The sequence below is a fragment of the Mordavella massiliensis genome (assembly GCF_016901695.1).
GTDB lineage: Bacteria > Bacillota > Clostridia > Lachnospirales > Lachnospiraceae > Claveliimonas > Claveliimonas massiliensis_A.
In genome coordinates this window covers 57672-115342 of the sequence record NZ_JACJKS010000008.1, presented here as the reverse complement: position 1 = coordinate 115342, position 57671 = coordinate 57672, and the positions used below count along the sequence as shown (strand labels likewise).

Here is a 57671-nt window from a genome sequence, read left to right as displayed (position 1 = left end):
TGACCAAGCTGGTGCACGGCGAGGAGGAGGCCCGGAAGGCGCAGGAGTCTGCGCGGGCGATCTTCAGCCAGGGCAATGCGGACGATATGCCCACGACCACGCTGACGGCGGATGAGCTGGAGGATGGATGCATGGACATCCTCACCATGCTTGTGAAGGCACAGCTGGTGCCCTCCAAGTCCGAGGCGAGGCGCGCTGTGCAGCAGGGCGGCGTCTCCGTGGACGGGGAGAAGATCACCAACATCCACGAGGTGTTTACGGAGGATGCGTTTAAAGCCGGCGTTGTTGTGAAGAAAGGAAAGAAAAATTTCCGGAAGATCGTGATGGAGTAAAAAAGGAGGACAGGATCATGGCATTTCAGGAAGTTGATATCCAGACACTCTCATTTAATCCCTTTGACAAGATCGGCAGGCAGTGGATGCTGATCACAGCGGGAGACAGCATGAAGTCCAACACCATGACCGCAAGCTGGGGCGGCGTGGGCATCATGTGGGGCAAGCCGGTGGTGACCGCCTACATCAGGCCCCAGAGATACACAAAGGAATTTGTGGACGGAAACGACCGCTTCACGATTTCCTTCCTTCCCGAAGATAAGCGGGAGGCGCTCAATATCTGCGGCTCCGTATCCGGCAGGGATGCGGCGGACAAGTGGGAGAAAGCAGGACTTCACCCGTATTTGATTGACGAGAAGACACTGGAGGAGACAGCGGCAGTGGAGGAGGCGGAGATGATCTTCGTGTGCCGCAAGCTCTATGCCCAGGAGATGTATCCCGAGTGCTTCGTGGACACGGAGTGCGATGCGAAATGGTATCCCAAGAAGGATTACCACACCATGTATATCGGTGAGATCGAGAAGGTGCTGGTGAGAGAGTAAAAAAGAAGCAGGTCCCTTTTTCAGAGGCCTGCTCTTTTTAGGATTTCCTGCAGATCCTTCCCCGCTCCGACGGCCCCTGTCTGTTCGATACAGAGGGAGGCGCCTGCGTTGGCAAAGCGGGCGCAGTCCGCGGTGGGAAGGCCGTGGCCAAGCGCGTAGAGAAAGCAGCCGGTGAACGTGTCTCCGGCCCCGGTGGTGTCGATGCACCGGGCCCGGGCGTATGCCGGGGACCAGAAGCGCCTGTCGGGCGTGCAGACATAGCAGCCCCGGCTTCCGGCCTTGATGACCACATGCCTGGTGCCGCAGGCGAGAAAAGCGTCCGCGATCCGGTCCGGGTCTGACTCGCCGGTCAGGAGGGCAGCCTCCTCATAGTTGGGGAAAACATAGTCGAGAAGGGAGAGGCAGTCCGCCATATCGCGGACCGTCTCGCCCTTTTTGCGTTTTGTCATGTCCGCGCACACCGTCATCCCGGCCGCCTTTGCTTTCGAGAAAAGAAAGGCCAGCTCCCTGTTCCCGAAGTGGGGCGAGACAAAGATGCTGGCAAAGCAGAGGATCCCGCCCGGCCGCAGGGCCGCGTCCGGCACATCCGCCGGATAAAACTGCCGCAGGGTGCTCCCGGGAGCCGTGATAAAGCTGCGCTCTCCTTTTGGATCCACCAGTACGATATTCGTCCCGGTGGGGATGTCTGAAGACACGCCGACAAAGGCGGCGTCAATGTTTCGTCTGCTGCATGCATGAAGGACCATTTCCCCGGCCGGATCCCGGCCGACTTTACTCACAAGATGGACGTCCGCGCCCAGATCCGCCAGAACGCAGGCTTCGTTCATGGCGTCCCCGCCTGTGTGCAGGGCGACCGTCTCCGCGGGGACAGAGCCAGCCGCAAAGACAGAGGCGTCCACCGGCCGGGCCAGGATGTCCAGGATGGCTGCGCCGACGATGGTGTAAGATGGATGGCTCATAGGCAATTCCTCCTGGTACGGATCAGAATGCAAGGTACTGTATGCTGTATGCCGGCATGTCCAGCTGTCCGGCAAGGCTCATCTTTTCACCGGTCAGGAGGTCTGTGACAGAGCCGTTCAGGTCGCCGCAGGCGGCGGTGAAGGGACCGGCGGAGGCGTTGATGGCCACCATGACGCGCTCGTTTTCCGTGGCCCGCTCAAAGATGAGCTGGTGGTTTGTGAGGACGACATTGCGGTAGGAACCGCTGCACAGGGCGTCGCTTTTCTGGCGGACGCGGATCAGCTTTCGGATGAGCTCTGTCAACTCATTTGGCTTTGGCTTATCAAAGCAGGGGCGCAGGGCATAATCATTGCCCGGCGCCTTCTCGCCCGGCTCCCCCCACTCGCTCCCGTAGTAGATGCAGGGAATGCCCGGCATGCCCATGAGAAGTCCGTACGTCAGAGGCAGATGGTTCCTGTCCGTGAGGATGCTGGCAATCCTCGTCACATCATGGTTGTCCACAAATGTCATGAGATGCTTGCCCTGGTAGAGGCACCACGGTTCAGAGCCGTACTGCCGCTGCAGGGAATGGGCGATCTCGAACATGTTCATGGAATTGAAACTGGAGTAAATGCCTTTGTAGCACTCATAGTTGGTACAGCTGTGGAGCATCTCCCCGTTGACGATCCGGTTGTAATCCCCGAAGAGAACCTCGCCGATGAGGACGAAATCCGGTTTCAGCTGCTGCGTATAGCTCCGGAGCCGCTTCATGAACTCCGGCTCCAGACAGTATGCCACATCCAGCCGCAGCCCGTCGATGTCAAATGCGTCCACCCAGAATTTCACGCATTCCAGGAGATACTCCACGACAGCCGGATTGCGCAGGTTCAGTTTTACCAGTTCAAAGTGGCCCTCCCAGCCCTCGTACCAGAAGCCGTCGCCATAGCAGCTGTCTCCGTCGAAGTTGATGAGAAACCAGTCTTTGTAGGGGGAATCCCATCTCTTCTCCTGCACATCCTGAAACGCCCAGAACCCCCGGCCCACATGGTTGAACACGCCGTCCAGGACGATCTTTACATTGTGCGCGTGCAGATCCCGGCAGACCTGCGCAAAGTCCTCGTTGGAGCCGAGCCGGCAGTCGATCTTCCGGAAATCCCTCGTGTCGTAGCCGTGGTTGTCCGATTCAAATACAGGGTTTAAAAGAATGGAGTCCACACCAAGCTCCTGCAGGTATGCGCTCCAGTCCATCAGCTTGCGGATGCGGGGCGCATACGCACCGTCGTTGTGCACCGGCGCGCCGCAGAAGCCGATGGGATAGATCTGATAGAAAATGCTGTTGTAAGCCCACATAAGATTAGCCTCGCTTTCCTGTTGTTTCTATACGTCCCGTCTATTTTACTATATAAACACAGAAAAGTATAGTGAAAATTGTCTATTATTCACATTTTTCAGCGCTGGACAGACTTCTCCATCCGGCTGAGCGCGCCCCCGAGATACAGGCGGAACCAGAGGAACAGGACGATTCCCTTGCAGATGCTGGAGATCGTGATGCTCCACCAGATCCCGTTCAGGTGAAGCGGCGTTTTCACCATAACAAGAGCCATGGGGATCCGGGCGGCAGTAAGGACAATGCTGCAGATGGAGGGCGGGAGCGTCCTGCCCATGCCGGCAAACGCCCCGGCTGTGGTGATCTCCACACTCATGAGGAGCTGGGACACGCCCAGGATGACCAGGTAGTCCACGCCCATGGGGATCACGTCCGCCTCGGAGATAAACAGGCGGAAGATGGGCTCCGGAAAACCGATCAGAAGCACGGTGCAGAAGACGCCCCAGATGAGCACAACGCCCATGGCGCTGCGGTAGCCGCTGCGGATCCGGTCCGGCTTGCCGGCGCCGCTGTTCTGCGCCAGGAAGGAGTTGACAGCGGCCGCGAATCCCTCCGCCGTCATCCAGGAGATGGACTCGATCTGCGAGCCCACCTTCTGTACAGCCACGGCCGCGTCCCCGTATCCGGCTACCAGGCGGGCAATGATCATGGAGATGCCGGTGAAGAGCATGTTCTGCACGCAGGTGGGAAAGCCGATGCGCAGGATGCGGTTCAGCTGTTCCCAGCCTGGCCGCCTGCGGATCTCCATATGGCGGAACAGGATGGTGTCCTTTCCGGCGTAAAAGACAAACACCACTGTCACGATGAACTGGGCAAAAATGGTGGCGATGGCCGCGCCCATGACGCCCATCACCGGGAAGGGCCCCAGGCCGAAGATGAGCACCGGGTCCAGGACCATGTTGATCACCAGGCCGGAGAGGGTGGCGGCAAACGAATTGCGGCTGTTCCCCGCTGCCGTGAACAGTCCTGTAAACGCCTGGTTTATGAAGGAGAAGACAACGAGGCCGCAGGTGATCTGGAGGTAGATCTTCGCATCTGCGATGACCTGGGCGCTGTTGAGATTGAAAAATCCGATCAGCGGATCAGCGAACAGAATGCAGCACAGCCCATAGAGAAGGCCCAGCGCAGCTGTCATCCACAGGGCTGCCGAGGCGAAGGAGGCGGCTTCCTTCGGCCTGCCCGCTCCGAGCGCGTGCCCGGCGCACACCTGGCCGCCCATTTTGGGCAAAGCTGCCAGGCCGTTGGAGAGCCACATATACATCCCGGCCGCGCCGACGGAAGCCACCGCATCGCTGCCCAGCCGTCCGATCCAGAGCATGTCCGTTAAGTTGTAGGCCATCTGGATCAGGGAGGTGGCCATGATGGGAAGAGCCAGACGGGTGAGGGATGAGAGCACAGGGCCGTTTACAAGATCGATATGTTTTGACATGAGGGGTTCCTCCGTAGTATCTTTAAATAGGTAATAAAGCAGGAAATGATCCGCGCGGCGGCAGGGCCGCGCACCTGCAGAAAATATTATAGAATATACGCGGGAACTATACAAGAAAATGCTGAAAAAACTCCAAGAAAACAGTTGACACGCGTGGATGCGTATAATATAATAATGCAGTATGACAAAAGGAGAAACACCAGGCACCAAAGCCCCGGAACCTGGCTGATTTCGATAGAACATTTCATATTATTCTTATTGTAAATGCAAACTATGCAGGAGGTAAACCCATGAAAACTTATATGGCCAGTCCAGACAAGATTGAGAGAAAATGGTATGTAGTTGACGCTTCAGAATATACATTAGGACGTTTAGCATCAGGTGTAGCGAAGGTTTTAAGAGGAAAGAACAAGCCGGAGTTCACACCCCACATTGACACAGGCGATTACGTGATCGTGATCAACGCCAAGGACGTGAAGCTTACAGGCAAGAAGTTAAATCAGAAGATCTACTACAATCACTCCGAGTATGTCGGCGGAATGAAGGAGACGACTCTGGCAGAGATGATGAACAAGAAGCCGGAGAAAGTGATCGAGCTGGCAGTCAAAGGAATGCTTCCGAAAGGACCTTTAGGAAGAAGCATGATCAAGAAACTTCATGTGTATGCAGGACCGGAGCATGAGCAGCAGGCTCAGAAGCCGGAAGAGCTGAAATTTTAATCAGAGGTCGAAAGGAGGATATTAAGAAATGGCTACATCTAAATTTTACGGAACAGGAAGAAGAAAAAAATCTATCGCAAGAGTATATCTTGTACCTGGAACAGGCAAGATTACAATAAATAAGAGAGACATCGACGAGTACCTCGGACTGGAGACTCTGAAGGTTATCGTCCGCCAGCCCCTGGTTGCCACAGAGACAGAGGGCAAGTTTGACGTGATCGTAAACGTAAAGGGCGGCGGATACACAGGACAGGCAGGCGCGATCCGTCACGGCATCGCAAGAGCCCTTCTGCAGGTTGATGCTGACTACAGACCGATCCTCAAGAAGTCCGGTTACCTGACACGTGACCCGAGAATGAAAGAGCGTAAGAAATACGGCCTCAAGGCTGCCCGTCGCGCTCCGCAGTTCAGCAAGCGTTAATCGGATACAACAATATACGATCCAGACGCCGCAAGGCGCTGCATGGCCTCCCGGGACAGATGTTCTGGGAGGTTTTGTATTTATATTCATTTGTGAGCAGTGCAAAACGAAAACAATAAAACACCTGATTTTCACCATATAATCTCATATTATTGTATTAAGAGGTGAAAATATGATAAAAACTACTGAAATGATGCTGGAAGAATTAAAAGAATATTCCAATCCGGCGGCCAGACTTTCGCGTATGACGAAGCGGGGTGAATGCTTTCCGATTGTGCGGGGGTTATATGAGACTGACCGGACGGTTCCGGGATATTTATTGGCAGGGAGTATCTATGGACCGTCTTATATTTCTTTCGAGTATGCGCTTGCGTATTATGGATTGATACCTGAGACCGTATATACGATTACTTGTGCCACTTTTGAAAAAAAGAAGAAAAAAAGATATGAAACAATGTTTGGCACTTTTATTTATCGAGATGTTCCATCTGAGGCGTTTCCACTGGAACTCAGGGTCGTGCAGGAAAAGGAGTATTTTTACCGTATTGCAGAACCCGAAAAGGCCCTGTGCGATAAACTGTGCACAATGCATCCGGCGGCAAACGGCAGGGAACTTTTTGCGCTTCTGACAGAAGATCTGCGGATTGAAGAAACGGAACTGTGTAAATTAGATGCGGATAAAGTGGCAGTTTTAGCCGAACATTATCATTCTGGAAACGTAAAGAAAATGGCGTCGTTATTGCGGAGGATGAAGAGATGAATACGGCAATTGAACAGATGTTGAAGAACTATCGGATAGAAAATATATATGATCAGAAAAACGCGATGAAGGAAATCATGCAGGAGATTGTCCTGTGCGGACTTTCTCGGGCGGGGTTCTTTCAGAAAGCAGCCATTTATGGCGGAACGGCACTCCGGATTTTGATCTGAGCGATTATTTTCCGGTTTTGGAGAAAGAGGTACGTGCCTTTGGCCTGCATGTTACGATACAGGAGAAGGAAAAGACGAAGGAAAGCAATATCCGTTCTGCTTTTTTGAAAGGAAATACCAAAGAACATCTTTTGCTGTTTTATGCGGATGGGGATCTGGCGGGAAGTGTTGCCAGAAGTGAGGTTGTTAAAATAAAATTCGAGGTCGACATCAATCCGCCGGAGTATGCCGGTTTTGAGCATAAATACCGGCTTCTTCCGACACCATATGAAGTGAACCTGTATGATATGCCGTCTTTGTTTGCCGGGAAGATCCATGCGGTGCTCTGCAGAGCGTGGAAAAGCAGGATAAAAGGACGGGATCTGTATGATTATGTATTTTATCTCTCCAGGGGGAGTGCTGTGAATCAAAAACATTTGCGGGCACGGCTTCTGCAGTCCGGCTTTATTTCCGAAGATGTGGAATGTACGCTCCCGGAGCTGCGACGTATGTTGTATGAAAGATTTGATGCCATTGATTTTCGTCAGGCGAAACAGGATGTAGAGCCGTTTATCAGAGACACAGCTTCTTTGAATATGTGGAACGCAGACTTTTTCAAACAGATTACAGCGGGACTGCAGTTTTGTGGTGAAGAAAAAATCAGAAGTACATTACAATAAAATCACCGAGATGGTGAGATGCATCCGAGATTAAAAAGAGGTGTCCTCAATCATGTTCAGTCTTCAACAGTTTGCAACGCATCTGCAACAAATCCTGGCTGAATCCCCGTATTCCCGCTATTTTCGGTTACCCAAACGTTAAGCAAGCGTTAATCGGATACAACAATATTCGATCCAGACGCCGCAAGGCGCAGAATGGCCTCCCAGGACAGATGTTCCGGGAGGTTATGGAAAAGTACCATGTTTGATACCCTCTGATCTTCCGGATAAAGAAAAAGAGCCAGAATTGCTCGTAAAATAAGCGTTTCTGGCTCTTTAAGAGCAGGGGATGAGAGAATCGAACTCCCGCTAAGAGTTTTGGAGACTCCTGTCATACCATTTGACCAATCCCCTGTACCTGCTCCCGATGTAAATCGGTCACTAGATATTTATATCATATCCGGCCGCGCTTTGTCAATCTGTATTTTTGAAAATTACAGGTCGATCGCCTCCGCGCCGGCTATGTGCATCTGCGAGTAGAAGATGACCATATCCCCCTCCCGCAGGACAAGGCCGCCGTGCGGGATCATGGTCTTTTCACCCCGGCGGATGAGGACGATGATGGACTTCCGGGAGATGTCAAGCTCCCGGATGCGCTGCCCGATCCAGGGATGGTTTTTCTGGAGGGCCATCTCCTTGAGCTGGATGCGCTCTCCCTTATTGTTGTGGAAGGACTCCGCGCCGAGCACCATGGAGTCCCCCATCCTGAGGGTCATGCTGCCACGGGGGACGAGGATGCGGTGGTCCCGCTGGATGGCGGCCACAATGACGCGGGTGGGCAGATGGAGCTGGGAGATGGTCTTCCCGACCCAGGGGTCCTGCTCGGTGAGCTGGATCTGGATGAAATGGATGTCCGCCTCGTGGCCGTACTCACTCATCCTCTTGATGCGGGAGTACTGGTCCACGAAGCCGGCGGAGATGATACCGGTCGGGATCGCCACGATGCCCACGCCCAGGAAGGCGATGAAGATGCCGAACAGTTTCCCCAGGGTGGTGATGGGATAGATGTCCCCGTATCCAACGGTGAGCAGGGTGGAGCCGGCCCACCAGATGCCGGAGAAGGCGTTGGAGAACACGTCCGGCTGGGCTTCGTGCTCCAGGCTGTACATGCACAGGCTGGAGGCGAACATCAGCATGAGGATGATGAAGACAGAGGAGAAGAGCTGCTGCTTCTTGCTGACAATGACTTCTGTGATCACGTTCAGGGAGTCATAGTAGGCATTGATGCGGAACAGCCGGAAGATCCGGATGATCCGGAACATGCGGAAGGCGATGGCGCCTGCCGGGAAAAAGAAGGGCAGGTACTGGGGCAGGAAGGACAGCAGGTCCACGATGCCGGTGAAGGAGGTCACGTACTTCCAGATGGCCCGCGGCTGGGAGCTGCCGGGGTACAGATATTTTGCGGTCCAGACCCGGAGGAAGTAGTCCACCATGAAGAGGGCCACGGTCACCTGCTCTATGGTCATCAGGAGAGCGCCGTACGCCTCCCGGTAGGAGTCAAAGGTGTAGACCATGCTGGCGGCCAGGTTCAGGATGATGCAGAACGCGTTGAAAAAATCATAAATCCGGCTGACATAGTCGTACTCTGTCCCCACTTCTATGATCTCGAAGATCCTTTTTCTGCGCTTTTCCCATGTACCCTGCATAGAGCGTGCCTCCCTCTTGTGTATTCTTAAATTATATAACAAAATACACGCGCATGTATATCATTTTTCAGAGAGGGTTTTCCCGCGGGCGCCCCTTGCGTACTCCCGGGGCGTGCACCCCATGAATTTCCGGAAGAGCTTGGAAAAATAGGCGGGACTGGAGAACCCGCACTGCCAGGAGATGTCCGTGATGCTGTCCCTCCCCCGGGTCAGGAGGCCGATGCTCTGGCGGATCCGGTAGTGGAGGAGGTAGTCGAAGAGCGACTGATCCATATTCCGCCGGAAGAGCCGGCAGCACTCGCTCTTGCACATGTTCACGCAGCCGGAGATATCCTCCAGCGTAATGTGATCCATATAGTGCCCGTGGATGAAGGCGATGATCTGCCGGAGCCGTTCCAGCTCCCGCGTATCCCCGGAGGAGCCGGCCTCCGGATCCAGGTTGTCGAAGAGGAGGATCCAGATCCTGTAGAGTTCCGTGAGCACCCGGAGCTCATAGGAGCGGGGCGGGTTCCCGTACAGCCGCCGTATGGTCTCCAGGCAGGCGAGGACGTCCCTCTCCCAGGGGATGTCCGGGGAGAAGGGGACGGCGGGGAAGAGGAGGTTCTCCGTCAGGGGCTGGACATACTTCGTCTGCAGGAGGCTGGCCTCGTAGCCGTACAGGAGGGCCGGGCTGACCGTGACGGACAGGTAGGAGCAGTCCCCGTCTCCTGCGTGCCGGCCGGTGTGCAGCATGTTGGCGTTGCAGAAGATGCCGTCCCCCTCTTTCAGGTGATAGGTTCGGTCGTTGATCTGATAGAGGATCTCTCCGTCGAGGATCAGGGTGAATTCGATCTCCGGGTGCCAGTGGCAGGCGAAGCTCCCCATCTCGTAGGCGTCAAGCCGCTCCGGGCTGACAAGGACGGGGAACGAGTAGTCGCCGTGGGATTTGATCTCGCGTCCGTCGCCGCGCAATTCGATCTGCATAGTCTACCTCCGTGTTTTCTTCAGAAGTCTTTCGTGCATCAGGAACATCAGCACCAGGATCACAAAGAGATAGAAGGGGAAGAGGGAGATGCTGATGTGGTTCGCCAGCAGGCCGAACAGGGGCGGCATCAGGCAGGTGCCCACGTAGGCGGAAGCCATCTGCACGCCGATGATGGCCTGGGACCGGTCCGCGCCGAAAAGCGCCGGCGTGGAGTGGATGACGCAGGGATATACGGGGGCGCAGCCGAGCCCGATGATGATCAGGCCGGCCAGCGCAGCGTTCCCGCCAAGGGGCAGGAAAAAGATCAGGATGCCTGCAAGGATCAGGGCGAGGCCCAGACGGATCATCTGCGTGTCGTTGAAGCGCAGGGTGAGGAAGCCGCTCGCCGCCCGCCCGGCCGTGATGCCGATGAAGAACAGGCTGGCGAAGAAGGCGGCTGCCTCCGTGGAGACGCCCTCGTGCAGCGCCAGGTAGCTGGCCGCCCAGAGTCCGGCCGTCTGCTCCAGCGCGCAGTAGCAGAAGAAGGTGACCATGACTTCCCTGGCGCCGGGGATGGCGATGATCTGCATGAGGGAGAGGGGAACGGCGGGAGCCGGGTCCCCGGCGCCGCCGCCCTCCTCCTGCCGGGTCGCGCTGTCCCGGCCGTTTCCCGGCCTGTCCCTCCAGAGCGGCAGGCTGAGGAAGAGGATCGCCGTCAGGGCGATCTGCAGCAGGCCGATGCAGCGGTAGCCGGTATTCCAGATGCCGCCGCCGGAGAGCACGTAGCCCATGATGTAGGGACCTGCTGACGCCCCCACGCCCCACATGCAGTGGAGCCAGCTCATGTGCCGGCTGGCATAGTGGAGGGCCACATAGTTGTTGAGGGCCGCGTCCACGCTCCCCGCGCCCAGGCCGTAGGGCACTGCCCAGAAGCATAGGGGGAGGAAGGAGCGGGTGACGGAGAAGCCGAAGAGCGCGGCGGCAGTCATGGCCACGCTCACCGCGGTCACCCGGCCCGGCCCGAAGCGGAGGGTCAGCCGGTCGCTCTGGAGGCTGGAGACAATGGTGCCGCCGGCGATGATCATGGAAATGATGCCGGCGTAAGACACCGGCACCTGAAATTCCTGGTACATGGAGGGCCAGGCGGCTCCGAGGAGTCCGTCCGGAAGGCCCAGGCTGATAAAAGCAAGGTAGATGATGACTAAGAGCAGATGAAACATGTGTGGATCTTCCTTTCAGTTGTTCCCTCATATCTTACCGCACCGTCAGAGGATACGTCAATCACGGAGAGGCGGGACGGATCGTCGTAGTCTTTGCTGACCCCGTCGTCATCATAGAGGGTGTAGCTGCAGCCGCCGTCCGGGAAGGCGATGACGTCCAGGGCCGAGCTGTCCAGCGAAGCCACATTTTCCGCGGTCTTTGAAAGGGGCAGGAGATGGCCTCTGCGGACGAAGAAGATCAGCTCCTCCTCCGCCACAGGCACATAGTGGTGCCCGGCGGTCATCTTCTGACAGCGGAAGTCCTCCGGCCCGGAGGTGGTCACAAGGAGCATGTCCTCCGGCAGGTACACGTAGCGGCCGGTGGCGTTCTGCTGGCAGACGGGCGCCAGCATGAGGCTCTCCCCGAGGAGGAGCTGGTCCTCCACCTGGGCCGCCTGGGGATCCTCCGGGTAGGCGAAGGCGAGGGGCGCAAAGAGCATGTCGTCATGGAGAGCTGCCTTCATGTACTCGCTGTACAGGTAGGGCAGCAGGCAGTAGCGGAGCTTTATGATCCGCCCCAGGGCCTCCGCGTTGGAGAAGCGGTAGGCCTCCTGCTCCCTTGTGCCCATGGCGGAGTGGTTCCGCATGAGGGGTGTGAAGATGCCGAACTGGAGCCAGCGCATGGCCAGGTCCTCGGTCGTGTCCCCGCCGAAGCCGGCCAGGTCCGCCCCGGTGTACAAAAAGCCGCACATGCTCAGGGAGGGCATCATCTTTACATTCATGAGCAGGTGGGACCACCAGGACATGTTGTCGCCCTGCCAGATGCCGCCGTAGCGGTGCATGCCGATGTAGGAGGAGCGGGAGAACATGAGGATCCTTTTGTCCGGCTCCAGCTCCTCGAAGGCTTCCCCGGCGGCCCGGGTCATGTTGTAGCCGTAGAGGTTGTGGACTTTGTCGTGGCGAACCCTGGGAAGGCCATTCCCCGGCTCGTGGTAGAAGCTGCGGTAGTCCTCCGGGTTGTTGGCCAGAGTGTTCACAAGGCCGAGCAGGTGGTTGTTCTTGTCGAGATCCAGGTTCTGGCCCTTCATGGAGGCCACCTCGTCAAATACTTTGTTCAGGCGCTTCTCGGAGTAGAAGATGGCGGGCTCGTTCATGTCGTTCCAGAAGCCGTCGATGCCCATATCCAGCAGACCCTTGTACTTCAGGCCGAACCATCTCCTGGCGGCGGGGTTCAGCATGTCCGGGAAATGGGCTCTCCCGGGCCAGACAGCGCCCACGAAGGGGGCGCCGTCCTCTTCCTTGCAGAAGTAGCCCTTCTCGATGCCCTCCTCGTAGACGGAGTAGCCCTCTTCGATCTTGACGCCCGCGTCGATGATGGGGACGAGGTGGATCCCCTCCTTTTTCATGTCTGCTGCCAGACCGGTCAGATCCGGGAATTTCTCATCCGAGACCGTGAAGTCCTCGTACCGCTCCATGTAGTCGATGTCCAGGTAGATGGCGTCCAGGGGGATGCCGGCCTCCCTGTATCTCGCGGCCACCTCACGCACATCCGCCTCGTTTTGGTAGCCCCAGCGGCTCTGGCCGTAGCCGAAGGCCCACTTCGGCGGGATGTAGCTTCTGCCTATCATCTGTCGGAAGGCGCGGACGATGGAGGGGAAGCGCCCGTCCTCCGCCTCGATGAGGTAGACGTCCATGTCCCAGTCCGCAGGTGTGATGCGCAGGGTGTCCTTCCGGGTGTAGCCGATGTCAAAGGTCAGGTATCCGGGGTAGTCGATGAAAATACCGAAGGGCTGCTTTCCTCCGATCATCAGGAAATTGTGGGCCCCGTAGAGGGAGTGGGTGGTCTCCAGGTGGTGGGGGTCATCCGAGCAGTTGCTCGTGTAGGTCCAGCCCCGCTTGTTGATGCCCCGCACCTGCTCGCCCAGGCCGTAGACCGGCGCCCCCTCTTCCAGGGTGAGGACAAGGCTGCCGTCCTCTCTTGTAAAATAGGGGAGGGTGCCCTGGGATGCGGGAATGTCTTTTACGACTGCTTCGGTGGGAAATGGATTTCCAAACGTATATTTGCGGATCATATGGTTTTCTCCTTTCAATCTTCATCTGTGAAATGATGTTGGGGTCAAAAGCCCGAGGCTATGATGCCTGCGGATTGTTCCGTGCTGCGCACTCACACAATCCTGCCCGATATTCGCATATCGTGGGATATACATCCCACTTTTATGCTCATATCGGGGCGGGTCCCAAGGCCTTTCGCCTACTTATGAGCAAGCTCATGTGGGCTTAGGCCTTTTGACCCTGGCATCATTATATGCTACTATTGTATAAATGAAAAGCAGGATTTACTTGCATATTCCTAACAGTTTTTGACACAATCCTGCCCTGGAGGAGAGGATATGGAAGAAAAGAGACAATATCTGGAAAAGAACCGGCACGGCACCTCTATCTTCCCGGCGGAGTACTACCACTGCGTGTACCCGGCCGGGCTTGCAGGCCTGCCGGTCCACTGGCACGAGGAGTTCGAGGTCACCTATGTGCGCAAGGGGCGATGCACCTATCTGATTGATCTGGCGCCCTGCCAGGTACAGGAGGGGGATGTGCTGTTCCTGCCTTCCGGCGTCCTCCACGGCATTCCGGAGGGGAAGACGCGGATGCTGGAGACAGACAGCGTCGTCTTTCACCCCTCCATGCTGGGAGGGCGCGGCGACGCCTGCCAGATGAAGTACGTCGCCCCTCTGGAAAAGGGGGACGTCCGCTTCCCGGATGTGATCCGGGCCGGGGAGACAGACGGCCTGGCCGGGAAGCTGGCCGGCCTGTGCGGCAGGATGCGGGAGAGTTTCGCCGCGAAGGAGGAAGGGTACGAGCTGGAGGTGAAGGCGGCTCTGCTGGAGATCCTGCTCCTCCTCTACCGGGAAGCGCCGGCCAGGTGGCTGCGCCGGGAGAACCGGGAGGTGGTGGAGAAGCTGCGGGCCGTCCTTGGCTATATCAAGGAAAACTACCAGCGCCCCCTGAGCGTGGCGGAGCTGGCGGGGGTCTGCCACTTCAGCGAATACTATTTCATGCGGTTTTTCAGGCAGTATATGAATATGACCTGCGTGGAGTACATCAACCAGTACCGCATGGAGATCGCGGCCGGACGCCTGGCAGCCGGGCGGGAGAGCGTCACGGACATCGCCCTGGATACGGGGTTCAACAACCTTTCCTATTTTAACCGGGTGTTCCGCAGAAGCTTCGGGATGACGCCCAGGGCGTACCGGCAGGCACTGCAAAAGGAAGAGGGACAGTAGGGAACGCAATATTTTTATAATTTTCGCAATCATCATTATAGTTTTTATCTGGAAAGCCTATTATAATTATAAAAAAATGAAGAAAGGTGTATGTGGAAATGAAAGAGAAAGTGCTGAATGTCTTCAAGGAACTGTACGGCGACGGCGGGGAGATCCGTCAGTATTTTGCCCCGGGGAGGGTCAACCTCATCGGGGAGCACACGGACTACAACGGAGGCCATGTATTTCCCTGTGCGCTGACCATCGGTACATACGGGGCGGCCAGAAAGCGGTCGGACAGGAAGCTCCGTTTTTACTCCATGAATTTTGACAGGCTGGGCGTGATCGAGACAAGCCTGGACGAGCTGACGCCGGATAAGAAGGCGGGATGGACCAACTACCCGAAGGGCGTGATGTGGGCCTTCAAAGGAAGAGGATTTGAGATGGACTGCGGCCTTGACATCGTGATCTATGGGGACATCCCCAACGGATCCGGCCTTTCCTCCTCCGCCTCCCTGGAGGTGCTGACCGGGACGATCCTGAAGGATATGTACGATTTCCCGGTTTCCATGGTGGAGATCGCGCAGATCGGACAGTATTCGGAGAACAATTTCAACGGCTGCAACTGCGGGATCATGGATCAGTTTGCCAGCGCCATGGGCAAAAAGGACCATGCCATCTTCCTGGACACGAACACGCTGCAGTACGAGTATGCGCCGGTGAAGCTGGAGGACGCGAAGATCGTCATCACAAACAGCAAGGTGAAGCACAGCCTGGTGGACTCCGCTTACAACGACAGGAGAAACGAGTGCGAGCGGGCGCTGCAGGATCTGAAGAAGGTTGTGGATATCCAGACGCTGGGCGACCTGACGGAGGAGGAGTTCGAGGCCCACAAGGACGCCATCGCAGAGGACGTCTGCCGCAGAAGGGCGAAGCATGCGGTCTGCGAGAACCAGAGGACCATTCTTGCGGAGGCGGCCCTGAAGGCGGGTGATGTGGCGAAGTTCGGCGCGTACATGAACCAGTCCCACATTTCCCTGCGGGACGACTATGAGGTGTCCTGCGAGGAGATCGACGTGCTGGTGGACCTGGCCTGGAGCGTGCCCGGCGTCATCGGGTCCCGCATCACGGGCGGCGGCTTCGGCGGCTGCACGGTCAGCATCGTGAAGAACGATGCGGTGGATGCCTTCATCGATACCGTGGAGAAGGGATACCAGGAGAAATGCGGCAGGACAGCGGAATTTTACGTAGTGGAGATCGGAGACGGGGCGCACCGTCTGGCATAGGAGGGCGAAGGAATGTTGTATAAGAATATAAAGAAACTTGTGGAGTACGGGATCCGGACCGGTCTGACGCCGGCGTGCGAGCGGGTGTATGCCACCAACCTGCTGCTGGAGCTTTTTAAAGAGGATGACTTTGAGGATGTCTCCATCGGGGGGGAGGAGCTGGATCTGGAGCAGATCTTAAAGGAGCTCCTTGACGAGGCGGTGGCAAGAGGCCTTGTGGAGGACTCTGTCGTGTTCCGGGATCTCTTTGACACGAAGATGATGAACTGCCTTGTGCCGAGGCCGGCCCAGGTGCAGAAGACCTTCTGGGAGGCGTATGAGAAATCCCCGGAGGCGGCCACGGAGTATTTCTACAAGTTCAGCCAGGACAGCGACTACATCCGCCGCTACCGGGTGAAGAAGGATATGAAGTGGAAGGTGGACTCCCCCTACGGCGAGATCGACATCACCATTAACCTCTCCAAGCCGGAGAAGGACCCCAAGGCAATCGCCGCTGCGGGCGCGGCGAAGGCAAGCAGCTATCCCAAGTGCCAGCTCTGCATGGAGAACGAGGGCTACGCGGGACGGGCCAACCACCCGGCCCGGGAGACCCACCGGATCATTCCCATCACCATCAATGACAGCGGATGGGGCTTCCAGTACTCCCCCTACGTGTACTACAACGAGCACTGCATCGTGTTCAACGGGCAGCATGTGCCCATGAAGATCGACCGGGCCGCCTTTGTGAAGCTGTTCGACTTTGTGAAGCAGTTCCCCCACTACTTCCTGGGCTCCAACGCGGACCTTCCCATCGTGGGCGGCTCCATCTTAAGCCACGACCACTTCCAGGGCGGCCACTACACCTTCGCCATGGCGAAGGCGCCCATCGAGATCCCGGTGACTATCCCTGGCTATGAGGATGTGGAGGCGGGCATCGTGAAGTGGCCTCTCTCTGTCCTGCGCATCCGCCACGCGGATGAGAAGCGGCTCATCGACCTGGCGGACCATGTGCTCCAGGCATGGCGGGGATACACGGACGAGGATGCCTTCATCTACGCTGAGACAGACGGGACGCCCCACAACACCATCACCCCCATCGCCAGAAAGAAGGGGGATCTGTACGAGCTGGATCTGACCCTGCGCAACAACATCACAACGAAGGAGCATCCCCTGGGCGTGTTCCACCCCCACGCGCAGTACCACAACATCAAGAAGGAGAACATCGGCCTCATCGAGGTCATGGGCCTGGCCGTTCTCCCCTCCAGGCTGAAGGAGGAGCTGGAGATCCTGGCGGACTACATCGTGGAGGGAAAGGACATCCGCTCCAACGAGAAGATCGCCAAGCACGCGGACTGGGCGGATTCCTTCCTGCCGAAATACGACAGCATCACAAGGGACAGCGTGATGGATGTCCTGAAGGAGGAGACCGGCATTGTCTTCACCCACGTGCTGGAGGACGCGGGCGTCTACAAGTGCACGGTGGAAGGCCGCAGGGCGTTCATGCGGTTCATTGAGACGCTGTAGGCGCGGCGGACACAGCGCGCAAAGCATGTGCAAAACCGTTCCCGATATGATAGAATTGTCTCCGGAGGAATGAGACAATGAACGAAAATGAAAAGAAAAAAGACATAGCTGAGACCCTCCGGCGCGCGGAGAGATTTCAGGTCACCCTGATCGGGGAGGGCATCATAGTGGGCGGCCTGGCCGGGTTTGTCGTGCTCCTGTACCGGCTGCTCCTTGAAAATGCCGGGCGGTGGCTGAACGCCATCCTGGATCTCATAGCGGGGAAACCGCTGTGGATCGCCGGCTGGTTCGGCATTCTGATCCTCCTTGCCTTTCTGGTGGCGAAGCTGGTGGACTGGGAGCCTCTTATATCCGGCAGCGGCATCCCCCAGCTCGAGGGGGAGATGGTGGGCCGGATCAGGCAGACCTGGTGGAGGGTGCTGGCCGCCAAGTTTGCCGGCGGCTTCCTGTGCATCCTGGGCGGTCTGGCCCTCGGGCGGGAGGGCCCGTCCATCCAGCTTGGAGCCATGGCGGGGAAGGGAGTTTCCCGCTATCTGGACAGAGGCAGGACGGAGGAGAGGTACCTGCTCACCTGCGGGGCCAGCGCCGGGCTTGCGGCGGCCTTTCACGCGCCGCTGGCCGGCGTCATGTTCGCCATGGAGGAGGTGCACAGGAATTTTTCCGCCGCCGTGCTGCTGTGCGCCATGTCCTCGGCCCTGACGGCGGACTTTCTCTGTACGGCCGTGCTGGGGACGGACTCTGTCTTCCGGTTCACGCTGACGGAGGCGCTGCCGCCGGAGTACTATGGATTCCTCGTGGCGCTGGGAGTGGTGCTTGGACTGCTCGGCGTGTTCTACAACTGGTTTACCCTGAAGGTGCAGGCGCTGTACAGCAAGATCCCCCGGGCCGGGACGATGGGAAAGCTTCTCATCCCCTTCCTGGCAGCCGGCGTCCTGGGACTTGCGGCGCCGGAACTTCTTGGCGCCGGCCACAGTCTCGTGGAGGATCTGACGGCGGGCGGGATGGCGGTCGGGACCATGGCCTTCCTCCTTGCCGGCCGGTTCCTGTTTTCGGCAGTGAGCTTTGGCTCCGGCGCGCCGGGAGGCATCTTTTTCCCGCTCCTTATCATAGGAGCCTTTATCGGCGGTATCTTTACCTGGACAGGCCATGTCCTGTTCGGTCTTGACATGCTGTATCTGAACAACTTTGTGCTCCTGGCCATGGCCGGCTACTTCACGGCGATCGTGCGGGCGCCCCTCACCGGGATCATCCTGATCTTTGAGATGACCGGCACGGTGAGCCAGCTCTTCTCCCTGGGCGTGGTGTCCATCTGCGCCTACATTGTGGCGACGCTGCTGCACTCGGAGCCGATCTATGAGAGCCTCCTCGGCAACCTGCTGAAAAGGCGGGGGGAGCATGTGCCCCGGGGCGCAGGGGAAAAGATCCTGCAGGAATTTCCCGTCATGCAGGGCTCTGCGGCGGCGGACCATCTCGTGAGTGAGGTCGAGTGGCCGAAGAACTGCCTCCTCGTGTCCGTGAAGCGGGGGGAGAGGGAGCTGCTTCCAAGGGGGACCACAAGGCTCCTTCCGGGGGACAGCATCGTGGTCCTCTCCGGCGAGTACGAGGGCGCGGACGTGGCCGGCCAGATGGACCGGATCTGCGGGGAACAGATGCAGGCACATTTTTTTGAATAAATTTAAACTGAATACATAGACATATCCTTACGGTGCATGTTAAAAGAAAAGGCTTTCGCATAAAATGGATGTACGAGCGCCGGAGGTATGATGATGGATTACAAGATGCTAGGAAAAAGGCTTAAGGAAATGCGGAAGAAGAGAAAGATGTCCCAGCAGGAACTGTCCTATGAGATCGAGTATTCGATCCCGCATATCAGCCACGTGGAGAACGGGATGACGAAAGCCAGTCTGGAGTTTGTCGTGAAGGCGGCCAACGCCCTGCACACGACGACGGACCGTCTCCTGTGCGACAGCCTGGAGGGGACGGAGAGCATCTATGTAACGGAGGTGTCGGAGGAACTCAAGGACATGGATCCGGCCACCCTCAAGATCATCCGGCGGATGGTGCGCGACATGAAGGATAACCTGGAGGAGAACATGCAGTCATGATGAGGGCGGGAGAGTACGGCGGCGTCGGGCCAAGGATCCGGGCGCTGCGGCTGGAAAAGAATATGACGCAGAGACAGCTTGCGGACAAGGTAGGGGTGGACAGGACATCCCTTTCTTCATATGAAAATAACAAGCGGGTGCCGGATCTGTTTATCCTCTGCAGTCTGGCGGATATATTCGGGATCAGCCTGGATGAACTGGTCGGACGGACCGGGGCAGGAGGAAAGTTTTAGCGCAGTGATGCAAAACAGCCCGCAGTATGCTATACTTTTAGAAAAGTGAGCAGACAGGGAGGGCGGGACTATGTTTTTCAGGGAACGGTGCAGTCTGTGCGACGGGAAGCTGGACAGCCATAACATCTGTACAGAATGCGGACTTGACAACAGTAAATCAGAGAAACACTACCGGATCAACCAGAGCAGTTGCGACGGGCAGCCGCTCACCCATGTGCACAGCTCCGAATCTTTCAGCGAGGCCGCGCCCCGGAAAGCGCAGCGCATGCCGGAGCAGTCCGGGCGCCAGTACGCGCAGTCCTGGCCGGCGTCCAGAAAGCCGCGGAAAAAGGAGCGGACATACAACACCTATGTGGAGGGGGAGAAGCGGGCGAGGAGCAGCCGTCTCGTCAAAGTGGTGGTGATCGTTGTGATCGCGACGGCGGCCGTCTCCATTGTGCCGGCTCTGGCCGGGATCTTCTCAGACCGGGAGGAGTACGCTTATGAGGCGTATGAGGACAGCTACGGAGAGGAGATATACGATGACTACGAGTATGATCCCTACGCCTATGTGACCAGGGAGATCCCGGCGGAGGGGGAGAGCTACTCCCACCAGTTCGGCCAGGGGGATTACATCGTGGGCACGCACATCCCCGAGGGCACCTACACGGTGGAGACGACAGATGGCAGCTATATGTCCCTGTCCGTAGACGACTATGAGAACGGGGTTTACCTGTACGAATCCCTGGATGAGGACACAAAGAAGGTGGAGGACATCCGCCTGTATGCAGGCGCTTCCGTGTCGTTCCTGGGCGACGGCTACCTCACCCTCTCCGCGCAGAACGCCCAGACAGGCAGCATGGAAGGGCAGCCCAACCCGCTGACGGAGACGGTGGACGTGGCAGGCGGCCAGACCCTGACAGCCGGGGAGGATTTTCCGGCCGGCGTGTATGACATCATCGTGGTCTCCGGTTACGGGGCCCCGGATGTGACGGTCTACGATGAGAGCGGCAGCGAGATCGGGTATCTGTATCCCTGGATCTCCGACTCGTCGGAGCCGGAGAGGACCTACCGGAACGCGGTGCTTCCGGAGGGGGCCGTATTTGCCAATGAGGACGAGGATCTGGAACTTCAGCTTGTGCCAAGTGAAACTATTGCATCCGAGGACTATCTGCGGTATTATACATAGTAAATGCTGACGAATGTTGGAGGCGGCTGCGCCGGTACCAGTTGTACGGCGCGGCCGCCTTATTGTCTGCTTAGGGAAAATGAGAGACTGAGGAGAGATAGAAATGACAGAGAAAAACGGAGCTGCAACAAGAGACTGGTGGAATTCCAGGCTGGGCTTTATCCTGGCCTGCGTCGGTTCCGCCGTTGGGATGGGCAATATCTGGCTCTTCCCCTACCGCATGGCGACGTACGGGGGATCCTTCCTCCTTGTGTACCTGGTGTTCGACGTGCTGCTGGGCTTTTCCGGCGTGGTGGGGGAGATGAGTTTCGGGCGTGCCGTCCGCTCCGGTCCGGTGGAGGCCTTCGGGACAGCCTGCGCCTCCAGGGGCGAAGGAAAGCGCAGGCTGGGCCGGCTCATCGGCGGCATCCCCATGTTGGGGGCGCTGGCCATGGCCATCGGCTACTCGGTGGTAGTGAGCTGGATCGTGAAATACGTGATCGGGAGCGTATCGGGGTCTGTGCTGCAGTTTGACAGCATGGACGGATTCGCCGCGGCCTTCGGCAGCATGGCGTCCGCCTTCGGCAACAACCTCTGGCTGTTCGTGGCTCTCGCGGTCACGTTCGTCATCATGGCCATGGGGATCAGCAGCGGCATCGAGCGGGCGAACAAGATCATGATCCCTGTGTTCTACGCGCTGTTCATCGGTCTGGCGGTCTACGTGGCGCTGCAGCCGGGCGCTGCGGACGGGTACAGGTGGATGTTCACCATCCGGCCGGAGGCGTTCAAAGACCCGATGCTCTACGCCTTTGCACTGGGACAGTCCTTTTTCTCCCTCTCTCTTGCCGGCAACGGGACGATCATCTACGGCTCCTACCTGTCGGACAAGGAGGATACGGTCAGCTCCGCGATCACCGTGGCCATCTGTGACACGTGCGCGGCCATGCTGGCGGCGCTTGTCATCATCCCCGCCATGGCCACCACCGGGGCGGTGCTCTCCGAGAGCGGGCCGGGACTTATGTTCATCTCCCTGCCCTACCTGTTCTCCGGGATGCCGGGCGGGCAGATCGTCATGTTCATCTTTTTCCTGGCCGCCCTCTTTGCCGGCCTGACCTCCCTGGTCAACCTCTACGAGGCGCCGGTGGCGACCCTGCAGGACAATCTAAAGTTCAGCCGGTCCGGGGCGGTGGCTGTCATCGCCGTGATCGGCGCGGCGGTGTCCGTCTGCATCCAGGGGATCGTGTCCCAGTGGATGGACTTTGTCTCCATCTATATCTGTCCCCTGGGAGCCGGACTTGCCGGCATCATGTTTGCCTGGGTGTGGGGGAGAAAGGCCGTGGAGGACGCCGTGTCCACAGGGCGGAAGCGGCCCATCGGGAGATGGTTCTACCCGCTCTACAAATACATATTCTGCATCCTGACCCTTGCCGTGTTCATCCTGGGGGCGGTCAACGGGGGGATCGGCTAAGGCCGTTCCCCCCTTCCGTCCCCAGGATTTTTCTGCTCTTTTAATTTAATCAAATTAAGAAAAACGACTAAATTAAAAACGGGCGGACCACTTCCATTTGGCTGCGCTGATGCTATAATCAGGATAGGGAAAGGGGGCAGACAGCACAGGACCTTCCATGATCTGCCCTGAGAAGATAAAATTCTTATAAACTTCCCTTTTCAGATAGTACAATCCCCCCTCCAGGTGTTATAATGACACTATATAGGCAAGAGCTTGTCGGTTCGTATCAGGAGGGTGCGTATATGGCGGAATTTGTGTCCCTTAGGGATGTAAAAAAGATCTATCACATGGGTGAAGTCGATATCGCTGCGGCCAACGGCATATCGTTCGAAATAAAGAAGGGCGAGTTCGCCGTGGTCGTGGGTCCCAGCGGCGCCGGCAAGACGACGGTGCTCAACATCCTGGGAGGGATGGACACCGCCACGGACGGCGAGGTCTGGATCGACGGGCAGGACATCACGAAGTACAGGGGGAAAGAACTGACCGCCTACCGGCGGGACGACATTGGCTTCGTGTTCCAGTTCTACAACCTGATCCCGAACCTGACCGCCCTGGAGAACGTGGAGCTGGCGCTCCAGATCTGTAAGGACCCGCTGGATGCCCGCGAGGTCATGGAGCACGTGGGGCTGGGGGAGAGACTGGACAACTTCCCGGCGCAGCTCTCGGGCGGGGAGCAGCAGCGGGTCTCCATCGCCAGGGCGCTGGCAAAGAATCCCAAGCTCCTCTTGTGCGACGAGCCGACAGGCGCGCTGGACTACAATACAGGAAAGGCGATCCTGAAACTGCTGCAGGACACCTGCCGTCAGAGGGGGATGACGGTGATCCTGATCACGCACAATTCAGCCATCGCACCGATGGCGGACCGGATCATCCGGATCAAGAACGGCCGGGCGGAGAAGATCGAGATCAATCCGAAGCCCGTGCCGGTGGAAACGATAGAATGGTAGGGGTTGTATGAAGAAACACATGTTGCGCAGGGACTTCTTTGTGGAGATCAGGAAGTCGCGGGGGCGGTTTATCTCCATCTTTCTCATCGTGGCCCTCGGAGTCGCGTTTTATTCCGGCATCCGGGCCTCGGAGCCTTCCATGCGTATCTCCGGGGATGCCTACTTCGACAAGGAGCATCTCATGGATGTGAAGGTCACGAGCACGCTGGGCCTGACGGATGAGGACGTGGAGGTCATAGAGGACGTGGACGGCATTGAGCTGGCGGAAGGCAGCTACAGTATGGATGCGCTCTGCGAGACGGACGAGACGGAGCAGGTGGTCCATGTGATGGCCATGCAGGATGCGTTTAACGACGTCCAGGTGAGCGAGGGACGCCTGCCCGAAGGGGAGGGGGAATGCCTCATTGACGAGGAATTCGCGCTCCTGACCGGCTACGGCGTGGGGGATGCGATCACCCTGTCCTCCGGCAATGAGGACGCCCTTTCCGACAGCCTGAGGACGGACCGGTTTGAGATCGTGGGCGTGGGGAACAGCCCGCTCTATATCTCTTTTGGAAGAGGGAGCAGCACCATCGGGAACGGGGAGATCAGCGGGTTCCTGGCTGTGGACCGGTCTTCTTTTTGCATGGATGTCTACTCGGAGATCTACGTGCGGGTGGACGGCGCGGCGGAAGAGACCGCGTTTACAGACGGCTATACGGATCTCACAGACGCGGCGGTGGACGCGCTGGAGGCGATCGAGGACGAGCGGTGTGAGGCCAGGCGGGACGAGATCGTAGGCGAGGCCCAGGAGGAGCTTGACGACGCCCAGGCTACCGTGGACGAGGAGAGCCGGACGCTGGAGGACGCAAAGCAGGAGCTGGCGGACGGGAAGGAGCAGATGGCCCGGGAACTGGCTGACGCCAGAAAGAAACTGGAGGACGGGGAGGCCCAGCTTGCCGCCGCCCGGCAGCAGATCGCGGACGGGGAGGCCCAGCTTGCCGCCGGCAAGGAGGAGCTTGCAGCCCAGCAGGCCGCCCTGGACAGCGGAAGAGCCCAGTATGAGAGCGGCCTGGCCCAGCTGGAGCAGCAGGCGGCCAGGCTGGAGAGCGCAGAGGCGGCATACCAGGACCAGTATGCCCAGCAGATGCCGCTGATCGAGCAGGGGAAGGAAGAGATCGCTGCCGGCAAAGAGACGATCCAGGCCAAAAAGGACGAGATCGCCGCCAACCGGGAGTTAGTCCAGACAGGGCTTGCGCCTCTTACAGAGGCCTCCGATACACTGGCGGGCATAGAGACCCGCCTGGCGGAGATCAGACAGGCGCTGGAGGAGGGCACTGCGAAATTTGACGAGCTTTCAAATCTGCCGCCGGAGGAACTGACCCCGGAGCAGGCGGAGTTCCTGGAGGCCTGGCAGGGACAGGCGGACGGCCTTGCGGCTGAAAAGGCAGGGCTGGAACAGACGAAGGAAGCTGTCTGGGCCGGACTTCAGGGGGCGGGGATCGAAGATGCTGACGCCCTGCAGGCCCAGATCGGGAAACTGAACGCCGACCTGGCCAAGATCGATGCGGGCGAGCAGGAGCTGCTGGCAGAGGAGCAGACGCTGCTGGCAAAGGAGCAGGAGCTGCTGGCAGGGGAGCAGGCCCTTGCAGACGCCGGGCAGCAGATCGCGGACGGCAAAGCCCAGATCGAGGCCGGCCGGCAGACGCTGGCGGCAACGAAGCAGCAGATCACGGCCGGGCAGGCCCAGGTCGATGCGGCGTGGGCCATGATCGCGGGGCAGGAGAGCCAGCTTGCCAGCGGGAAGGCGGAGCTTGCCGCCGGCGAACAGGAACTGGCCTCCGGCTGGTCTGACTACGAGCAGGGCGCCGCAGACGCGGCGCAGGAGATCGAAGATGCCCAGGCGCAGATCGACGACGGAGAACGGCAGCTGGAGGATGCAAGGGCCGAGATCGCAGAGGCCCAGGCTGAGATCGACAAGATCGAACACCCGAAGTGGTACATCCAGGACCGGAGCGCGGCCATGCCGGAGTATGACGGATACGGGGACAACGCGGACCGGATGCGGGCCATCGGGCAGGTGTTCCCGGCGGTGTTCTTCCTGGTGGCGGCCCTCATCAGCCTCACAGCCATGACGCGGATGGTGGAGGAGCAGCGGATCCAGATCGGCACACTGAAGGCCCTCGGCTACAGCAAGCCGGCCATCGCGGGAAAATACATAGCCTACGCCCTGTCGGCCACCTTCGGCGGCAGCGTGGTGGGCGTGCTCTTTGGGGAGAAGGTATTCCCCTGGATCATCATATATGCCTATAAGATCATGTACCAGCACATCCCGGATATCATCGTGCCCTACCACATGAGCTACGCGGTGCAGGCCACCCTGATCGCGGTGCTGTGCATCCTGGCTGCGACCCTGTTCTCCTGCTACCATGAGCTGGCCGCCGTCCCGGCGCAACTGATGCGCCCGCCGGCGCCGAAGCAGGGGCAGCGGATCCTGCTGGAGCGTGTGAAGTTCATCTGGAACCACCTGAACTTCTCCTGGAAATCCTCCATCCGCAACCTGGTGCGGTACAAGAAGCGGTTCTTCATGACTGTGTTCGGCATCGGCGGCTGCATGGCCCTGATGGTCGTTGGCTTCGGCCTCAAGGACTGCATCTTCGTCATCCCGGAGCTGCAGTATGACGGCATCCAGACCTACGACGCCGCCGTCTATTTTGACGCAGGCCTGTCCGGGGAGGACAAGGAGGAGATCGCTAAGGACGTGGCGGACGAGCCGGCCGTGGCCGATGAACTGCTGGTGCGGATGCAGAACCTGGAAGTGACGGCAGGAAATGAGGAGCTGGAAGTCTACCTGACCGTGCCGGCTGACCTGGACAGCGTGGATAAATTCCTGGATTTCCACAGCAGGACGGAGCCGGAGACATACTCCCTGGAGGAGGACCGGGCGATCCTCACGGAGAAGGCGGCGGACGTGCTGGGCGTGAGCGTGGGGGATACGGTGACCTTCGAGGACGATGAGCTCGGTGAGAAGGAAGTGACCATTGGCGCGATCTGCGAGAACTACATGGGACATTACCTCTACCTTGCGCCGGACTATTACGATGAACTGTTTGGGAAGCAGGCTTCCTGGAACGGTGTGCTCTTCCGCGTGGAGGAGGGCAGGGAGGACAGGACCGAGTCCGTGGGCGGACAGCTGCTGGAGAACGACAACGTGCTGAACGTGACCTACACGTCCAGCATCGAAGACCAGCTGGACGACATGCTGCGGAGTCTGAACCTCGTCATCGTGGTGCTGATCATCTCCGCAGGCATGCTGGCCTTCATCGTGCTCTACAACCTGAACACCATCAACATCACGGAGCGGAAGCGGGAGCTGGCCACCATCAAAGTGCTCGGCTTCTATGATACGGAGGTGGCGGCCTACGTCTACCGGGAGAATGTGCTCCTGACGCTGATCGGGGCTCTGGCCGGCATGGCGCTCGGGTGGGTGCTTTTGCAGTTTGTCATCGTGACCGTGGAGGTGGACGACGTCATGTTCGGCAGGGTGATCCATCTGACAAGCTACCTGTACAGCTTCCTCTTTACCCTTGGTTTCTCCATGTTCGTCAACTGGGTGATGTACTTTAAGCTCAAGAAGATTGACATGGTGGAGTCCTTAAAGAGCGTGGAATAGGATTATTAGCACTCATTTCAAATGAGTGCTAATTTTTTATTGACATTTGCAAAACGGGGTATTATCATATCATGCAGAGGGTGTGGGTTTTTGCCCGCACAAAACAGACTGGAGATTAAGGAGTGATATAAATGGAAACAAAAAAAGGAAGCCTGTCCATCAGCAGCGAGAATATTTTCCCGATCATCAAGAAATGGGTCTACTCAGACCATGACATCTTTGCCCGTGAGATGGTCTCCAACGGATGCGACGCCATCACCAAGCTGAAGAAGCTGGATATGATGGGAGAGTATCAGCTCCCGGACGACTACAAACCGCAGATCCACGTGGTTGTCAATCCGGAGGAGAAGACGCTGAAGTTCATCGACAACGGCCTCGGCATGACGGCTGACGAGGTGGAGGAGTACATCACCCAGATCGCCTTTTCCGGCGCTACGGAGTTCTTGGAGAAATATAAGGACAAGACGACAGAGGATGATATGATCGGCCACTTCGGACTGGGCTTTTACTCCGCCTTCATGGTGGCGGACGAGGTGCATATCGACACACTCTCCTACAGGGAGGGGGCCGCGCCGGTGCACTGGGCAAGCGACGGCGGCACGGAGTACGAGATGTCCGACGGGGACCGGCAGGAAGTGGGATCCACCATGACCCTGTTCCTCAACGAGGACAGCCTGCAGTTTGCAAATGAATACAAGATGCGCGAAGTGCTGGAGAAGTACTGCTCCTTCATGCCGGTGGAGATCTACCTGGAGAAGGCGAACGCCGAGCAGGAGTATGAGACCATCGACGAGGCGGATCTCCGGGACGACGACGTGATCGTGGAGCGCATCCACGAGGACGCGAAGATGGAGGAGAAGGAGAACGACAAGGGCGAGAAGGAGATGGTGGAAGTCTCCCCGGCAAAAGACAGGGTGAAGATCAACAAGCGCCCCGTCCCGGTCAACGACACCCACCCGCTCTGGACGAAGCACCCCAGCGAGTGCTCGAAGGAGGACTACATTGAGTTTTACCGCAAGGTATTCCTGGACTACAAGGAGCCCCTGTTCTGGATCCATCTGAACATGGATTACCCGTTCAACCTGAAGGGAATCCTGTATTTCCCGAAGATCAACACAGAGTACGACTCCATCGAGGGCACCATCAAGCTGTACAACAACCAGGTGTTCATCGCGGACAATATCAAGGAGGTCATCCCCGAGTTCCTGATGGTATTAAAGGGCGTCATCGACTGCCCGGACCTGCCCCTGAACGTATCCAGGAGCGCCCTGCAGAACGACGGGTTCGTGAACAAGATCGCGGACTACATCTCCAAGAAGGTGGCGGACAAGCTGAGCGGCATGTGCAAGACCGACAAGGAGAACTACGAGAAATACTGGGATGACATCAGCCCCTTCATCAAGTTCGGCTGCCTCAAGGACGAGAAGTTCTGCGACAAGATGATGGACTATATCCTCTTTAAGAACCTGGACCACAAGTACCTGACGCTGAAAGAGTGCGTGGAGGAGAACGGCGGCACCCTCATCGATCCCAAGGCTGAGAAGGAAGAGCCGAAGGAGGGAGAGGAGAAGAAAGAGGAACAGAAGACGACGGTCTACTACGTGACGGACGAGCAGCAGCAGAGCCAGTACATCAACCTGTTCAGGAGCCAGGGACAGGACGCGGTGATCTTAAGCCACAACATCGACTCCCCGTTCATCACCCAGCTTGAGCAGAGGAATCCGAACCTCCAGTTCCAGCGCATTGACGCGGACATCACGGACAATGCCAAGGAGGAAGTGAAAGAGGAGGACAAGGAGGCCTTCCAGAAGACGACGGACAGCCTGGTGGAGACATTCCGCAAGGTGATGGAGAATGACAAGCTGGATGTGAAGGTGGAGAAGCTCAAAGACGAAAAGGTGGCCTCCGTGATCACCCTGTCCGAGCAGAACCGGCGCATGCAGGAGATGATGCGGATGTACGGCATGGCAGGGATGGATCCGGCCATGTTCGGAAGCGAGGTCACGCTGACCCTGAATGCGAACCATCCCCTTGTGCAGTATGTGGCGGAGCACGGCGACAGCGAGAACACGCCGGTGATCTGCAGACAACTCTACGACATGGCCATGCTGGCCCACAAGCCGCTGACGCCGGAGGAGATGACAGCCTTCGTGCAGCGGAGCAACGACATCATGATGCTGCTCACGAAATAAGACAAAGGAGAGTGAAACGATGATCTACAAAGACTTTCAGGATGTAAAACTGTCTGCCCTCGGCATGGGGTGCATGCGCCTCCCGGTGATCGACGGGGACGACGCGAAGATCGACGAGGAGAAGACAAAAGAGATGGTGGCTTACGCCATGGAGCACGGCGTCAATTACTACGACACCGCCTGGGGCTACCACAACGGGAACTCCGAGCTGGTGATGGGGCGCGCGCTTGCGCAGTATCCGAGGGAGAGCTTCTACCTGGCAGACAAATTCCCGGGGTACGATCTCTCCAACATGGACAAGGTGGAGGAGATCTTTGAGGAGCAGCTGAAGAAATGCCGCACAGACTACTTTGACTTCTACCTTTTCCACAATGTGTGCGAGCTGAACATCGACGACTACCTGGACGAATCCCACGGCATCCACGCATACCTGATGGAGCAGAAGAAGAACGGACGCATCCGCCATCTCGGATTTTCCGGCCACGGAAGCTACGATGTGCTGAAGCGCTTCCTTGAGGCGTACGGGAAAGACATGGAATTTTGCCAGATCCAGCTCAACTTCCTGGACTGGTCCTTCCAGGACGCCAAAGGAAAGCTGGAGCTTCTGAAGGAGTACGGCATCCCCGTGTGGGTGATGGAGCCGCTGCGCGGCGGTTCTCTGGCGAAGCTGGACAGCGGGGCCGAGGAGAAGCTCAAAGCGCTCCGCCCGGACGAGGGCATCCCTGCCTGGGCGTTCCGGTTCCTGCAGACGATCCCGGAGGTGAAGGTGACGCTCTCCGGCATGTCCAACGAGGAACAGCTTAAGGAGAACATCGCTACATTTGAGGAGGACCGGCCGCTGAACAGGGAGGAGATGGACACGCTCCTTGGCATCGCGGATGAGATGGTGAAGAAGAACGTGCTGCCCTGCACCGCCTGCCACTACTGCGTGAGCCACTGCCCGCAGGGCCTTGACATCCCCTGGCTTCTGGAGCTGTACAACGAGCACTGCTTCACAAAGGGAGGGTTCATCGCGCCCATGGCGCTCTCCTCTCTTCCGGAGGACAAGAAGCCGTCAGCCTGCGTGGGCTGCCGCAGCTGCGAGGCCGTCTGTCCCCAGCAGATCAGGATATCGGAAGCGATGGCGGATTTCACAGAGAAGATGAAAGGCTAGGGGACTTGCCTGCATCACAGATCATACGGGGGCTGCGGGGCCGGACGGCCGGACGCAGCCCCCTTTTACTACATCTGTATCTCGAAGGGGATATGAAGGTGGTCGAACAGAGCCTGCGCCCGCTTATCCCAGGCGTGCTCGAGGGATTTGTCCAGCGTGAATCTGGAGGTGGACACGCCCGTTGTGCAGGTGAGCCTGTCCCCGTCAAAGCGGAAGTTGAGGAAGAGGCCCTGGACCTCTTCCGGGGAGAAATCCAGGTGTTCCTCCCGCAGGAAGGCTTCCGTCTCCCCGGCGGAGAGGGCGAAGATCAGGCAGAAATTAAGAGGGGTGCGCTTCCCCTTGATGATGGAAAAGAAGTAGCTCCGCACATCCTGCCACAGACTGTAGGCGCGGGAGGGCGCCTCTTCAAAAAACTCTTTTTTGAGATAGCCGTCCACCTTGAAGACGGCGAATGTGGTGATCTCCCCCTCGATGAAGGAATACGGGTCGAAGGAGTCGGTAAGGAGCAGGGCGGACATGCATGTCTTCGTGTCCGGCGTTAAGATGACCATAGAAAAAATCCTTTCTGAAAATAGAGATACAGCTATTGTAGTATATTTCCCGGATATTTACAAATGCTGAATGAAAATCTTATATTTTCCGCCGGGTGAAATCATGCTATACTCCATAGGTAAGACAAAAAAGACAGGAGCAGGACTGTGAACGGAAAGCAGAAGACAGACGGGATCCGTCTGAACAAATATTTGAGCAGCGCCGGCGTGTGTTCCAGGCGGGAGGCGGACCGGCTCATCGAGAGCGGCCGGGTCCGGGTGGACGGCGTTCCGGCAAAGCAGGGCGCCAAGGTGACGGCCGGGCAGGACGTGACTGTGGACGGCCGCCCGGTGCGCGGCGGGACGGAGAGGGTCGTCCTCGCCGTGTACAAGCCGGTGGGTATCATCTGTACGGAGGACCCGGGGACAAAGAACAATATCGTCCGCTTCCTCCGGTATCCCGTCCGCGTCACCTACGCAGGACGGCTGGACAAGGATTCGGAGGGCCTCCTCATCATGACCAATGACGGGGACCTCATCAACCGGATCATGCGGGGGAGGAACCGCCACGAGAAGGAGTACAAAGTGACCGTGGACCGGGAAGTCACAGACGCCTTTGTCCGGAAGATGAGCGCGGGCGTTCGCATCCGGGATGAGGAGAAGGGGCTCGATGCAGTGACCCGGCCCTGCCGGGTGTGGCGGGAAGGGAAATACACGTTCCGCATCGTGCTCACCCAGGGGCTGAACCGGCAGATCCGCAGGATGTGCGAGGCCTGCGGCTGCCATGTGCGGACCCTGAAGCGGACGCGGATCATGAACATCGAGCTGGGAGACCTCCGCCCGGGCGCGTACCGGAAGGTGGAAGGCAGGGAGCTGGAGCAGCTGGAAGTTCTGGCGTCGGCGCCCGGTGCGGACGGCGCCGGTGTATCGCAAAAAAAGCAGGACAGGAGAAAAGAACATGGGGACAAAGCAGGAAACAGCGGAAAATAAGACGGCGCGCATGCGGGAGCTGGTGGATCTTCTGAACCGGGCCGGCCGGGCCTACTACCAGGAAGCCCGGGAGATCATGAGCAACTATGAGTACGACGCGCTCTACGACGAACTGACGGAGCTGGAGAAGGAGCTGCATGTCACGCTCTCCGACAGCCCCACAGTGCACGTGGGCTACGAGGTGGTCAGCGAGCTGCCCAAGGAGCGGCATGAGAGCCCCATGCTCTCCCTGGACAAGACGAAGGATGTGGAGGAGCTGCGTGCCTTCGCGGGGGATCATGACGTCGTCATGTCCTGGAAGATGGACGGCCTCACCATCGTCCTCACCTACCGGGACGGGGAGCTTGCGAAGGCGGTCACCAGGGGCAACGGGGAAGTGGGGGAAGTCATCACGGCCAACGCCAGGGTGTTTAAGAACATCCCCCTGAAGATCCCCTACAAAGGAGAGCTGATCCTCCGCGGCGAGGCGGTCATCGGGTACCGGGATTTTGAGCGGATCAACGAGGAGATCCCGGATGCGGACGCAAAGTACAAGAACCCGCGGAACCTGTGCAGCGGGTCTGTCCGCCAGCTCAGCAGCGAGGTCACGGCAAAGAGGAACGTGCGGTTCTACGCCTTCTCTCTCGTGCGGGCGGAGGATGTGGACTTCCGCAACTCCCGCGCATACCAGCTGGACTGGCTTGCAGGGCAGGGCTTTGAGGTGGTGGAGCACGTGACGGCCGCCCCCTCTGCCATTGAGGCGGAAGTTATTAAATTTTCAGAAAGAATCGCGCAAAACGATTTTCCCTCCGATGGTCTTGTGCTAATATATGATGATATAAGGTACGGGGAATCGCTTGGAAGAACAGCGAAGTTCCCGCGGGATTCCTACGCGTTCAAGTGGGCCGACGAGACGCGTCAGACCGTGCTGCGCCAGATCGAGTGGAGCCCGTCCCGCACCGGCCTTATCAACCCGGTCGCCATCTTTGACCCGGTGGAGCTGGAGGGGACCACTGTGAGCCGGGCCAGCGTGCACAACGTAAGCATCATGGAAGAACTGCAGCTGGGGATCGGCGATACCATCGAAGTGTACAAGGCGAATATGATCATTCCGCAGATCGCCCGGAACCTGACCTGCAGCGGGAACCTGGAGATCCCGGCACAGTGCCCCGTGTGCGGCGGCGCCACCCGGATCCAGCAGGACGGCAGCGCGAAGACACTCTGCTGCACCAACCCGGCGTGCCAGGCCAAGCAGATCAAGGCCTACGCCCTGTTCGTGAGCCGGGACGCCATGAATATAGAGGGGCTCTCCGAGGCGACGCTGGAGAAATTCATCGCCAGAGGCTTCATCCGCGACTATGACGACCTGTTCCATCTGGACCGGCACAGAGAGGAGATCTGCAAGATGGAGGGCTTCGGGGAGAAATCCTACGGGAACCTGACCGCCAGCGTGGACCGGGCCCGGCAGACGACCCTGCCGCGGCTTTTGTACAGCCTCGGCATCGCGGGCATCGGCCTTGCGAACGCCAAAGTGATCTGCAGGGAGACGAAGGCGGAGCCGGAGGCGCTGCCGGACCTCACAGAGGAGGAGCTGGACCAGGTCCCCGGCGTGGGGGACGTGATCGCCCGGGCCTATGTGGAATATTTCCGGGACGAAAGCCACAGGGAGACCTACAGGAAACTTCTCGGGGAAGTGCAGATCGAGAAGGAGGACCAGGGGGAGGGCGGCCCGCTGGAGGGGAAGACGTTCGTCATCACCGGCAGCGTGGAGCATTTCGCCAACCGCAGTGAGATGAAGGCTTTTATCGAGAGCCGGGGCGGCAAGGTGACAGGATCCGTCACATCGAAGACGGACTTCCTGATCAACAACGACGCCGCATCCACATCCTCCAAGAATAAGAAGGCAAAAGAGCTGGGCATTCCCATCCTCACGGAAGAGCAGTTCCTGGCGACGCCGGGACTGTAGGGGCATGCCGCAGCGTGAAAGGATAGAAAGGATACGACATGGCAGAGAACGAGAACAACACAAAGGATACACAGATTGAGGAAGTGCAGGAAAAAGACGTGCATGTGGAGGATACGAAGAAGGACGACGGCTACGAGAAGTTCTGCTCCATCTGCCACCGCCCGGAGAGCGTGACCGGCAAGCTGATCGACCTTCCCAACAACATCTCGGTCTGCTCCGACTGTATGCAGAAGAGCTTTGACGCCATGACGAGCGGCCGGATCGACTACAGCAAGCTGATGAACATACCGGGCGTGCAGATCTTCAACATGTCCGATCTGGAGAATGCGGCTCCGAAGCAGCAGAAGATCAAAAAGAAAAAAGAGGGGGAGGAGAGAACGCCCCTCATCGATATAAAGAATATCCCGGCGCCCCACAAGATCAAGGCGAGGCTGGACGAGTATGTGGTGGGGCAGGAGTACGCCAAGAAAGTCATCTCCGTGGCTGTGTACAATCACTACAAGAGGGTGGCCACGGACACCATGGACGACATTGAGATCGAGAAATCCAACATCCTCATGATCGGGCCCACCGGATCCGGCAAGACCTACATGGTCAAGACGCTGGCAAGGCTTCTGGACGTGCCGCTGGCCATCACGGACGCCACGTCCCTCACGGAGGCCGGCTACATCGGCGACGACATTGAGAGCGTCGTGTCCAAACTGCTGGCAGCGGCGGACAACGATGTGGAGAAGGCGGAGCAAGGGATCATCTTCATCGACGAGATCGACAAGATCGCCAAGAAGAAGAACACGAACCAGAGGGATGTGAGCGGCGAGTCCGTGCAGCAGGGCATGCTCAAACTCCTGGAGGGGAGCGAGGTGGAGGTGCCGGTGGGCGCCAACAGCAAGAACGCCATGGTGCCGCTCACCACGGTGAACACGAGGAATATCCTCTTCATCTGCGGCGGCGCGTTCCCGGACCTGGACAGCATCATCAAAGAGAGGCTGACAAAGCAGTCCTCTATCGGCTTCGGCGCGGATCTGAAGGACAAGTATGACCACGACAGGGATCTTCTGTCCAAGGTGACGACAGAAGACCTGCGGGCCTTCGGCATGATCCCGGAGTTCCTGGGACGGCTCCCCATCGTGTGCACGCTGAAGGGGCTGGACGAGGACATGATGGTCCAGATCCTGAAGGAGCCGCGGAACGCCATCCTCAAGCAGTACCAGAAGCTGCTGGCGCTGGACGAGGTGAAGCTGGACTTTGACGAGGACGCGCTGCGTGCCATCGCGAGGAAGGCCATGAAAAAAGACACCGGGGCCAGGGCGCTGCGGGCCATCATCGAGGATTTCATGCTTGACATCATGTACGAGATCCCCAAGGACGACAACATCGGGCAGGTGACCATCACGGAGGCGTACATAGAGGGCACCGGCGGGCCGGTCATCACCCTGCGCGGGCAGCAGCCCATCGGGCTGGAGGGCTAGGCGGCAGACACAGACTTTCTCCCACCTCATATACTGGAAAGAAGAGTGTATGAGGTGGTTTTTTCTATGCCGGACAATCGGATATGCCGCCGGCGCATCCTCTCAGAGGAGTACCGGGACTTCATCGTCTCTTCCCGGCGCATCCCGCCGGATATCTCTGTCCCTGAGGAGCAGCTCTGCCGGCAGACGACGGAGGCGGGCTACGATGTGGTCTATGTGGAGCAGTCCCAGGCAGAGCCGTTGGAATTCGGCCGCTTTACCTACGGCTCTGTCCCCAGGTGCTACGCCCTGCTCGATATGGCCGCTATGGAGCAGGCGGGCGTCACGGCGGTGCAGAATTACCCGACCCTGGAACTGATGGGGGAACAGGTGATGATCGGGTTCGTGGACACCGGGATCGACTACACCCACCCCGCGTTCCGGAACCTGGACGGGAGCACGCGGATCGAGGGCCTGTGGGATCAGACGCAGCAGGACGGGGACCCGCCGGAGGGGCTCTCCTACGGGACCGGGTACAGCCGGGAGGAGATCGACCGGGCGCTTGCGTCCGGGGATCCGTACGCGGTCGTGCCAAGCCGGGACGAGGACGGGCACGGCACCTACATTGCCAGCCTGGCCGCCGGCGGCGCGGGGGAGGAGGAACAGTTCCTGGGGGCGGCCCCGGAGGCTGTGATCGCGGCGGTCAGACTGAAGGGGGCAAAGCAGTACCTGCGGGAGTTCTACTGCATCGCCCCGGACGCCGTCTGCTTCCAGGAGAACGACATCATGCTGGGGATCCGGTACCTGGCAGATCTGGCCCGGAAGCGGGACCTTCCCCTTGTGCTGTGCATCGCCCTCGGCAGTTCCCTGGGCGGGCACAACGGGACGACGCCGCTCTCCCTTACGCTGGAATACTATGCCTCCAGCGTGAACCGGGGCGTTGTGACCGGGACGGGGAACGAGGCGGCCGCGCGCCACCACTACCGGGGCGTGCTGCAGGATGAGGAGGACAGGGCGGAGGCGGAGATCCGCGTGGGGGAGCACGTGCAGGGGTTTGTGGCGGAACTGTGGACGGACATCCCCAACATCCTGGCCGTGTCGCTCACCTCGCCCTCCGGGGAGGTGGTCCCCAGGATCCCCATTGTCCTGGACAGAAGCTCCCAGCAGCAGTTCGTCTTCGAGGGGACGCGCGTCACGGTGGCCTACCGGCTGCTTGTGGAGCGCAATGACTCGCAGCTTGTCTTTTTCCGGTTCACGGATCCGGCCCCCGGCCTTTGGAAGATCACGGTGGAACCGGTGCAATTGGCGGAGGGGGAGTTCCACATCTGGCTGCCGGTGGAGGAGTTCCTGAGCGGGGAGGTGTATTTCCTGCGCCCGGACCCGGACGTCACCCTCACCTCGCCGTCGGCGGTGCGGTCCGCCATCACAGCCGCCTTTTACAACGGGGCGGAGAATAGTGTTGCTATTCATTCCGGCAGAGGATATACTAGAAATGAGATAAAAAAGCCGGATCTTGCCGCGCCGGGCGTAAATGTAAAGGGAGCCAGGCCGGGAGGAGGCTATGTGGTCCGATCCGGTTCCAGCGCGGCGGTGGCCGTCACAGCCGGGGCGGCGGCCCTTCTGATGGAGTGGATCCTCGGGTACACGGGCAGCCGGGGCGTGGACACCCTGCAGCTCAAGAACCTGCTGATCCTGGGCGCGCGCAAAAGGCCGGAGGATGCGTACCCCAACAGGGAGTGGGGCTACGGGATGCTGGACCTGTACCGGACACTGGAGCGGCTGAGACAGATTTAGGACAAAGGAGAGATGGAAGATGGCTGATTTTTTTGATCAATTAGGAAAGAAAGTATCCGATCTGGCGAGCGACCTGAGCAAAAAGACGGGCGACACGCTGGAAGTGCAGAAGCTGAAAAGCGAGATCCGCTCTCTGAAGAGAGGAAATCAGCGGGATTTCGTTGACATTGGCAAATCCGTGTACGAGAAATTCACAAAGAACGAGATCCAGGATATGGATATGATCGCCCTGTGCGAGGCGATCGAGAAGAGGGATGAGCAGATTGAAAAGTGCGAAGAGAAGATCGTGCGCATCAAAGAGGAGATGTAACCGCCTTTTCCCGGCGGCTGTGCTCTCCATTGCAGCGGCGGACATCCGGATCAAGCAGTATGTGGAGGACAATGTGCCGCAGGGGCATGACAGGCCGACGCTGGGAGGGAGGATCCTCCTCCGGAAGGTGTACAACAGCGGCGCGGCCTTCGGGCTGCTGCACGGATCGCCCCGCCTTGTGACGGGGCTTTCTGCGTTGCTTGGCGCGCTCCTCGCGGCCCGGGACGCCCTGCTCCTTAAGAGGCGGGGCAGGATCCTTGAGAAGACCGGAATGGCCCTTCTCACAGGCGGCGCGCTCAGCAATCTGTCTGACCGCGTCCTGCGGGGGAAAGTGGTGGATTATTTTGCGTTTGGGAGCAGGTGGAAGAAATGGTCCCGCCTGACATTTAATCTGGGGGATCTTTGCATTGCCGCCGGCGCTGTTCTTGCGCTCCTTGGGAGGCCTGCGGGCCTGCCCGGGAAGAAGAAGGAACACCCGTCCGGCAGCGGAAACCAGGAACAGACAGCATACAAAGGGTAGGTAGATTTGAGACATATTGGGAATGACAACAGGCAGAAAAGGCCGTTAAAATATATGATCCCTGGCATTGCCGCGGTGATCCTGCTTGGCGGAATCGCGGGCGGCGCGGCGCTGCACTGCGCGCAGGTCAGACAGGAAGAGGAGGCCGCCCGGGAGGCGTGGCGGCAGCAGGAAGAGCAGAAGAAAGAGGAGCAGGAAGAAGAGATACAGCTTACGCCGGAGGAGGAGAAACAGGCCCGGATCGCGCAGGTAAAAGCCCAGGCGCAGGAGGAAGGCTGCCCCGAAGGGATCATTGCCCTGATCGACAAGAACGAGGAGACGCTGGACTTCGTACAGAATTACATGGAGAATAAGGACCGCCCCATACCGGATACTGTGGAGGCGCCCGCGGCGGCCGGCCAGATCCCCCACTATCTGCAGTGGGACGAGAGGTGGGGCTGCGCGCCCTACGGCACCGGGACCATCGCGGAAAACGGCTGCGGTCCCACCTGCATGTCCATGGTGATCGTGGGACTCACCGGCGATACGATGGCGACCCCATACCGCCTGGTGCAGTACAGCGAGCAGAACGGGTTTATCGATGAGGCGAACAACACGTACTGGGCCCTCATGGACAGCGCGGCGCGGCAGTGGGGGATCTCCTGCCGGGAGGGCATGCTGGACGAGGCGTCCCTGGCGGCGGAGCTGGGAGCCGGCCATCCGGTCATCTGCAGCATGCTGCCCGGCGATTTTACGGACGTGGGGCATTTCCTCGTACTCACCGGGTACGCGGACGGCCAGGTGACGCTCAACGACCCCTTCAGCATCGCCAACACGCAGAAGACGTGGACTTATGCGGATATCAAGGATCAGATCAAAGAGATGTGGACGTTCACTGCCGGATAGATATATCGCATACCTGTTTTCCTGAAAATGTAATGAAGATCAGCCGGGTATATAGTAAACTATATCAAAAACACCTGAACGACCATTATAATACCTAAACGACACAACACAAACAGGAAGATTTATGGTAAAATAGAAAAGAAGTATCCGGGAAAAGGGATTCTGAAATCGAAGAATGTCCGAAAACCGGAAATAAATGAAAGGGACGTGTCCATTTTTATGGGTACAGTTTAGAAAAGGAAGAGCAGATAATTAAAGTATATAGTATAAAAGCGGCTAGTCGGTTCGATCCGATTAGCCGCTTTTATACGTGTATGAAGGAGCTGACTTTCAAAAAATGAAAAAAATTAAAGTTTTGAAACGAAGTATCGTATTATTAAAAAAATTAGCACTCATTACTTGACAGTGCTAACAATGAATGGTATTGTTATAGTGTTGATAGAACAACTTGAAACATTTCTCTGCAAAGGAGGACTACACTATGAATATAAATAAATTTACGCAGAAGTCGCTGCAGGCCGTGCAGGACTGCGAGAAGACAGCGATGGAATACGGCAATCAGGAGATCGAGCAGGAGCATCTGCTCTATGCCCTTCTGACACAGGAGGACGGGCTGATCCTGAAGATGATGGAGAAGATGGGGCTGGATAAGAACCTGGTCACGGACCGGGTGGAGCAGCTCATCGCAAAGCGGCCCAAAGTCCAGGGCGGCCAGCCCTATGTGGGCCAGTACCTCAATAAAGTGCTGACCTGCGCGGAGGACGAGATGAAGCAGATGGGAGATCAGTACGTCTCTGTCGAGCATCTCTTCCTGGCTATGCTGAAGTACCCTAATCGGGAGATCAAGCAGTTCTTCCGGGAGATGGGCATCTCCAGGGAGGGATTTCTGCAGGCTCTCTCCACCGTCCGGGGGAACCAGCAGGTGACGAGCGACAATCCGGAGGCCACCTACGATACGCTCAATAAATACGGGACGGACCTGGTGGAGCGGGCCCGGGACCAGAAGCTGGATCCGGTCATCGGCCGGGACAGCGAGATCCGCAATGTGGTGCGGATCCTCTCCCGGAAGACGAAGAACAACCCGGTCCTCATTGGTGAGCCAGGCGTCGGCAAGACGGCCGTGGTGGAAGGGCTGGCCCAGCGGATCGTCAGCGGCGACGTGCCGGAGACGCTGAAGGACAAGACCATCTTTTCCCTGGATATGGGCGCGCTTGTGGCCGGCGCCAAGTACAGGGGCGAGTTCGAGGAGCGGCTGAAAGCCGTGCTGGAGGAAGTCAAGAACAGCGAGGGGAAGATCATCCTCTTTATCGATGAGCTGCACACCATTGTGGGGGCCGGCAAGACGGACGGCGCCATGGACGCCGGCAACATGCTCAAACCCATGCTGGCCAGGGGCGAACTCCACTGCATCGGCGCCACGACCCTGGACGAATACAGGCAGTACATCGAGAAAGACGCCGCCCTGGAGCGGCGGTTCCAGCCGGTCATGGTGGATGAGCCGACGGTGGAGGACGCCATCTCCATCCTCAGGGGGCTGAAGGAGAGGTACGAAGTCTTCCACGGCGTGAAGATCACGGACGGGGCCCTTGTGGCGGCGGCTACCCTCTCCCACAGATATATTTCCGACCGGTTCCTGCCGGATAAGGCCATCGACCTGGTGGACGAGGCCTGCGCCATGATCAAGACGGAGCTGGATTCCATGCCGGCGGAGCTGGATGAGATGCGCCGCAGGGTGATGCAGTTGGAGATCGAGGAGGCGGCCCTCAGGAAGGAAGACGACCGTCTCAGCCGGGAGAGGCTGGAGCATCTGCAGCAGGAGCTGGCGGAGATGCGCAGCGAATTTGCCACGAGAAAGGCTCAGTGGGACAATGAGAAAGTCAGCGTGGAGCGGGTCCAGAAGCTCCGGGAGCAGATCGAGCAGATCCGCGCGGACATCCAGAAGGCGCAGCAGTCCTACGACCTGGAGAAGGCGGCGGAGCTGCAGTACGGCACCCTGCCCCAGCTCCAGAAGAAGCTTGAGGACGAGGAGGCGAAGGTGAAGGACGAGGACCTGTCCCTGGTGCACGAGAGCGTGACCGAGGATGAGATCGCGAAGATCGTGTCCAAGTGGACCGGCATCCCGGTGGCCAGGCTGAACGAGAGCGAGAGGAGCAAGACCCTCCACCTGGCCGACGAACTGCACCGGCGCGTGGTCGGGCAGGACGAGGCGGTCGAGCTTGTGACGGAAGCCATCATCCGGTCCAAGGCGGGGATCAAGGATCCCACAAGACCCATCGGATCCTTCCTCTTCTTAGGCCCCACGGGCGTGGGCAAGACAGAGCTTGCCAAGGCCCTTGCCCAGAGCCTCTTTGATGATGAGAACAACATGGTCCGCATCGACATGAGCGAGTACATGGAGAAGTACTCCGTGTCCAGGCTGATCGGAGCGCCTCCGGGATATGTGGGCTATGACGAGGGCGGACAGCTTACCGAGGCAGTCCGCAGGAAGCCTTACTCCGTCGTCCTCTTCGACGAGGTGGAGAAGGCCCATCCGGATGTGTTCAACGTCCTTCTGCAGGTGCTGGACGACGGGCGCATCACGGACTCCCAGGGGCGGACGGTGGACTTTAAGAACACGATCCTCATCATGACGTCCAATATCGGCTCCTCCTACCTGCTGGACGGGATCGGTCAGGACGGCAGGATCAGCGAGGCCAGCCAGACGGCGGTCATGGACGATCTGCGGGCCCACTTCCGGCCGGAGTTCCTGAACCGTCTGGACGAGATCATCATGTTCCGGCCGCTGACAAAGGACAACATTTCCCGCATTATCGATCTGCTCGTGGCGGATGTGAACCGCCGCCTGGCGGAGAGGGACGTGCGCATCGAGCTGACGGAAGCTGCCAGGGCGCAGGTCACAGAAGGCGGGTACGAGCCCATGTACGGCGCGCGGCCGCTGAAGCGGTATCTCCAGAAGAATGTGGAGACTACGGCAGCCCGGCTGATGCTGGAAGGAAATGTGGGAAGCGGCGACACGATCCTGATCGACAGTGTGGACGGGAAGCTGACGGCCCGGGTAAAAGAAGGGCTGACAGCCGCTAAGTGATCCGCAGATCCCGGGGTATAACGTGTAACAGCAAAAAAGGGGGACGCCTTCAAAAGAGGCGTCTCCCTTTTGCTGCGCCCGGACACGGTTGACATTTGCACCGGGCCGGCTACAATGGAAGGAGAAAGCCGGATATCCGGGGAAAGGAGCAGCAGGCATGTCCCGTATCATCTTTCATATAGACGTCAATTCAGCCTACTTAAGCTGGACGGCTGTGGAGCAGTTAAAGCACGGCGCGCAGGTTGACATCCGCACGATTCCCGCCATCATAGGCGGGGATCAGAAGTCCCGGCACGGGATCGTGCTGGCCAAGTCCATCCCGGCCAAAAAGTACGGGATCCGCACAGGGGAGCCGGTGGCGAACGCCCTGCGCAAATGTCCGGGCATCCGCATGGAACCGCCGGACCACGCGCTGTACAGCGCCTACAGCCGGGAGCTGATGGACTTTCTGCGCACCTACACGCCGGACATCGAGCAGGTGAGCGTGGACGAGTGCTACCTGGATTTTACGGGGATCGCCCACCGGTTCCACTCCTGCATCCAGGCGGCCTTGGAGATCAAGGACAGGATCCGGGAGACGTTCGGCTTCACGGTCAATGTGGGCATCTCCTCCAACAAGCTGCTGGCAAAGATGGCGTCGGACTTCGAGAAGCCGGACCGGGTCCACACCCTGTTCCCGGAGGAGATCCGGGTTAAGATGTGGCCCCTGCCTGTGGGCGAGCTCTACATGGCCGGCGGATCCAGCGTGGAGACGCTGGCGAAGCTGGGGATCCGCACCATCGGGGACCTTGCGCAGGCGGACCCGGACATACTGGAACTCCACCTGAAAAGCCACGGGCGGACGCTGTGGAACTTTGCCAACGGCATCGACGACTCGCCGGTGGTCACCTGGAAGACGGAGGCGAAGGGGGTCGGCAACTCCACCACCCTCCCGGCGGATGTGACAGAGCGGGAGGAGGCGGCGAAGGTGCTCCTGAAGCTGGCAGAGAGCGTCGGCAGGCGCCTGCGCAAAGCAGAGCAGAAAGCGGGCATGGTGAGCGTGGAGATCCGGTACGCCACCTTTGAGAACAGTTCCCATCAGAAGCAGCTCTTTACAGAGACGGCCAGCGACAGCCGGATCTACCAGGCGGCCCTGGAGCTCTTTGACGAGCTGTGGGACGGCCGCCCCATCCGCCTTCTGGGGATCCGCACCTCCAAGCTTGTGAGCGCGGACGAACCATGGCAGATGAGCATCTTCGACCTGCCCCAGGCGCAGCCGGAGAAGAAAGAGATGGAATCGGGGGAGAGGGACGCGGCGAGAGCGGCGAAGCAGGAAAAGCTGTCCCGGGCCCTGGATGAGATCCGGAAGAAATACGGGGCAGACGCCGTGACCAGGGGAAGCTTCCTGGAACGAAAGGAAGAGGAGGAGCCGGACGGGCCGCAGTAGATCAGGCGGCTCCCTCCTCGTCCTGCATGCCGCCCATGACCTTCCGGTTGATGACGGTCGTCAGGATGCAGGTGAGGACGTCGGACACCGCCTGGGCGCACTGAATGCCGAGGAGCCCCAGGAACCGGGGCAGGATGAGGAGGGCGGGGATGAAGAACAGGCCCTGCCGGGAGGCGGCCAGCACGGTGGCGGGCAGCGTCTTTCCCATGGTCTGCATCATCATGTTGTTCATGACGATCCAGCCGCTCAGGACAAAGGTGACGCACTGGAAGCGGAGGGCGGCCGTGCCGATGCGGATCACGTCCGGATCGTCCCGGAAGATCCCGATCAGGTGCCCGGAGAGGATCCCGCACAGGATGGACGCAAACAGGAGGGCGACGGTGGAAACCTTCACACAGAACCAGAATGCCTCCTTCACACGGCTGTTTTTCCCGGCCCCGTAGTTGAACCCGCACACGGGCTGAAAGCCCTGGCCGAACCCGATCAGGGCGGAGTTGGCGAACATCATGATGCGGCTGACGACGGACATGGCCGCGATGGCGGCGTCCCCGTACGGGTTGGCCGCGATGTTCAGGGTAGTCGTGGCAACGCTCCCCAGCCCCTGCCGGAACAGGGAGGGAAGGCCGCCTCCTGTGATCTCCCGGAGGCGCTTTGCCGTAAACCGCACGTTCCGGACGCGGACGGGCACGCAGCCGGAGATGCGCACGCCGGCCAGCAGGAGGCAGAAGCTGATGAACTGGCTGAGGATGGTGGCGATGGCCGCGCCGGAGATCCCCAGGTCAAGGACAAAGATGAAAACAGGATCCAGGATCACGTTGAGCACGCCTCCCGTGGTGATGCCGACCATGGAGAAGAAGGCGTTTCCCTGGAAGCGGATCTGGTTGTTGAGGACGAGCTGGGCCGTCATGTAGGGCGTGCCCAGCAGGATATAGCGCAGGTAGTCCTTCGTGTAGGGCAGGATCGTGTCCGTGGAGCCGAGCAGGCGGGACAGGGGCTCCAGGAAGGCAAGGCCCAGGATCATCAGAAGGATCCCCAGGGCGAAGGCCAGGAAAAAACCGGTGGCTGCCAGCTCCCCGGCCGCCTGCTCATCCCGGGAGCCGAGGTGGCGGGAGATGGAGTTCCCGGAGCCGTGCCCGCAGAAAAAGCCGAGCGCCTGGATGATGGCCATGACGGGGAAGACGATCCCCACCGCCGCGGTGGCGCTCGTGCCGATCCGGCCGACAAAGAAGGTGTCGGCCATATTGTAGAATGAGGTAATGAGCATGCTGATGATGGTGGGAACGGCAAGGCGGCCGATGAGGCCGGGGATGGGATCCTCCGTCATCATCTTGTATTTTTCGTCCTGGGACATGGTTTTTGGCATTTCGATCACTTCCTGCTGTTTCAAATGTATTCCTGTTATACTATATGATAGCACAGATGAGGACGGCCGGTCAGCTTTTTGAAAAAAGAAAAGCAAGTGGATTTAGCGTGGCGCAGCGCTGCCAAAGCGGATTGACAGACGTGCCCGGGATCCCTATAATGAATAAGTAAAAGAGCAGCAGCGAATTATAATCCTTATAGTTTGCGGCTGTTTTTTCGTGTATGAGAAAAAGAAGGAGGCGTACATTCATGAAGCGTATCAACTGGAAGGAGGCGGGCGTCGACATACTGGTGGACATTGCTGCGGGCATGGTTATCGCCGTCGGCATCTATAATTTTGCCCTCTATGCGAATTTCCCGGTGGCGGGGTTCTCCGGCATGGCGATCATCCTGTATCACCTGTTTGGCATACCTGTAGGAGCGGGAACGATCATCCTCAACGTGCCGGTAGCCATTTTCTGTTATAAATTCCTGGGAAGGACCTTTTTCCTGAAGTCGGTGAAGACGATGATCATCTCCTCCTTCCTGATGGACTACGTGTCGCCTCTGCTGCCGGTGTATGACGGGGACCGGCTGCTGGCGGCCCTGTGCATGGGCGTGCTGACGGGGATCGGGTACGCGCTGATCTTCATGCGCGGGTCCTCTACAGGCGGGCAGGACTTTATCAGCATGGCCATTAAGAAAGTGAAGCCCCACATGACGCTTGGTGTGATCACCTTTGTCCTGGATATGCTGACGATCCTTCTCGGAAGCGTGCTCGTGTTCAAGGATGTGGACGGGTTCATTTACGGCCTGATCGTCACATATCTGATGGCCACCGTGATGGACCGCATCATGTACGGCATCGACGAGGGGAAGATGACCCTGATCGTCACCGGGAAGGGAAAGGAGATGGCGGAGCAGATCGATCAGTATTCCGGCCGCGGCTCCACGATCATCCGGGGGACCGGCAGCTACACGGGCCAGGAGAAGGACATTGTCATGTGCGCCTGCAACAATAAGGAGATGTATACCATCAAGCGGCTGGCCCGGCGGATCGACCCGAAAGCCTTTACCATCATCATGGAGTCCAACGAGGTCGTCGGGGAGGGCTTTAAGGAGGAGCCGGGAGACCTGTAAAAGAGCCGCTTTGCTTGACAAAGCGGGGGGATACGGGGTTATAATATGCTCGTATTAATCTGTACAGAGAGAGGATCAGAAGATGAAGTTTAAAGAGAGAGACTTTATTCCCGTCCTGCTGGGAGGGGACATCAATACGTACAGCGTGGCCCGCGCCTTTTACGAACAGTATCAGGTGAAGACCTACGTCTTTGGGAAATACCAGACAGGGCCGAGCTACAACAGTCAGATCACGGTCTATGAAGGGAATCCCAGGATCGACACAGACGACTATTTCCTTGCCAGGATCCGGAAGTTTGCCGGGGAGCACAGTGATAAAAAGATCCTGCTCATCGGATGCGGGGACAGCTATGTGGCGCTGGCAAGCCGCCATAAGGATGAACTGCCGCAGAACGTGATCGCCCCCTATATTGATTTTGAACTGATGGACAGCCTGCAGCAGAAGGAGCGCTTCTACAGCCTCTGCGAGAAGCACGGGGTGGACTATCCGAAGACGATCGTGTACAAAAAGGAAATGGGATTTGACTTTGCCTGCGATTTTCCCTATCCGGTGATCCTGAAGCCGTCCAACAGCATCGCTTACTGGGAGCATCCGTTCCCGACCCAGAACAAGATCTATAAGCCGAAGAGCCGCAAAGAGCTGGAACAGATCATAAAGCAGATCTATGACGCGGGGTATGACGACGATCTGATCATCCAGGATATGATCCCTGGGAACGATGAGTACATGCGTGTGCTCACATCCTACTCGGACCGGAACGGCAAGGTGAAGATGATGTGTCTGGGCCATGTGCTTCTGGAGGAACATACGCCTCACGGACTCGGCAATCACGCGGTCATCATCACGGAGCCAAACAGGGAACTGATGGGAAGGGTCAGGAATCTCCTGGAGGACCTGCACTATGTAGGCTTTTCCAATTTTGATATAAAATACGACAGGAGGGACGGCACATACCGGTTCTTCGAGATCAATACAAGGCAGGGCCGGAGCAATTACTATGTGACGGGCTCCGGTTTCAATGTGGCAAAATATTTTGTGGAAGATTACATTTACAACCGGGATCTCCCCTATGAGGAAGCGACAGACGAGCACCTGTGGATGACTGTGCCAAAGGGGGTCGCCTACAGGCATGTCAAAGACCCTTCCATGGTGGCGAAGATGAAGAAACTGGTGCGCGAGGGGAAGATGGTCAATCCCGTATTTATGCGGGGGGATTTAAAGCCCATGCGGTTTCTGCGCATGCTGAAGACGCACTGGAAACAGTACGGCTATTTTAACAAATACTACCGCTAGAGCGGATAAGGGGAAGGGTTATGGAAGAGGGAAGAGTCAGAAAAAAACTTGGCGTTATCGGCGGAATGGGGCCTGAGGCCACAAGCTATTTTTATGAGAATGTGATCACCCACACGAAGGCCTCCAAAGATCAGGATCACATCGATATGGTGATCTTAAGCCACGCCGCCATACCGGACCGCACGGAGGCGATCCGGACCGGCGAGAGCGCGGAACTTGTCCGGATGCTGCAGGAGGACGCGCGGACGCTGGAGAAGCTCGGCGTGTCCAATATCGCCATTACGTGCAATACGTCTCACTATTATTATGAGCAGGTGCAGAAGGCCGTGTCCGTACCCATTATCAATATGATCCATGAGAGCGTGGCTTATGCGGTGCGGGAGCTGCCGGACGTCAGGCGCATCGGCATCATGGGGACAGACGGGACGATCGGTTCCAGGATCTATCACAGGGAATGCCGCGCGCTCGGGGTGACGCCGGTCAAACCGTCCCCGGAGCGGCAGAAGGATGTCATGTCCCTCATCTACGACGACATCAAGAGCGGAAAAAGAGGGGACCGGGCAAAATTTGACCGGGTCATGAGCGAATTTATGCGCAAAAACTGCGATGCGGTGATCCTGGCATGTACGGAACTGTCTGTATTTAAGGGGAAACACGAGATACCGACCATGTGTCTGGACGCGATGGATGTGCTGGTGCGGGAGGCGATCCTCCGGTCCGGCGCTGCGTATCAGTAGAGATCAATTTACCAAGGGAGATTGTTTCAAAATGGGAAAAATGCAATATTATACCGTGAAAGACTATGTGGAGATCCTGGAGGAGAACGGGCTGCTGCTTGAAGACGGCGCGAAAGAGGCAGGCGCGCAGGTGATCCGGACCATGACCTACAACTCCAAAGAAGCGGAGGCGGACACGCTGTTTATCTGCAAGGGGGCGGCTTTTAAGCCCATGTATCTGCGGGAGGCCGTGGAGCGAGGAGCCGTCTGCTATGTCAGTGAGAAGACGTTTGCGCCAGGGGAGAGCGTGCCCTATATACTGGTGAAGGATATCCGCAAGGCCATGTCCGTTCTCGCCAACTTCTTTTACAATAAGCCGTGGGAAGATCTGGTCGTGACCGGTATCGGCGGGACGAAAGGGAAATCCACATCTGCCTACTACATGAAAGCGGTCGTGGACGATTATATGGAAGCCCTGGGAAAGAAGGAGAGCGCCGTCATTTCCTCCATCGACATCTACGACGGGAAAAGCCTGGTGGAGTCCCATATCACGACGCCGGAGGCAGTTGAACTTCAGCAGCACCTGCGGAACGCGCTGGACAGCGGCATTGAGTATGCCGAGATGGAGGTGTCCTCCCAGGCGCTCAAGTACAACCGGGTGGACGGCATGCGGTTTGACGCGGCGGTCTTCCTCAATATTTCGGAGGATCATATCAGTCCCATTGAGCACGAGGATTTCGAGGATTACTTTACATCCAAGATGCGGATGTTTGAGAAAGCGGACCGGGCCTTTGTCAATCTGGACGCGGACTACACAGACCGCATCCTTACGTATGCAAAAGATGCAAAAGAAATGTATACTTTCAGCACGAAGAACCCGGAGGCGGACTTCTACGCCTATGCTGTGCGCAAGGAGGGACATGAGACGAAGTTTTCCGTCAAATGCGCGGAGTTTGACGAGGAGTTTGTCCTCACCATGCCGGGACTTTTTAATGTGGAGAACGCCCTGGGCGTCATCGCGGCAGCCACAAAACTCGGCATCCCGTCCGCGTATATCCACTCCGGGTTAAAGCGGGCCAGGTCCAGCGGCCGGATGGAGCTGTACGCAAGCCGGGATAAGGAAAAGATCGCCATCGTGGACTACGCCCATAACAAGCTGAGCTTTGAAAAGTTATTCTCTTCCATGCAGGCGGAATATCCGGACTACGACATCGTGTCCGTGTTCGGCTGCCCCGGAAAGAAGGCGCTTGTCCGCCGGCGGGATCTCGGGACAGTGGCGGGCCGGTACGCCAGGAAAGTATATCTTGCGGCTGAGGATCCGGGCTACGAGCCTGTGGCGGACATTTCCGCGGACATCGCCCGGTATGTGGCGGCTCAGAACTGTCCGTACGAGATGATCGAGGACAGGGGGGAAGCCATCCGCACAGCCATTGAGAAGTCGGAGGGGAAGACCCTTTTCCTGATAACGGGAAAGGGCGCGGAGACGCGGCAGAAATACGGAAGCGAGTACATCGACTGTCCGTCGGATGTGGAGTATGTGAAGAAGTATCTGGCGCAGTATGACGCGAAAGAGAAGTAGAGACGGGACCTTGTGCAGGGCAGCGCGGACAGCAAGTCCGGGCTGCCTTTGCTGACGGGAGAAATTTGACGGGAAATTTGACGCACGAAATCCGTTGACTTTGGACTGGCCGGTATGGGACAATTACAGATAAGGCCTATATCATTGGAGGCAGCTATGGAACTGCTCGATCTGCTCCCGCAGGTGCGGTACCGTGTGCTGCAGGGTACGGTCCGGCGGGAGGCGGGACAGGTGCGGTGTGACACGAGGGAACTTCAGGCGGGAGACGTTTTTGTGTGCGTGGAGGGATACCGGACGGACGGCCATCTGTTCGCCCGGGAGGCGGCGGCAAGAGGGGCGTCGGCCCTGGTCGTGAGACGGCCGGTGCGCTGTCCGGCGCAGGTGACGGTCCTGCAGGTGAGCGACACGAGGTGGGCCCTTGCGGCCATGTCGGCAGCCTGTTGGGAGTATCCGGCGGACGCGCTGCAGGTGACCGGGATCACCGGGACAAAGGGGAAGACGACGACGGCCTGGATGCTCCGGGAGATATTTAAGCAGGCGGGGAGGCGCTGCGGTCTTGTCGGAACCATCGAGACGGACACGGGGGAACGCCGGTTCCCAAGCGACCGGACGACGCCGGAGTCCTGCCGGCTCATGGAGTACTTCAGCCAGATGCGCAAGGCCGGCATGACGCACGCTGTCCTGGAGGTGTCCTCCCAGGCGCTGAAGCTGGAGCGGACGGCCTGCGTCCCGTTCCGGACAGGGATCTTTACCAATCTGGGCGAAGACCACATAGGCCCGGGCGAGCACGAAAGCCCTGCAAAGTACCGGCAGTGCAAGCATCTGCTCTTCCTCCAGTGCGAAGTGGGGATCGGAAACGCGGACGATCCCTGGTATGAAGAGATGTTTGCCCGCACGGGATGCCGGAAAGTCACCTTCGGCACGGGGGCCGGGGCAGACTACAGAGCCGTCCGGATCCGGCCCGTCAGGGACGGGGAGGGACCGGGCATGGCGTTTCAGATCGCGGGGTACGATGAAGAGATCCGCCTGCCCCTCCCGGGGATCTTCAATGTGTACAACGCCCTGGCGGCAGCGGCGGCAGCCCTTGACACAGGGGTTCCCTTTGCGGATGTGCGGGCAGCCCTCGCCGGCATTTCCGTGCCCGGGCGGATGGAGCGGATCCGCGCAGACGACGGCCGGCTTGTGTATGTTGACTACGCCCACAATGCCATGAGCCTTGAGAGCGCCCTCTTAACGCTCCGCCCCTGTGCGAGGGGGAGGCTGCTGACGGTCTTCGGATGCGGGGGAAACCGGGCCAGGCAGCGGCGCCGGGAGATGGGAAGGATCGCCGGCCGGCTGGCGGACACCGTCATCCTGACGAGCGACAATCCCCGGGATGAGGAGCCGGAGGCCATCCTCCGGGATATTGCGGCGGGGGTGGAGGAGACGTCCGGCGCCTGCCTGCTCGTCCCCGACCGGCGGGAGGCCGTGCGCCTGGCCGTCAGGCAGTGCCGCCCGGGGGATGTGCTCCTGGTGGCCGGGAAGGGGCATGAGACATACCAGGAGATACGCGGGGCGAGGCTTGCGCTGGACGACAGGGAGCTTGTGCGCGCCGCGCTTGACGGGGAGAAGAACAGACAGGGATGACAGGGAAGAAAATATGTACGCAGATATCATTGTAGACATTACAAATGAAAAACTGGATAAGATCTTTCAGTACCGCATTCCAAAGCGGCTGGACGGCCGGGTGAAGGTGGGGGCGGAGGTCCTCGTCCCCTTCGGCAGCGGCAACCGGCAGACGCGGGGCTATGTGGTGGGCTTTTCCGGGGAGCCGGGGTACGATCCGGCGAAGATCAAGGAGATCCTGGATATCCCGGAAAAAAGCGTGGCCATTGAGTCCCGGCTGGTGGCCCTGGCAGCCTGGATGAAGGAGTCCTACGGGGGCACCATGATCCAGGCCCTGAAGACGGTCCTGCCCATCAAGCGGAAGGAGCGGGAGCGCAGGAGGCAGACTCTTGTGCTTCAGTGCAGCAGGGCCGAGGCGGAGGAGAAGCTGGCCTGGTACGAGCGGAAGAACCAGAAGGCGCGGGCCCGGCTTTTGCGTGCCCTGATCGAGAGCCCGCGGGCGGATTACAGCCTCATCTGCGGGAAGCTCCAGATTACCCGCCCCGTCGTGCGGGCGCTGGAGGAGGCGGGCCTTGTATCTCTGGTGAGCGACAGGGTGTACCGGAACCCGGTGCGGCCGCGGCAGGCGGAGGAGTCCTGCATCACCTACACGCAGCCCCAGCAGGAGGCGGTCAGGCGGTTCGCTGAGGATTACGGCAGGGGACTCAGGCGCACCTATCTGGTGTACGGCGTCACCGGGAGCGGCAAGACAGAGGTCTATATGGCCATGATCCGCAAGGTGGTGGAGACGGGCAGGCAGGCGGTCATGCTTATACCGGAGATCGCCCTGACCTGGCAGACCGTCCTGCGCTTCCAGCGCATGTTCGGGGACCGGGTGTCGATCCTGAACTCCCGGATGTCCGCCGGGGAGCGGTATGACCAGATGCAGCGGGCGAAGAAGGGGGAGATCGATGTGATGATCGGGCCCCGCTCCGCCCTGTTTACGCCCTTCCCGAGGCTGGGGCTCATCGTCATCGACGAGGAGCATGAGAGCAGCTACAAGAGCGAGCAGGTGCCCCGGTACCACGCCAGGGAGACGGCCGGGGAGCGGGCCCGGCTGGAGGGGGCCGCCCTCGTGCTCGGGTCGGCCACCCCGTCCCTGGAGGCCTACAGCCGCTGCAAAAAGGGGGAGTACGTGCTCCTTCAGCTTCCCGCCAGGGCCGGGAGCGGCGCGCTGCCAAAAGTCTACGTGGAAGATATGCGAAGGGAGCTTAGGAGCGGGAACCGGTCCATCCTGAGCGACCGGCTGCGGACGCTTCTTACGGAGAGGCTGGACGCCGGGCAGCAGGCGATGCTCTTCCTCAACCGGCGGGGCTACGCGGGCTTTATCTCCTGCCGCGCCTGCGGCCATGTGATCAAATGCCCCCACTGCGATGTGTCTCTTTGCGCCCACCGGGGAGGCAGGCTTGTCTGCCACTACTGCGGGTACGAGACGGCGGCGGTCCGGAACTGCCCGGTCTGCGGTTCGCCCCACATCGGCGGCTTCCGGGCGGGGACCCAGCAGATCGAGGAGCTGGTGCGCCGGGAGTTCCCGGGCGCCCGGGTCCTTCGGATGGATGCGGACACCACCCGCACCAAGGACGGGCATGAGAAGATCCTCTCCGCCTTCGGGGACGGGGAGGCGGATATCCTCGTGGGCACCCAGATGATCGTCAAGGGGCATGATTTTCCAAATGTGACACTGGTGGGGATCCTGGCTGCGGACATGTCCCTCTACAGCGACGACTACCGGTCTGCGGAGCGGACCTTCCAGCTCCTCACCCAGGCGGCCGGCCGGGCCGGGCGCGGCGCGCAGGCCGGGGAAGTGGTCATCCAGACCTACAGCCCGGACCACTACAGCATTGAGACGGCGGCCCGGCAGGACTACGAGGCCTTCTACGAGGAGGAGATGCGCTACCGGGAACTGATGGGATACCCGCCGGCGGCCCATCTGCTGGCGGTGCTTCTGACCGGGGAGGACGAGGAGAAGCTGGGGACGGCGGCCGCCTACCTGAAGGAGTTTGCGGCGCGCCTGGGGGCATCGGGCCATCTTGCCGTCATCGGCCCGGCCAGCCCGTATGTGGGGAAGGTGAGCGACGTGTACCGAAAGATCCTCTACCTAAAATGCGGAAAATATGGTATGCTTGTTAAGGCAAAGGACCGGATGGAACAGTATATCGGGCTCAATTCCGGGTTCCGCGATATCCGGGTTCAGTTCGACTTTGACCCCATGAGCATTTTTTAGACAGACGACAAAAAGGAGCAGAGATAAATGGCGACAAGAAAGATAAGAGAACTGGGAGATGAGGTGCTGACCAAGCACTGCAAGGAAGTGACGAAGATGACCCTGCGCACGAAGATCCTGATCCAGGACATGCTGGATACCATGTACGAGGCTATGGGCGTGGGCCTTGCGGCGCCCCAGGTGGGGATCCTGAAGCGGATCGTGGTCATCGACGTGGGGGAGGGCCCCATCATCCTGATCAACCCGGAGATCCTGGAGACGTCCGGGGAGCAGACCGGCGAGGAGGGATGCCTGAGCGTGCCGGGCAAATCCGGGCAGGTGACAAGGCCTGACTACGTGAAAGTCCGGGCGCTGAACGAGGAGATGGAGGAGACCGAGCTGGAGGGGACAGGCCTTCTGGCCCGCGCTTTCTGCCACGAGATCGACCACCTGGACGGAAAGATGTATGTGGACCTTGTGGAGGGGGAGCTTCACGACGTGACGTATGACGAGGAGGATGAATAGATGCGCGTGATCTTTATGGGTACGCCGGACTTTTCCGTGGGAACGCTGGAGGCGCTTGTGCAGGCGGGCCACGAGGTGGTCCTGGCGGTGACGCAGCCGGATAAACCGAAGGGAAGAGGCGGGAAGATGCAGTACACGCCGGTGAAGGAGAAGGCGCTGGAATACGGCATACCGGTGTTCCAGCCCGCGAAGGTGCGGGAGCCGGCCTGCGTGGAAGAACTGGCCGGGTACCGGGCGGATGTGATCGTGGTCATCGCTTTCGGGCAGATCCTTCCCCGGTCCATCCTGGAACTGACTCCCTACGGGTGCATCAACGTGCATGCCTCCCTGCTGCCGAAATACCGGGGGGCGGCGCCCATCCAGTGGGCGCTCATCGACGGGGAGACGGTGACGGGCGTGACGACCATGCAGATGGACGAGGGGCTGGACACGGGAGATATGCTCCTGGAGACGGAAGTCCCCATCGGGGCGGACGAGACAGGCGGAAGCCTGCATGACAAGCTGGCGGCGGCCGGCGCAAAGCTGTGCGTGGAGACACTCAAAGCCCTGGAGGAGGGGACGGTGACGCCCCGGAAGCAGGGGGAGAGCCCGACAAAATACGCCCGCATGCTGGACAAAGAGCTGGGCAGGATCGACTGGAGCCGGGATGCGGCCTCCATCGAGCGCCTGATCCGGGGACTCAGCCCCTGGCCCAGCGCGTACACCCTCTGGGAGGGGAAGACCATGAAGATCTGGGCGGCAGAGGTGCTGGACGGGGACAGCGCGCTCCCCTGCGGCGCGGTGGCGGACGTGACAAAGACCGGTTTCTCGGTGCAGACGGGAAGCGGGCTTCTTCGCATCCTGGAGCTGCAGATCCCCGGGAAGAAGCGCATGAGCGCGGACGCGTTCCTGCGTGGCTACCGGATGGAGCCGGGGACCCGGCTCGGCGGAGAATAGACAGAAACGCATATAACACTTCCACAGGAGGTTGATCTCTATGATGTATCCAATGTATTACTCGCTTGATCCCACCTATCTGCTTGTCATAGCGGGCGTGCTCATCTGCCTGGCGGCTTCCGCCAGGATGCGCTCCACCTTTAGCAGGTATTCCAGGGTGCAAAGCAGAAGCGGCCTGACCGGCATGCAGGCGGCGCAGGAGATCCTGCGCCGGGCCGGCATTTACGACGTGCGCGTCGAGCGGGTGGCGGGCAACCTTACGGACCACTATGATCCGCGGTCGAAAGTGCTCCGCCTGTCCGACTCCACGTACCATTCCACATCCCTTGCGGCGGTCGGCGTGGCGGCTCACGAGTGCGGACATGCCATGCAGCACGCACAGGGGTATGCGCCCCTTAAGATCCGGGGCTCCCTTGTGCCCCTTGCGAACATGGGGAGCACGCTGGCCTGGCCGCTCATCATCATCGGCCTTATCTTTACCGGCAGATCCTCGGAGATGTTCCTGAACCTGGGGATCCTGGCCTTTTCCCTGGCCGTCCTCTTCCAGATCGTGACGCTGCCGGTGGAGTTCAATGCATCCAACCGGGCGATCCGGATCCTGGCAAGCTCGGGGATCATGTATGAGGATGAGCTTAAGGGGGCAAAGAAGGTTCTCGGCGCGGCGGCCCTCACCTATGTGGCAGGCGCGGCGTCATCGATCCTGCAGCTTCTGCGTATCATCCTGATCGCGGGCAACCGGAGAAGGTAGAGGGAGGATCCATGGCAAAGGTAAACACGAGGGACCTGGTGGTGGAGATCCTGCTCCTTGTCACCAGGGACGGACAGTACAGCCACATCGCGCTCGGCCAGGTGCTGGGGAAATACCAGTACCTCTCCAAGAGCGACAGGGCCTTCATCACAAGGGTGACCGAGGGCACGCTGGAGCGCATGATCGAGCTGGACTACATTACAGACCAGTTTTCAAAAGTGAAAGTAAAGAAGATGAAGCCCGTGATACGGGCGATTGTCAGGAGCGCGGTCTATCAGTTGAAGTACATGGACAGCGTTCCTGCTTCTGCTGTCTGCAACGAGGCGGTCAAGCTGGCTGCATCCAGGGGATTCGCAGGGCTGAAGGGCTTCGTGAACGGCGTGCTGCGCAGCATCGCCAGGGGGCTTGACAGCGTATCCTACCCGCCGGGGGACACGGCGGAGTACCTGAGCGTCGCCTACTCCATGCCCATGTGGATCCTGGAACAGTGGCTGCCGGTGTACGGGCGGGAGAGCGTGGAGCGGATGCTGCGGAATTTCCTGGAGGAAAAGCCCACCTCCGTCCGCTGCAATCTCCACCAGATCTCACGGGAAGACCTGAGGGAGAAACTGGAGAGGGAGGGCGTGACCGTGCAGGAGGTGCCGGATCTTCCCTGCGCCCTCCTCATCTCAGGCTATGACTATCTGGGGGCGCTCCCGAGCTTCCGCGACGGCGACTTCCAGGTGCAGGACGTCAGCTCCATGCTGGTGGCGGAGAAGGCGGACCCGCAGCCGGGCGACTATGTGATCGATGTCTGCGCGGCGCCCGGGGGCAAAGCCCTGCACCTTGCGGACAAGCTGGACGGCACGGGGATGGTGGAAGCCCGGGACATCAGCGACTACAAAGTGGGGCTGATCCGGGAGAACATCCGCCGCTCCCGCATGGAGAACATCCGGGCGGTGCGCCGGGACGCCACGGTTCCTGACGGGGACTCCGAAGAGAAGGCGGACATCGTGATCGCGGACCTGCCCTGCTCGGGGCTGGGCGTGCTGGGGCGCAAAAGCGACCTGAAATACCGGATGACAAAAGAGGACGAGGAGGAGCTGGCCGCGCTGCAGCGCCGCATCCTGTCCGTGGTACACCGGTACGTGAAGCCGGGCGGCAGACTTGTGTACAGCACCTGCACCATCAACCGGGGGGAGAACGAGGAGAACGCCGCCTGGTTCGCCCGGGAGTACCCGCAGTTTGCCATGGAGGAGGAAGAGCAGATCCTGCCGGGCGGGAAGGCGGGAGACGGCTTCTACATCGCATGTTTCAGAAAGGAGGGCTAGGCGTGCCGGAAAAGAAGGATATCTGTTCCCTCACATATGAGGAGCTTGTCCGGGAGATGGAGGCGGCGGGAGAAAAGAAATTCCGGGCCGGGCAGATCTGCCAGTGGCTCCACGTGAAGCTGGCGGACAGCTTCGGGGAGATGACGAATCTGTCCGTGGCCCTCAGGGAAAAGCTGAGCCGTGACTATGAGATCGCCAGGGTGGATCTTGTGGAGCGGCAGATCTCCAAAGCGGATCCCACGGAGAAGTTCCTCTTTGAACTTGCGGACGGGAACATGGTGGAGAGCGTGCTCATGAAATACGACTACGGCAATTCCGTGTGCATCTCCTCCCAGGCCGGCTGCCGGATGGGGTGCCGGTTCTGCGCCTCCACCATCGGCGGCCTGAAGCGGAACCTGAAGACGTCCGAGATGCTCCGGCAGGTGTACCAGATCCAGAAGATCACCGGGGAGCGGGTGTCCAACATTGTGGTCATGGGGACCGGGGAGCCGCTTGACAATTACGACAATTTCGTGCGCTTTGTCCGCATGATCAGCGCGCCGGAAGGGCTGCATATCAGCCAGCGGAACATCACCGCCTCCACCTGCGGCATTGTGCCGGGGATCTACCGGCTGGCCGACGAGGGGCTGCAGATCACCCTCGCCCTCTCCCTGCACGCGGGCACGCAGGAGAAGCGAAAGAGCCTCATGCCGGTGGCGAACACCTATGAACTTAAGGATGTGCTGGCAGCCTGCGATGCGTATTTTGAGAAGACCGGCAGGCGGATCACATTTGAGTACAGCCTCGTGAAGGGCGTCAACGACACGGACGAGGACGTGGAGGACCTGACCCGCATCGCGGGGCACAGGAACTGCCATATCAACCTCATCCCGGTGAACCCGGTGCGGGAGAGGAGCTACCAGCGGCCGAGCCGCCAAAATGCCCTCAAATTCCAAAATAAACTTGAAAAAAACGGAATTAATGTTACTATAAGAAGGGAAAGAGGCTCCGATATAGACGGGGCCTGCGGACAGTTGCGGAGACGGTATGCGGACGCAGGAAAGGAATAGGCAGATGAAATATTACGCGCTGACGGATGTGGGAAGAAGACGGGAAGTGAATCAGGACTACGTATTTGCGACAGACGAAC

48 protein-coding genes and 1 tRNA gene (2 of these 49 cut by a window edge) are annotated in these 57671 nt (G+C 59.1%); 39 read left to right on the top strand and 10 right to left on the bottom strand.

From position 1 onward, the window contains the following. Positions 1-332 carry the 3' end of a tyrosine--tRNA ligase gene (tyrS, locus tag H6A20_RS07580; RefSeq protein WP_204906530.1) on the top strand. Its footprint begins 889 nt before the window's first position, so the window shows 332 of its 1221 coding nt (coding positions 890-1221); its start codon lies off the left edge, out of view; the stop codon is at positions 330-332. Between the two features lie 17 nt (positions 333-349). Continuing rightward, complete coding sequence (locus tag H6A20_RS07575; RefSeq protein ID WP_204906529.1) at positions 350-874, top strand: flavin reductase; 525 nt, start codon at positions 350-352, stop codon at positions 872-874. A 20-nt stretch (positions 875-894) separates the two neighbouring features. Here the strand turns inward: H6A20_RS07575 and H6A20_RS07570 are convergent, their stop codons facing one another. The 3 genes from H6A20_RS07570 to H6A20_RS07560 all read right to left on the bottom strand — a co-directional run bounded on the left by H6A20_RS07570 (position 895) and on the right by H6A20_RS07560 (position 4629). Then, positions 895-1833, bottom strand: coding sequence for a carbohydrate kinase family protein (locus H6A20_RS07570; protein WP_204906528.1), 939 nt, complete (start codon positions 1831-1833; stop codon positions 895-897). Positions 1834-1855: 22 nt separating this feature from the next. Further along, positions 1856-3163 (bottom strand): alpha-amylase family glycosyl hydrolase, encoded by a 1308-nt coding sequence (locus tag H6A20_RS07565; protein WP_204906527.1) that lies wholly within the window; start codon positions 3161-3163, stop codon positions 1856-1858. Between the two features lie 98 nt (positions 3164-3261). Further along, complete coding sequence (locus H6A20_RS07560; protein WP_204906526.1) at positions 3262-4629, bottom strand: MATE family efflux transporter; 1368 nt, start codon at positions 4627-4629, stop codon at positions 3262-3264. Between the two features lie 290 nt (positions 4630-4919). On the opposite strand from H6A20_RS07560, the gene rplM reads away from it, so the two are divergent. From rplM to H6A20_RS07540, 4 genes are all read left to right on the top strand, one after another. Next, positions 4920-5348: a 50S ribosomal protein L13 gene (rplM, locus tag H6A20_RS07555; protein ID WP_204906525.1), complete on the top strand. Its 429-nt coding sequence runs from the start codon at positions 4920-4922 to the stop codon at positions 5346-5348. A gap of 28 nt (positions 5349-5376) precedes the next feature. Beyond that, positions 5377-5769 (top strand): 30S ribosomal protein S9, encoded by a 393-nt coding sequence (rpsI, locus tag H6A20_RS07550; RefSeq protein WP_204906524.1) that lies wholly within the window; start codon positions 5377-5379, stop codon positions 5767-5769. A 172-nt stretch (positions 5770-5941) separates the two neighbouring features. Next, the gene (locus H6A20_RS07545) at positions 5942-6529 is read left to right on the top strand and encodes a type IV toxin-antitoxin system AbiEi family antitoxin domain-containing protein (RefSeq protein WP_204906523.1); all 588 of its coding nucleotides are present in this window, start codon (positions 5942-5944) and stop codon (positions 6527-6529) included. A 94-nt stretch (positions 6530-6623) separates the two neighbouring features. Then, on the top strand, positions 6624-7358 hold the full coding sequence (locus H6A20_RS07540; RefSeq protein WP_338106635.1) for a nucleotidyl transferase AbiEii/AbiGii toxin family protein: 735 nt from the start codon (positions 6624-6626) through the stop codon (positions 7356-7358). A gap of 322 nt (positions 7359-7680) precedes the next feature. Here H6A20_RS07540 and H6A20_RS07535 read toward each other — a convergent pair. The 5 genes from H6A20_RS07535 to H6A20_RS07515 all read right to left on the bottom strand — a co-directional run bounded on the left by H6A20_RS07535 (position 7681) and on the right by H6A20_RS07515 (position 13257). Further along, positions 7681-7751, bottom strand: a tRNA-Trp gene (locus H6A20_RS07535). Positions 7752-7831: 80 nt separating this feature from the next. Next, positions 7832-9043 carry an ion transporter gene (locus H6A20_RS07530; protein WP_204906522.1) on the bottom strand — a complete coding sequence of 404 codons (1212 nt, stop codon included), beginning with the start codon at positions 9041-9043 and terminating at the stop codon, positions 7832-7834. Between the two features lie 60 nt (positions 9044-9103). Further along, positions 9104-10006: a helix-turn-helix transcriptional regulator gene (locus tag H6A20_RS07525; protein WP_204906521.1), complete on the bottom strand. Its 903-nt coding sequence runs from the start codon at positions 10004-10006 to the stop codon at positions 9104-9106. A 3-nt stretch (positions 10007-10009) separates the two neighbouring features. Continuing rightward, entirely contained in the window at positions 10010-11206 is a 1197-nt protein-coding gene (locus tag H6A20_RS07520; RefSeq protein ID WP_204906520.1) for an MFS transporter, read from the bottom strand. Continuing rightward, complete coding sequence (locus H6A20_RS07515; RefSeq protein WP_204906519.1) at positions 11188-13257, bottom strand: TIM-barrel domain-containing protein; 2070 nt, start codon at positions 13255-13257, stop codon at positions 11188-11190. The genes H6A20_RS07520 and H6A20_RS07515 overlap by 19 nt, the downstream gene beginning before the upstream one ends. A 318-nt stretch (positions 13258-13575) precedes the next feature. Between H6A20_RS07515 and H6A20_RS07510 the strand changes: the two genes are divergently transcribed. The 12 genes from H6A20_RS07510 to H6A20_RS07455 all read left to right on the top strand — a co-directional run bounded on the left by H6A20_RS07510 (position 13576) and on the right by H6A20_RS07455 (position 30173). Then, positions 13576-14466 (top strand): AraC family transcriptional regulator, encoded by an 891-nt coding sequence (locus H6A20_RS07510; RefSeq protein ID WP_204906518.1) that lies wholly within the window; start codon positions 13576-13578, stop codon positions 14464-14466. Between the two features lie 98 nt (positions 14467-14564). After that, positions 14565-15731 carry a galactokinase gene (locus H6A20_RS07505; RefSeq protein WP_204906517.1) on the top strand — a complete coding sequence of 389 codons (1167 nt, stop codon included), beginning with the start codon at positions 14565-14567 and terminating at the stop codon, positions 15729-15731. A 12-nt stretch (positions 15732-15743) separates the two neighbouring features. Next, entirely contained in the window at positions 15744-17234 is a 1491-nt protein-coding gene (galT, locus tag H6A20_RS07500; protein ID WP_204906516.1) for a UDP-glucose--hexose-1-phosphate uridylyltransferase, read from the top strand. 77 nt (positions 17235-17311) lie between these two features. Then, on the top strand, positions 17312-18907 hold the full coding sequence (locus tag H6A20_RS07495; protein ID WP_204906515.1) for a ClC family H(+)/Cl(-) exchange transporter: 1596 nt from the start codon (positions 17312-17314) through the stop codon (positions 18905-18907). Positions 18908-19000: 93 nt separating this feature from the next. After that, positions 19001-19339 carry a helix-turn-helix domain-containing protein gene (locus H6A20_RS07490; RefSeq protein WP_204906514.1) on the top strand — a complete coding sequence of 113 codons (339 nt, stop codon included), beginning with the start codon at positions 19001-19003 and terminating at the stop codon, positions 19337-19339. Further along, positions 19336-19572: a helix-turn-helix domain-containing protein gene (locus H6A20_RS07485; protein WP_243426166.1), complete on the top strand. Its 237-nt coding sequence runs from the start codon at positions 19336-19338 to the stop codon at positions 19570-19572. Before H6A20_RS07490 ends, H6A20_RS07485 begins: the two co-directional genes overlap by 4 nt. 70 nt (positions 19573-19642) lie before the next feature. Further along, the gene (locus H6A20_RS07480; RefSeq protein ID WP_204906513.1) at positions 19643-20740 is read left to right on the top strand and encodes a hypothetical protein; all 1098 of its coding nucleotides are present in this window, start codon (positions 19643-19645) and stop codon (positions 20738-20740) included. Positions 20741-20843: 103 nt separating this feature from the next. Further along, the gene (locus H6A20_RS07475; RefSeq protein ID WP_204906512.1) at positions 20844-22187 is read left to right on the top strand and encodes a sodium-dependent transporter; all 1344 of its coding nucleotides are present in this window, start codon (positions 20844-20846) and stop codon (positions 22185-22187) included. A 284-nt stretch (positions 22188-22471) separates the two neighbouring features. Further along, positions 22472-23176 (top strand): ABC transporter ATP-binding protein, encoded by a 705-nt coding sequence (locus H6A20_RS07470; protein WP_204906511.1) that lies wholly within the window; start codon positions 22472-22474, stop codon positions 23174-23176. A 40-nt stretch (positions 23177-23216) separates the two neighbouring features. Beyond that, entirely contained in the window at positions 23217-26828 is a 3612-nt protein-coding gene (locus H6A20_RS07465; protein ID WP_338106632.1) for an FtsX-like permease family protein, read from the top strand. Between the two features lie 131 nt (positions 26829-26959). Continuing rightward, entirely contained in the window at positions 26960-29020 is a 2061-nt protein-coding gene (htpG, locus tag H6A20_RS07460; RefSeq protein WP_204906509.1) for a molecular chaperone HtpG, read from the top strand. A 19-nt stretch (positions 29021-29039) separates the two neighbouring features. Further along, a complete protein-coding gene (locus H6A20_RS07455; RefSeq protein ID WP_204906508.1) occupies positions 29040-30173 on the top strand; it encodes an aldo/keto reductase in 1134 nt (377 codons plus the stop codon). Positions 30174-30241: 68 nt separating this feature from the next. Here the strand turns inward: H6A20_RS07455 and H6A20_RS07450 are convergent, their stop codons facing one another. Further along, positions 30242-30724: a DUF5721 family protein gene (locus tag H6A20_RS07450; RefSeq protein ID WP_204906507.1), complete on the bottom strand. Its 483-nt coding sequence runs from the start codon at positions 30722-30724 to the stop codon at positions 30242-30244. 147 nt (positions 30725-30871) lie between these two features. Here H6A20_RS07450 and H6A20_RS07445 point away from each other — a divergent pair, with 147 nt between their 5' ends. The 9 genes from H6A20_RS07445 (at position 30872) to H6A20_RS07405 (ending at position 43106) form a co-directional block, all read left to right on the top strand. Beyond that, positions 30872-31693, top strand: a complete 822-nt coding sequence (locus H6A20_RS07445; protein WP_338106631.1) for a pseudouridine synthase — start codon at positions 30872-30874, stop codon at positions 31691-31693. Further along, entirely contained in the window at positions 31662-33638 is a 1977-nt protein-coding gene (gene ligA, locus H6A20_RS07440; protein ID WP_243426165.1) for an NAD-dependent DNA ligase LigA, read from the top strand. The genes H6A20_RS07445 and ligA overlap by 32 nt, the downstream gene beginning before the upstream one ends. 38 nt (positions 33639-33676) lie before the next feature. Further along, positions 33677-35107 carry an ATP-dependent Clp protease ATP-binding subunit ClpX gene (gene clpX / locus H6A20_RS07435; protein ID WP_204906506.1) on the top strand — a complete coding sequence of 477 codons (1431 nt, stop codon included), beginning with the start codon at positions 33677-33679 and terminating at the stop codon, positions 35105-35107. A 66-nt stretch (positions 35108-35173) separates the two neighbouring features. Beyond that, entirely contained in the window at positions 35174-36880 is a 1707-nt protein-coding gene (locus H6A20_RS07430; RefSeq protein ID WP_204906505.1) for a S8 family peptidase, read from the top strand. Positions 36881-36899: 19 nt separating this feature from the next. Continuing rightward, positions 36900-37190, top strand: coding sequence for a hypothetical protein (locus H6A20_RS07425; RefSeq protein ID WP_204906504.1), 291 nt, complete (start codon positions 36900-36902; stop codon positions 37188-37190). A gap of 19 nt (positions 37191-37209) precedes the next feature. Continuing rightward, positions 37210-37710 (top strand): signal peptidase II, encoded by a 501-nt coding sequence (locus tag H6A20_RS07420; protein WP_338106630.1) that lies wholly within the window; start codon positions 37210-37212, stop codon positions 37708-37710. Between the two features lie 54 nt (positions 37711-37764). Then, positions 37765-38595, top strand: a complete 831-nt coding sequence (locus H6A20_RS07415) for a C39 family peptidase (RefSeq protein WP_204906502.1) — start codon at positions 37765-37767, stop codon at positions 38593-38595. Between the two features lie 481 nt (positions 38596-39076). After that, the gene (gene clpB, locus H6A20_RS07410; RefSeq protein ID WP_204906501.1) at positions 39077-41680 is read left to right on the top strand and encodes an ATP-dependent chaperone ClpB; all 2604 of its coding nucleotides are present in this window, start codon (positions 39077-39079) and stop codon (positions 41678-41680) included. A gap of 157 nt (positions 41681-41837) precedes the next feature. Next, positions 41838-43106, top strand: a complete 1269-nt coding sequence (locus H6A20_RS07405; RefSeq protein WP_204906500.1) for a DNA polymerase Y family protein — start codon at positions 41838-41840, stop codon at positions 43104-43106. A gap of 1 nt (position 43107) precedes the next feature. On the opposite strand, the gene H6A20_RS07400 is transcribed toward H6A20_RS07405, so the two are convergent. Continuing rightward, positions 43108-44469 (bottom strand): MATE family efflux transporter, encoded by a 1362-nt coding sequence (locus H6A20_RS07400; protein ID WP_204906499.1) that lies wholly within the window; start codon positions 44467-44469, stop codon positions 43108-43110. A 248-nt stretch (positions 44470-44717) separates the two neighbouring features. Between H6A20_RS07400 and H6A20_RS07395 the strand changes: the two genes are divergently transcribed. The 12 genes from H6A20_RS07395 to H6A20_RS07340 form a co-directional block, all read left to right on the top strand. Further along, positions 44718-45587 (top strand): YitT family protein, encoded by an 870-nt coding sequence (locus H6A20_RS07395; protein ID WP_204906498.1) that lies wholly within the window; start codon positions 44718-44720, stop codon positions 45585-45587. Positions 45588-45669: 82 nt separating this feature from the next. Further along, complete coding sequence (locus tag H6A20_RS07390) at positions 45670-46881, top strand: carboxylate--amine ligase (protein ID WP_204906497.1); 1212 nt, start codon at positions 45670-45672, stop codon at positions 46879-46881. A gap of 20 nt (positions 46882-46901) precedes the next feature. Next, positions 46902-47618: a cysteate racemase gene (cuyB, locus tag H6A20_RS07385; RefSeq protein ID WP_204906496.1), complete on the top strand. Its 717-nt coding sequence runs from the start codon at positions 46902-46904 to the stop codon at positions 47616-47618. 55 nt (positions 47619-47673) lie between these two features. Next, a complete protein-coding gene (locus H6A20_RS07380; RefSeq protein ID WP_338106629.1) occupies positions 47674-49176 on the top strand; it encodes a Mur ligase family protein in 1503 nt (500 codons plus the stop codon). A gap of 156 nt (positions 49177-49332) precedes the next feature. Next, positions 49333-50802 (top strand): UDP-N-acetylmuramoyl-L-alanyl-D-glutamate--2,6-diaminopimelate ligase, encoded by a 1470-nt coding sequence (locus H6A20_RS07375; protein ID WP_204906495.1) that lies wholly within the window; start codon positions 49333-49335, stop codon positions 50800-50802. Positions 50803-50815: 13 nt separating this feature from the next. Next, entirely contained in the window at positions 50816-53044 is a 2229-nt protein-coding gene (gene priA, locus H6A20_RS07370; protein ID WP_204906494.1) for a replication restart helicase PriA, read from the top strand. A gap of 27 nt (positions 53045-53071) precedes the next feature. After that, positions 53072-53548 (top strand): peptide deformylase, encoded by a 477-nt coding sequence (gene def, locus H6A20_RS07365; protein ID WP_204906493.1) that lies wholly within the window; start codon positions 53072-53074, stop codon positions 53546-53548. Next, positions 53549-54484 carry a methionyl-tRNA formyltransferase gene (fmt, locus tag H6A20_RS07360; RefSeq protein WP_204906492.1) on the top strand — a complete coding sequence of 312 codons (936 nt, stop codon included), beginning with the start codon at positions 53549-53551 and terminating at the stop codon, positions 54482-54484. A gap of 40 nt (positions 54485-54524) precedes the next feature. After that, entirely contained in the window at positions 54525-55232 is a 708-nt protein-coding gene (locus H6A20_RS07355; protein WP_204906491.1) for a zinc metallopeptidase, read from the top strand. Between the two features lie 11 nt (positions 55233-55243). Further along, positions 55244-56542 carry a 16S rRNA (cytosine(967)-C(5))-methyltransferase RsmB gene (gene rsmB, locus H6A20_RS07350; RefSeq protein ID WP_204906490.1) on the top strand — a complete coding sequence of 433 codons (1299 nt, stop codon included), beginning with the start codon at positions 55244-55246 and terminating at the stop codon, positions 56540-56542. Next, complete coding sequence (gene rlmN / locus H6A20_RS07345) at positions 56521-57591, top strand: dual-specificity RNA methyltransferase RlmN (RefSeq protein WP_204906489.1); 1071 nt, start codon at positions 56521-56523, stop codon at positions 57589-57591. The genes rsmB and rlmN overlap by 22 nt, the downstream gene beginning before the upstream one ends. Positions 57592-57595: 4 nt before the next feature. Then, positions 57596-57671, top strand: the start of a protein-coding gene (locus H6A20_RS07340) for a Stp1/IreP family PP2C-type Ser/Thr phosphatase (protein WP_204906488.1). The gene runs 668 nt beyond the window's last position; only the first 76 of its 744 coding nucleotides appear in the window; its start codon is at positions 57596-57598; the stop codon falls past the right edge of the window.

Coding starts and splice junctions, on each gene's coding strand:
- H6A20_RS07545 (WP_204906523.1), top strand. CDS start 5,942: ATGATAAAAACTACTGAAATGATGCTGGAAGAATTAAAAGAATATTCC.
- rpsI (WP_204906524.1), top strand. CDS start 5,377: ATGGCTACATCTAAATTTTACGGAACAGGAAGAAGAAAAAAATCTATC.
- H6A20_RS07570 (WP_204906528.1), bottom strand. CDS start 1,833: ATGAGCCATCCATCTTACACCATCGTCGGCGCAGCCATCCTGGACATC.
- H6A20_RS07375 (WP_204906495.1), top strand. CDS start 49,333: ATGGAACTGCTCGATCTGCTCCCGCAGGTGCGGTACCGTGTGCTGCAG.
- H6A20_RS07395 (WP_204906498.1), top strand. CDS start 44,718: ATGAAGCGTATCAACTGGAAGGAGGCGGGCGTCGACATACTGGTGGAC.
- H6A20_RS07355 (WP_204906491.1), top strand. CDS start 54,525: ATGATGTATCCAATGTATTACTCGCTTGATCCCACCTATCTGCTTGTC.
- H6A20_RS07480 (WP_204906513.1), top strand. CDS start 19,643: ATGTTTTTCAGGGAACGGTGCAGTCTGTGCGACGGGAAGCTGGACAGC.
- priA (WP_204906494.1), top strand. CDS start 50,816: ATGTACGCAGATATCATTGTAGACATTACAAATGAAAAACTGGATAAG.
- galT (WP_204906516.1), top strand. CDS start 15,744: ATGTTGTATAAGAATATAAAGAAACTTGTGGAGTACGGGATCCGGACC.
- H6A20_RS07450 (WP_204906507.1), bottom strand. CDS start 30,724: ATGGTCATCTTAACGCCGGACACGAAGACATGCATGTCCGCCCTGCTC.
- H6A20_RS07455 (WP_204906508.1), top strand. CDS start 29,040: ATGATCTACAAAGACTTTCAGGATGTAAAACTGTCTGCCCTCGGCATG.
- H6A20_RS07505 (WP_204906517.1), top strand. CDS start 14,565: ATGAAAGAGAAAGTGCTGAATGTCTTCAAGGAACTGTACGGCGACGGC.
- H6A20_RS07485 (WP_243426166.1), top strand. CDS start 19,336: ATGATGAGGGCGGGAGAGTACGGCGGCGTCGGGCCAAGGATCCGGGCG.
- clpX (WP_204906506.1), top strand. CDS start 33,677: ATGGCAGAGAACGAGAACAACACAAAGGATACACAGATTGAGGAAGTG.
- H6A20_RS07565 (WP_204906527.1), bottom strand. CDS start 3,163: ATGTGGGCTTACAACAGCATTTTCTATCAGATCTATCCCATCGGCTTC.
- ligA (WP_243426165.1), top strand. CDS start 31,662: ATGGGGACAAAGCAGGAAACAGCGGAAAATAAGACGGCGCGCATGCGG.
- rlmN (WP_204906489.1), top strand. CDS start 56,521: ATGTTTCAGAAAGGAGGGCTAGGCGTGCCGGAAAAGAAGGATATCTGT.
- H6A20_RS07575 (WP_204906529.1), top strand. CDS start 350: ATGGCATTTCAGGAAGTTGATATCCAGACACTCTCATTTAATCCCTTT.
- cuyB (WP_204906496.1), top strand. CDS start 46,902: ATGGAAGAGGGAAGAGTCAGAAAAAAACTTGGCGTTATCGGCGGAATG.
- def (WP_204906493.1), top strand. CDS start 53,072: ATGGCGACAAGAAAGATAAGAGAACTGGGAGATGAGGTGCTGACCAAG.
- H6A20_RS07560 (WP_204906526.1), bottom strand. CDS start 4,629: ATGTCAAAACATATCGATCTTGTAAACGGCCCTGTGCTCTCATCCCTC.
- rplM (WP_204906525.1), top strand. CDS start 4,920: ATGAAAACTTATATGGCCAGTCCAGACAAGATTGAGAGAAAATGGTAT.
- H6A20_RS07400 (WP_204906499.1), bottom strand. CDS start 44,469: ATGCCAAAAACCATGTCCCAGGACGAAAAATACAAGATGATGACGGAG.
- H6A20_RS07470 (WP_204906511.1), top strand. CDS start 22,472: ATGGCGGAATTTGTGTCCCTTAGGGATGTAAAAAAGATCTATCACATG.
- H6A20_RS07475 (WP_204906512.1), top strand. CDS start 20,844: ATGACAGAGAAAAACGGAGCTGCAACAAGAGACTGGTGGAATTCCAGG.
- H6A20_RS07530 (WP_204906522.1), bottom strand. CDS start 9,043: ATGCAGGGTACATGGGAAAAGCGCAGAAAAAGGATCTTCGAGATCATA.
- H6A20_RS07515 (WP_204906519.1), bottom strand. CDS start 13,257: ATGATCCGCAAATATACGTTTGGAAATCCATTTCCCACCGAAGCAGTC.
- htpG (WP_204906509.1), top strand. CDS start 26,960: ATGGAAACAAAAAAAGGAAGCCTGTCCATCAGCAGCGAGAATATTTTC.
- H6A20_RS07520 (WP_204906520.1), bottom strand. CDS start 11,206: ATGTTTCATCTGCTCTTAGTCATCATCTACCTTGCTTTTATCAGCCTG.
- H6A20_RS07490 (WP_204906514.1), top strand. CDS start 19,001: ATGGATTACAAGATGCTAGGAAAAAGGCTTAAGGAAATGCGGAAGAAG.
- fmt (WP_204906492.1), top strand. CDS start 53,549: ATGCGCGTGATCTTTATGGGTACGCCGGACTTTTCCGTGGGAACGCTG.
- H6A20_RS07525 (WP_204906521.1), bottom strand. CDS start 10,006: ATGCAGATCGAATTGCGCGGCGACGGACGCGAGATCAAATCCCACGGC.
- clpB (WP_204906501.1), top strand. CDS start 39,077: ATGAATATAAATAAATTTACGCAGAAGTCGCTGCAGGCCGTGCAGGAC.
- H6A20_RS07510 (WP_204906518.1), top strand. CDS start 13,576: ATGGAAGAAAAGAGACAATATCTGGAAAAGAACCGGCACGGCACCTCT.
- H6A20_RS07405 (WP_204906500.1), top strand. CDS start 41,838: ATGTCCCGTATCATCTTTCATATAGACGTCAATTCAGCCTACTTAAGC.
- H6A20_RS07415 (WP_204906502.1), top strand. CDS start 37,765: ATGATCCCTGGCATTGCCGCGGTGATCCTGCTTGGCGGAATCGCGGGC.
- H6A20_RS07425 (WP_204906504.1), top strand. CDS start 36,900: ATGGCTGATTTTTTTGATCAATTAGGAAAGAAAGTATCCGATCTGGCG.
- rsmB (WP_204906490.1), top strand. CDS start 55,244: ATGGCAAAGGTAAACACGAGGGACCTGGTGGTGGAGATCCTGCTCCTT.
- H6A20_RS07430 (WP_204906505.1), top strand. CDS start 35,174: ATGCCGGACAATCGGATATGCCGCCGGCGCATCCTCTCAGAGGAGTAC.
- H6A20_RS07390 (WP_204906497.1), top strand. CDS start 45,670: ATGAAGTTTAAAGAGAGAGACTTTATTCCCGTCCTGCTGGGAGGGGAC.
- H6A20_RS07495 (WP_204906515.1), top strand. CDS start 17,312: ATGAACGAAAATGAAAAGAAAAAAGACATAGCTGAGACCCTCCGGCGC.